Annotated in this window: 50 protein-coding genes, 1 pseudogene and 2 CRISPR repeat arrays (2 of these 53 only partly in view); of the genes and pseudogenes, 21 read left to right on the top strand and 30 right to left on the bottom strand. The window is 71.8% G+C overall.

The window, feature by feature from the left end:
* A protein-coding gene (locus OHA30_RS31530) for an ATP-dependent DNA ligase (protein WP_328917270.1) crosses the window boundary here: on the top strand, positions 1-1,477 show its 3' portion. The gene continues 59 nt to the left of window position 1, outside the view; only the last 1,477 of its 1,536 coding nucleotides appear in the window; the start codon falls outside the window, past its left edge; the stop codon is at positions 1,475-1,477.
* Positions 1,478-1,625: 148 nt separating this feature from the next.
* Positions 1,626-2,282, top strand: a complete 657-nt coding sequence (locus OHA30_RS31525; RefSeq protein WP_328917269.1) for an endonuclease — start codon at positions 1,626-1,628, stop codon at positions 2,280-2,282.
* 142 nt (positions 2,283-2,424) lie between these two features.
* Here OHA30_RS31525 and OHA30_RS31520 read toward each other — a convergent pair whose 3' ends face one another.
* From OHA30_RS31520 to OHA30_RS31500, 5 genes are all read right to left on the bottom strand, one after another.
* The gene (locus tag OHA30_RS31520) at positions 2,425-2,757 is read right to left on the bottom strand and encodes a hypothetical protein (RefSeq protein ID WP_328917268.1); all 333 of its coding nucleotides are present in this window, start codon (positions 2,755-2,757) and stop codon (positions 2,425-2,427) included.
* Between the two features lie 812 nt (positions 2,758-3,569).
* Positions 3,570-4,253: a hypothetical protein gene (locus OHA30_RS31515; protein ID WP_328917267.1), complete on the bottom strand. Its 684-nt coding sequence runs from the start codon at positions 4,251-4,253 to the stop codon at positions 3,570-3,572.
* Between the two features lie 135 nt (positions 4,254-4,388).
* On the bottom strand, positions 4,389-4,607 hold the full coding sequence (locus tag OHA30_RS31510; protein ID WP_328917266.1) for a helix-turn-helix domain-containing protein: 219 nt from the start codon (positions 4,605-4,607) through the stop codon (positions 4,389-4,391).
* Positions 4,608-4,660: 53 nt separating this feature from the next.
* Positions 4,661-5,296, bottom strand: a complete 636-nt coding sequence (locus OHA30_RS31505; protein WP_328917265.1) for an ATP-binding protein — start codon at positions 5,294-5,296, stop codon at positions 4,661-4,663.
* Complete coding sequence (locus tag OHA30_RS31500) at positions 5,293-5,610, bottom strand: hypothetical protein (protein ID WP_328917264.1); 318 nt, start codon at positions 5,608-5,610, stop codon at positions 5,293-5,295. The genes OHA30_RS31505 and OHA30_RS31500 overlap by 4 nt, the downstream gene beginning before the upstream one ends.
* A gap of 250 nt (positions 5,611-5,860) precedes the next feature.
* Between OHA30_RS31500 and OHA30_RS31495 the strand changes: the two genes are divergently transcribed.
* From OHA30_RS31495 to OHA30_RS31475, 5 genes are all read left to right on the top strand, one after another.
* Positions 5,861-6,745 carry a helix-turn-helix domain-containing protein gene (locus OHA30_RS31495; RefSeq protein WP_328917263.1) on the top strand — a complete coding sequence of 295 codons (885 nt, stop codon included), beginning with the start codon at positions 5,861-5,863 and terminating at the stop codon, positions 6,743-6,745.
* Positions 6,742-6,951, top strand: coding sequence for a DUF397 domain-containing protein (locus OHA30_RS31490; RefSeq protein WP_328917262.1), 210 nt, complete (start codon positions 6,742-6,744; stop codon positions 6,949-6,951). Before OHA30_RS31495 ends, OHA30_RS31490 begins: the two co-directional genes overlap by 4 nt.
* Before the next feature lie 164 nt (positions 6,952-7,115).
* Positions 7,116-7,632: direct repeats of the CRISPR family, unit length 29 nt; unit sequence GTTCTCCCCGCGCGAGCGGGGGTGGTCCG.
* Positions 7,633-7,815: 183 nt separating this feature from the next.
* Positions 7,816-7,998, top strand: a complete 183-nt coding sequence (locus OHA30_RS31485) for a hypothetical protein (protein ID WP_328917261.1) — start codon at positions 7,816-7,818, stop codon at positions 7,996-7,998.
* A 254-nt stretch (positions 7,999-8,252) separates the two neighbouring features.
* Positions 8,253-8,696, top strand: coding sequence for a DUF6221 family protein (locus tag OHA30_RS31480; RefSeq protein WP_328917260.1), 444 nt, complete (start codon positions 8,253-8,255; stop codon positions 8,694-8,696).
* A gap of 253 nt (positions 8,697-8,949) precedes the next feature.
* Positions 8,950-9,213 (top strand): hypothetical protein, encoded by a 264-nt coding sequence (locus OHA30_RS31475; protein WP_328917259.1) that lies wholly within the window; start codon positions 8,950-8,952, stop codon positions 9,211-9,213.
* A gap of 14 nt (positions 9,214-9,227) precedes the next feature.
* On the opposite strand, the gene OHA30_RS31470 is transcribed toward OHA30_RS31475, so the two are convergent.
* From OHA30_RS31470 to OHA30_RS34120, 4 genes and pseudogenes are all read right to left on the bottom strand, one after another.
* Positions 9,228-9,446 (bottom strand): DUF6011 domain-containing protein, encoded by a 219-nt coding sequence (locus tag OHA30_RS31470; RefSeq protein ID WP_328917258.1) that lies wholly within the window; start codon positions 9,444-9,446, stop codon positions 9,228-9,230.
* Between the two features lie 63 nt (positions 9,447-9,509).
* Positions 9,510-10,445 (bottom strand): phosphotransferase family protein, encoded by a 936-nt coding sequence (locus OHA30_RS31465; RefSeq protein WP_328917257.1) that lies wholly within the window; start codon positions 10,443-10,445, stop codon positions 9,510-9,512.
* A gap of 191 nt (positions 10,446-10,636) precedes the next feature.
* Positions 10,637-11,062: pseudogene (locus OHA30_RS34125) on the bottom strand (HAD family hydrolase); the annotation flags it as partial.
* Positions 10,996-11,430: a GNAT family N-acetyltransferase gene (locus tag OHA30_RS34120; RefSeq protein WP_405784961.1), complete on the bottom strand. Its 435-nt coding sequence runs from the start codon at positions 11,428-11,430 to the stop codon at positions 10,996-10,998. The gene OHA30_RS34120 and the pseudogene OHA30_RS34125, both read right to left, overlap by 67 nt.
* A 104-nt stretch (positions 11,431-11,534) precedes the next feature.
* Positions 11,535-12,051: a CRISPR direct-repeat array (repeat unit 29 nt; unit sequence GTTCTCCCCGCGCGAGCGGGGGTGGTCCG).
* A gap of 257 nt (positions 12,052-12,308) precedes the next feature.
* On the opposite strand from OHA30_RS34120, the gene OHA30_RS31455 reads away from it, so the two are divergent.
* Positions 12,309-12,512: a DUF397 domain-containing protein gene (locus OHA30_RS31455; protein WP_328917256.1), complete on the top strand. Its 204-nt coding sequence runs from the start codon at positions 12,309-12,311 to the stop codon at positions 12,510-12,512.
* A gap of 118 nt (positions 12,513-12,630) precedes the next feature.
* On the opposite strand, the gene OHA30_RS31450 is transcribed toward OHA30_RS31455, so the two are convergent.
* The 9 genes from OHA30_RS31450 to OHA30_RS31410 form a co-directional block, all read right to left on the bottom strand.
* Entirely contained in the window at positions 12,631-12,987 is a 357-nt protein-coding gene (locus OHA30_RS31450) for a DoxX family protein (RefSeq protein WP_328917255.1), read from the bottom strand.
* Positions 12,988-13,286: 299 nt separating this feature from the next.
* Positions 13,287-15,185: a complex I subunit 5 family protein gene (locus tag OHA30_RS31445; RefSeq protein WP_328917254.1), complete on the bottom strand. Its 1,899-nt coding sequence runs from the start codon at positions 15,183-15,185 to the stop codon at positions 13,287-13,289.
* Between the two features lie 9 nt (positions 15,186-15,194).
* Positions 15,195-15,539, bottom strand: coding sequence for a sodium:proton antiporter (locus tag OHA30_RS31440; RefSeq protein ID WP_328918074.1), 345 nt, complete (start codon positions 15,537-15,539; stop codon positions 15,195-15,197).
* A 5-nt stretch (positions 15,540-15,544) separates the two neighbouring features.
* Entirely contained in the window at positions 15,545-16,324 is a 780-nt protein-coding gene (locus tag OHA30_RS31435; RefSeq protein ID WP_328917253.1) for an MnhB domain-containing protein, read from the bottom strand.
* Entirely contained in the window at positions 16,321-16,662 is a 342-nt protein-coding gene (locus OHA30_RS31430) for a Na(+)/H(+) antiporter subunit B (protein ID WP_328917252.1), read from the bottom strand. The genes OHA30_RS31435 and OHA30_RS31430 overlap by 4 nt, the downstream gene beginning before the upstream one ends.
* On the bottom strand, positions 16,659-17,000 hold the full coding sequence (locus tag OHA30_RS31425; RefSeq protein WP_328917251.1) for a cation:proton antiporter: 342 nt from the start codon (positions 16,998-17,000) through the stop codon (positions 16,659-16,661). Before OHA30_RS31425 ends, OHA30_RS31430 begins: the two co-directional genes overlap by 4 nt.
* Position 17,001: 1 nt before the next feature.
* Positions 17,002-17,283: a monovalent cation/H+ antiporter complex subunit F gene (locus OHA30_RS31420; protein WP_328917250.1), complete on the bottom strand. Its 282-nt coding sequence runs from the start codon at positions 17,281-17,283 to the stop codon at positions 17,002-17,004.
* A gap of 208 nt (positions 17,284-17,491) precedes the next feature.
* Positions 17,492-17,989 (bottom strand): hypothetical protein, encoded by a 498-nt coding sequence (locus tag OHA30_RS31415; RefSeq protein WP_328917249.1) that lies wholly within the window; start codon positions 17,987-17,989, stop codon positions 17,492-17,494.
* Positions 17,990-18,227: 238 nt separating this feature from the next.
* Positions 18,228-18,608 carry a hypothetical protein gene (locus OHA30_RS31410; RefSeq protein WP_328917248.1) on the bottom strand — a complete coding sequence of 127 codons (381 nt, stop codon included), beginning with the start codon at positions 18,606-18,608 and terminating at the stop codon, positions 18,228-18,230.
* A gap of 188 nt (positions 18,609-18,796) precedes the next feature.
* On the opposite strand from OHA30_RS31410, the gene OHA30_RS31405 reads away from it, so the two are divergent.
* Entirely contained in the window at positions 18,797-19,264 is a 468-nt protein-coding gene (locus tag OHA30_RS31405; RefSeq protein ID WP_328917247.1) for a YchJ family protein, read from the top strand.
* 29 nt (positions 19,265-19,293) lie between these two features.
* Here the strand turns inward: OHA30_RS31405 and OHA30_RS31400 are convergent, their stop codons facing one another.
* Positions 19,294-20,556, bottom strand: coding sequence for an MFS transporter (locus OHA30_RS31400; protein ID WP_328918073.1), 1,263 nt, complete (start codon positions 20,554-20,556; stop codon positions 19,294-19,296).
* Between the two features lie 387 nt (positions 20,557-20,943).
* Between OHA30_RS31400 and OHA30_RS31395 the strand changes: the two genes are divergently transcribed.
* Entirely contained in the window at positions 20,944-21,117 is a 174-nt protein-coding gene (locus tag OHA30_RS31395) for a hypothetical protein (protein WP_328917246.1), read from the top strand.
* 543 nt (positions 21,118-21,660) lie between these two features.
* The gene (gene helR, locus OHA30_RS31390; protein WP_328917245.1) at positions 21,661-23,808 is read left to right on the top strand and encodes an RNA polymerase recycling motor ATPase HelR; all 2,148 of its coding nucleotides are present in this window, start codon (positions 21,661-21,663) and stop codon (positions 23,806-23,808) included.
* Between the two features lie 31 nt (positions 23,809-23,839).
* On the opposite strand, the gene OHA30_RS31385 is transcribed toward helR, so the two are convergent.
* Positions 23,840-24,469 carry a TetR/AcrR family transcriptional regulator gene (locus tag OHA30_RS31385; RefSeq protein ID WP_328917244.1) on the bottom strand — a complete coding sequence of 210 codons (630 nt, stop codon included), beginning with the start codon at positions 24,467-24,469 and terminating at the stop codon, positions 23,840-23,842.
* A 216-nt stretch (positions 24,470-24,685) separates the two neighbouring features.
* On the opposite strand from OHA30_RS31385, the gene OHA30_RS31380 reads away from it, so the two are divergent.
* Entirely contained in the window at positions 24,686-25,456 is a 771-nt protein-coding gene (locus OHA30_RS31380; protein ID WP_328917243.1) for an SDR family NAD(P)-dependent oxidoreductase, read from the top strand.
* 151 nt (positions 25,457-25,607) lie between these two features.
* Here OHA30_RS31380 and OHA30_RS31375 read toward each other — a convergent pair whose 3' ends face one another.
* Positions 25,608-26,777, bottom strand: coding sequence for a hypothetical protein (locus OHA30_RS31375; protein WP_328917242.1), 1,170 nt, complete (start codon positions 26,775-26,777; stop codon positions 25,608-25,610).
* Between the two features lie 255 nt (positions 26,778-27,032).
* Here OHA30_RS31375 and OHA30_RS31370 point away from each other — a divergent pair, with 255 nt between their 5' ends.
* The 4 genes from OHA30_RS31370 to OHA30_RS31355 all read left to right on the top strand — a co-directional run bounded on the left by OHA30_RS31370 (position 27,033) and on the right by OHA30_RS31355 (position 33,820).
* Complete coding sequence (locus tag OHA30_RS31370) at positions 27,033-29,867, top strand: AfsR/SARP family transcriptional regulator (protein ID WP_328917241.1); 2,835 nt, start codon at positions 27,033-27,035, stop codon at positions 29,865-29,867.
* Between the two features lie 609 nt (positions 29,868-30,476).
* Positions 30,477-30,743: a DUF5133 domain-containing protein gene (locus OHA30_RS31365; RefSeq protein WP_328917240.1), complete on the top strand. Its 267-nt coding sequence runs from the start codon at positions 30,477-30,479 to the stop codon at positions 30,741-30,743.
* Positions 30,744-31,006: 263 nt separating this feature from the next.
* Entirely contained in the window at positions 31,007-31,717 is a 711-nt protein-coding gene (locus OHA30_RS31360) for a chaplin (protein WP_328917239.1), read from the top strand.
* A gap of 336 nt (positions 31,718-32,053) precedes the next feature.
* Positions 32,054-33,820, top strand: coding sequence for an ABC transporter ATP-binding protein (locus tag OHA30_RS31355; protein ID WP_328917238.1), 1,767 nt, complete (start codon positions 32,054-32,056; stop codon positions 33,818-33,820).
* An 86-nt stretch (positions 33,821-33,906) separates the two neighbouring features.
* Here OHA30_RS31355 and pgm read toward each other — a convergent pair whose 3' ends face one another.
* Positions 33,907-35,547, bottom strand: a complete 1,641-nt coding sequence (pgm, locus tag OHA30_RS31350) for a phosphoglucomutase (alpha-D-glucose-1,6-bisphosphate-dependent) (RefSeq protein WP_328917237.1) — start codon at positions 35,545-35,547, stop codon at positions 33,907-33,909.
* Between the two features lie 83 nt (positions 35,548-35,630).
* Complete coding sequence (locus tag OHA30_RS31345; RefSeq protein ID WP_328917236.1) at positions 35,631-36,380, bottom strand: flavin reductase family protein; 750 nt, start codon at positions 36,378-36,380, stop codon at positions 35,631-35,633.
* Between the two features lie 71 nt (positions 36,381-36,451).
* Here OHA30_RS31345 and OHA30_RS31340 point away from each other — a divergent pair, with 71 nt between their 5' ends.
* On the top strand, positions 36,452-37,966 hold the full coding sequence (locus OHA30_RS31340; protein WP_328917235.1) for an MFS transporter: 1,515 nt from the start codon (positions 36,452-36,454) through the stop codon (positions 37,964-37,966).
* A 17-nt stretch (positions 37,967-37,983) separates the two neighbouring features.
* Here the strand turns inward: OHA30_RS31340 and OHA30_RS31335 are convergent, their stop codons facing one another.
* The 3 genes from OHA30_RS31335 to OHA30_RS31325 form a co-directional block, all read right to left on the bottom strand.
* Entirely contained in the window at positions 37,984-38,463 is a 480-nt protein-coding gene (locus tag OHA30_RS31335) for a MarR family winged helix-turn-helix transcriptional regulator (RefSeq protein ID WP_328917234.1), read from the bottom strand.
* Between the two features lie 28 nt (positions 38,464-38,491).
* Positions 38,492-40,219 (bottom strand): MFS transporter, encoded by a 1,728-nt coding sequence (locus tag OHA30_RS31330; RefSeq protein ID WP_328917233.1) that lies wholly within the window; start codon positions 40,217-40,219, stop codon positions 38,492-38,494.
* A gap of 176 nt (positions 40,220-40,395) precedes the next feature.
* Positions 40,396-40,908, bottom strand: coding sequence for a mycothiol transferase (locus OHA30_RS31325; protein WP_328917232.1), 513 nt, complete (start codon positions 40,906-40,908; stop codon positions 40,396-40,398).
* Between the two features lie 272 nt (positions 40,909-41,180).
* On the opposite strand from OHA30_RS31325, the gene OHA30_RS31320 reads away from it, so the two are divergent.
* Positions 41,181-41,450: a hypothetical protein gene (locus OHA30_RS31320; protein ID WP_328917231.1), complete on the top strand. Its 270-nt coding sequence runs from the start codon at positions 41,181-41,183 to the stop codon at positions 41,448-41,450.
* A 112-nt stretch (positions 41,451-41,562) separates the two neighbouring features.
* Here the strand turns inward: OHA30_RS31320 and OHA30_RS31315 are convergent, their stop codons facing one another.
* The 3 genes from OHA30_RS31315 to OHA30_RS31305 form a co-directional block, all read right to left on the bottom strand.
* Positions 41,563-43,020, bottom strand: coding sequence for a ricin-type beta-trefoil lectin domain protein (locus OHA30_RS31315; RefSeq protein ID WP_328917230.1), 1,458 nt, complete (start codon positions 43,018-43,020; stop codon positions 41,563-41,565).
* A 264-nt stretch (positions 43,021-43,284) separates the two neighbouring features.
* On the bottom strand, positions 43,285-47,574 hold the full coding sequence (locus OHA30_RS31310) for a discoidin domain-containing protein (RefSeq protein WP_328917229.1): 4,290 nt from the start codon (positions 47,572-47,574) through the stop codon (positions 43,285-43,287).
* 445 nt (positions 47,575-48,019) lie between these two features.
* Positions 48,020-49,291 (bottom strand): FUSC family protein, encoded by a 1,272-nt coding sequence (locus OHA30_RS31305; RefSeq protein WP_328917228.1) that lies wholly within the window; start codon positions 49,289-49,291, stop codon positions 48,020-48,022.
* Positions 49,292-49,769: 478 nt separating this feature from the next.
* On the opposite strand from OHA30_RS31305, the gene OHA30_RS31300 reads away from it, so the two are divergent.
* Together OHA30_RS31300 and OHA30_RS31295 are read left to right on the top strand one after the other, a co-directional pair.
* Positions 49,770-51,926 carry a discoidin domain-containing protein gene (locus tag OHA30_RS31300; protein ID WP_328918072.1) on the top strand — a complete coding sequence of 719 codons (2,157 nt, stop codon included), beginning with the start codon at positions 49,770-49,772 and terminating at the stop codon, positions 51,924-51,926.
* Positions 51,927-52,027: 101 nt separating this feature from the next.
* Entirely contained in the window at positions 52,028-55,369 is a 3,342-nt protein-coding gene (locus OHA30_RS31295) for a glycoside hydrolase family 3 C-terminal domain-containing protein (protein ID WP_328917227.1), read from the top strand.
* 156 nt (positions 55,370-55,525) lie between these two features.
* Here OHA30_RS31295 and OHA30_RS31290 read toward each other — a convergent pair whose 3' ends face one another.
* Positions 55,526-56,923, bottom strand: coding sequence for an NADP-dependent succinic semialdehyde dehydrogenase (locus OHA30_RS31290; RefSeq protein ID WP_328917226.1), 1,398 nt, complete (start codon positions 56,921-56,923; stop codon positions 55,526-55,528).
* Positions 56,924-57,366: 443 nt separating this feature from the next.
* On the opposite strand from OHA30_RS31290, the gene OHA30_RS31285 reads away from it, so the two are divergent.
* Positions 57,367-57,671, top strand: the beginning of a protein-coding gene (locus tag OHA30_RS31285) for a hydrolase (RefSeq protein ID WP_328917225.1). It continues 1,213 nt past the right edge of the window; only the first 305 of its 1,518 coding nucleotides appear in the window; its start codon is at positions 57,367-57,369; its stop codon lies beyond the right edge, outside the window.

Below are 57,671 nucleotides of genomic sequence, written 5' to 3'. Positions count from 1 at the left end.
CCGCAAGACCGCGCTGCTCGCCGACTTCTTCCGGGTCGCCGAGCCGGCCGACATGCCCATGGCGATCGCGTATCTGGCGGGCCGCCTCCCGCAGGGGCGGCTCGGCGTGGGCTGGTCGGTGCTGCGCGACCGGGCCGACCCCGCGAGCGAGCCGACGTTGACCGTGCGGGAGGTGGACTCGGCGCTGACCGCCGTCGGCGAGGTGTCGGGCACGGGCGCGCAGGCGGGGCGGCGGGCGCTGATCCAGGACCTGTTCGGTGCGGCGACCGCTCAGGAGCAGGAGTATCTGCTCGGTCTGATCACCGGCGAGGTGCGGCAGGGCGCGCTGGACGCGGCGGCCGTGGAGGGCCTGGCGGCGGCCACGGAGGCACCGGCGGCCGAGGTGCGGCGGGCGGTGATGCTCGCGGGCGCGCTGGAGCCGGTCGCGCAGGCGCTGCTGGCCCGGGGCCCGGCGGGGCTGGCGGAGTTCGCGCTCACCGTCGGGCGGCCGCTGCTGCCGATGCTGGCCAGTTCCGCCAAGAGCGTCGAGGAAGCGGTCCGCAAGGCGGGCCCGTGCGCGGTGGAGGAGAAGCTCGACGGCATCCGGGTGCAGGTGCACTGCGACGGCGCCTTGGTGCGTGTCTTCACCCGGACGCTGGACGACGTGACCGACCGTCTGCCGGAGATCGTGGCGTCGGCGGAGGCCCTGGAGGCGAATCGCTGCATTCTGGACGGCGAGGTGCTGGCCTTCGACTCGGCGGGCCGCCCCCGGCCGTTCCAGGTCACCGCCGGGCGGGTCGGCTCGCGGGTCGACGTGGCGGCCGCCGCCGAGGCGATGCCGGTGCACCCGGTCTACTTCGACGTGCTCTCCCTCGACGGCCACGATCTGCTCGACCTGCCGTACGGGGAGCGGCACGCGGCCCTGGAGCTGCTGGTCCCGGCCGAGATGCGGGTCCGGCGGACGGTGGTCGAGGACCCGGGTGACCCGTTGGCGCTGCGCACGGCCGAGGAGTTCTACGCCGCGACGCTCGACCGGGGCCACGAGGGTGTCGTCGTGAAGTCCATGGACAGTGTGTACGCGGCCGGGCGGCGCGGCGCCTCCTGGATCAAGGTCAAGCCGGTGCACACCGTGGACCTGGTGGTGCTGGCCGCCGAGTGGGGCCACGGCAGGCGGACCGGGAAGCTGTCCAATCTGCATCTGGGCGCGCGGGCGGAGGACGGCTCCTTCGTCATGCTCGGCAAGACGTTCAAGGGGCTCACCGACGAACTGCTCGACTGGCAGACCGAGCGGCTGCGGACCCTGGCGGTCAGCGACGACGGCCATGTGGTGACCGTCCGGCCCGAGCTGGTCGTGGAGATCGCCTACGACGGGGTGCAGACCTCTCCCCGCTATCCGGCCGGTCTGACCTTGCGGTTCGCCCGCGTGCTGCGCTACCGCGAGGACAAGCGGGCGCAGGACGCGGACACGGTGGACGCGGTGCGGGCGGCGCACGGGTAGGGGCGGGGGGTCGGGGGTGTGGCGCGCGCTGGGCGTGGGCCACGCGGGGTTGAGCGGGGCGGGGTTGCGGGCGCGGGGTTGGGCGGCGCCGCGTCGGGTACGCGCAGGGTCCGACCACCCCGTACCGGCGTACAGGAGGCGAATCCGGATGGCCCCGACACAGCGCGAGGTGTTGCGCACACTGCTGGACGACTACGGGCGCACGTACGCCCACGAGGCGGGCATCCGTCTCACCGACACTCCGCAGCCGCTCTACCGGCTGCTCGTACTGTCCTGTCTGCTCAGCGCGCGTATCCGCGCGGGGGTGGCCGTAGCGGCGGCGAAGGAGCTGAGCGCGGCCGGGATGCGCGATCCGAAACGAATGGCCGAGGCGACGTGGCAGCAGCGGGTCGACGCTCTCGGCCGGGGCGGCTACCGGCGCTACGACGAGCGGACCGCGACGCAGCTCGGCGACGGCGCGCGGCTGGTCACTGAGCGGTACGGGGGTGACCTGCGGCGGCTGCGGGAACAGGCCGGCGGCGACGTGGCGGAGATCCGCAGGCTGCTGCGGGAGTTCCCCGGGCTCGGGCCCGCGGGCGCGGACATCTTCCTGCGCGAGGTGCAGAACGTATGGCCGGAGGCGGCGCCGTACATCGACGCGAAGGCCCTCCAAGGCGCGGAACGGCTCGGCCTTCCCGCCAGCCCGCCCCGCCTCATGCGGCCGGCCCCCGATGCCGACCCCGCGACGCTCGCGGCCGCGCTGGTCCGCGTCGCCCTGAACAAGGACGCGGCCCCCCGCGTCCGCGCCCACGCGGCCGCCCACTGAATCCTTTCCGCCCCACGTGCACGCTCCCTCTGCCTTGACGGCGAAGACCTTGTTGTGTTCGGTGTGATCACGGCGTTGGAGCCGTCTTGAACAGCACCGTGTTTGCCGGCCGGAGGCCGCGCAGCTTCGGGAATACGAAGCGTCATGGCGGCGGGTTGGCTCCCTGGATGGCCTGTCGGCCGGAGCGCGGGGTGGCTCGGGTGAGGAGTTGGACTCCTGTGCCTCGGAGGGCCACGAACGCGGTGTGGACGGGGTCGAGTTCATCGACGGAACGCCCGTAGACGACAATCCGCGTCAACTCCAGGTCGATGGCTTCCGCCGATTCACGGACGCGGTCGAAGCGAGCGCCGCGACGAACCGGCCCGAGCACGCAGCGCACGGCGGCGGTGGCCTCGTGAGGGTTCACGACGGTGAACTGATCGATCTCCAGTTCCACTTCGGCCGCGTAGCCGCCGGGATTGGGGGGCTTGGTCATAAGGCAGTCGAACACATTCCGGCGCTGCGGCAACTCCGGGTACCGGCCGTGACGCCCGCGGAGTTGGGGTATCCGGAGATTACGGGGTCTCCGGCGGGGCGGGTGGTAGTGCAGGTGGCTCAACTGCCGGGGCCAGCAGCGAGGCTCACGACGCGCGCTTCGGACCTCCAAACCGCACCCGGCCAGACCCACGCGATGCCCTCACATGGGTCTGACACACTGACCCCGTGAGCCGACAGCGACCAAGTCAAGGAATCGCAAAACCCCTCCAAACCCGCAGCTCGTAAAGGGTTCTCCCCGCGCAAGCGGGGGTGATCCGCCCGCATGAACAGCAACGCCGATCAGACCAGCGTTCTCCCCGCGCAAGCGGGGGTGATCCGCTCGATCGCGCTGTGCTTGTCCGTCAGCGTCCGTTCTCCCCGCGCAAGCGGGGGTGATCCGCTGCCCCCGTTGTCGTTGAACCAGCGGACGACGTTCTCCCCGCGCAAGCGGGGGTGATCCGTCTCGCAGCTCAGCGCCTTTGAGGACGCGCCTGTTCTCCCCGCGCAAGCGGGGGTGATCCGACGTGACGCAGATCGTGGACATGCGGCCACCAGTTCTCCCCGCGCAAGCGGGGGTGGTCCGATCCTCATCAGGGTGGCGCCGGTCCTCCTCGCGTTCTCCCCGCGCAAGCGGGGGTGGTCCGGCGTGGGGCTGAATGTGGAGGGCACCGACGGCGTTCTCCCCGCGCAAGCGGGGGTGGTCCGCTTTCCGCCCCCGCGCGAGCCGGGCTGTGCCCGGCCTTTGTGCGTCCGCCCGTGGGAGGCGTCGGTTCAGGTCGCGGTGGTGCGGCCGCGTGCGTTGGCGATCTCGGTGTTGAGGTCGACGGGTTGGCAGTCGAGGAGTTGGCGGGTGAGTTGGTAGGCGATGGTGTGGCGGATGTTGGGGTGGTGGTAGCCGACGACTTCGTCGATGAGGGGTCCTTGGCTGGGGTTACCCGGGTTGTGGATGCCGCCGTAGACGCCGACGACGGGGTACTGCTTCACGCGTACGGCGGCGAAGCCGGTGGTGAGGTGGGGGCAGGCGCGGGTGGACTTCCACGCGCACGGGAGGCAGACGGGCGGGTGCGGGGTGGCCATGCCGTGGGGCCAGTTCGGCCAGTCCTGGGAGTAGTCGCCCAGGAGCCAGAGCATGCCGTGTTCGTTGAGGTCGGCGGGGCCCGCGCAGACCTGACACAGGAGGCGTCGCATGGCGCGGCGCTGCCGCAGGGAGTGGACCTTGCCCAGCTGAGGCGTTCCCTGGCCGGGCCTGAGCGTGATGCGGTTCCACAGCGCGCCGTGGCTGTCGCGGTCGGCGGGCACCTCGTCGCCGTAGGCGATACGCCCGCGCCGCCGGTCGAACACCACGGCGGGCTTGAGGACCTGCTCCGCGCTCCAGGTGGCGATGTAGGGAACCATCGGGTGCGGCCAGGCGGTGGGCTTCTGCGTGGCCGGGTGGTCGGGGGTGCGGGTCGTCATACGGTTGGTGTCTCCGTTTTCCTGTCGGTGTGATTTGTGCTTCGCGTCCGGGGGCGACGTAGCGGGCCGGGTGGCCGAACACTGAGCCCGCCCGGGCGTTTGAGGGCAGGGGCGGCCCGGGGCCGGGCTCGGGCCCTACGCCGATAGAGGTGCGCGCTTGCGCTCCAGGAAGACCACCGGGCAGTTCAGGGCGTCGGCGATCCTGGCCAGGTTGGCGGGGGTGGCGTTGCGCCAGCCGGACTCGATTTCACCGACCAGCTGTTCCGAGATGCCCACGGCCTGTGCGAGGGCCCGTTTGGTCAGGCCGCACTTCTCCCGGGCCCAGGTCACCGCCGCCGGTTCCTGGTGCAGCACGCCCGGGCGCCTGCGCGTACGAGTACGGGTACGGGTCCCGGTGGGGGTCGTGGTCATACGACCGCCGCCGTCCCGGTGCTGTGGCGCGGCGCGGAGCAGAGTCCGTCGACCACGCGCTGCATGAGCGCGAAGTCCACGACCCGCAACTCCTCGCAGACCGCCGGGTCATGACCGTCCGGGCACCCCTGCGGTAACCCGGTGCGCGCAGCCGGCGAGTCGGCCGGGGCGGTGAGTTCCAGCTCCGACCAGACGACCTTGCCGCCGGCCGCCGGGTGCGCGGTGCCCCACCGCTCACTGAGCGCCTGCACCAGCAGCAGCCCCCGCCCGCCCTCGGCATCCCCGGACGCCGCCGCCACGGCGGGCGTACCGCCGCCCCCGTCCCACACCTCCACGTACAAGCGCCGGTCGACCAGGCGCAGCTGCACCCCGATGACATGGCGCGCCCCGGCCGCCTCGCGCCGCGGGGAGGTGAACGGGAAGGGGAAGGGGAAGGGGTTGGGACCGATGCCGGTGGCTTCCCTCACCGCGTTGGTGGCCAGCTCGCTGACGATCAGCTGGGCGCTGTCGGCCCGCTCCAACAGCTGCCAGCCGGTCAGCGTCCGCCGGACGAACGCTCGCGACAGACGGACCGCCGCCGGCACCGCCGCCAGCCGGACCGAGCACACACGCATCTCCACCGGCGCCGTCACCGGGCCACCACCGCTTCATGGATCTCAGCGTCGGCGCAGTGCACGACATACGCCCACAAGTGGTCCTGGAGGACGCGGCCCGAACCCAAGTGCGCGATCGACGGCACAACCACCGCACGGTCCCCCGTACGCCGCAACTCCTCCACCAGCTCGCCCAACTCCGCGACGCTGCCCTCGTCGACCTCCTTGTAAATCAGCGCCAGGTCATACCCCTCAGCCTGCGCCCACTGGAACAACACCAGCTCATCCCGCAACAGTTGGGACTCCGGCGTCCTGTCATACGCCCGCATGTAGCCGTAGATGGGTGGCTTCATCCCGCCTCCTCATAGTGGGTGGGGGGCGGTAACGGTTTGTGCCACGTCAGCCCGCCCTCGATCACGAGGCGTCAATCTCTCTGTGCCCTGCGTGATGAGAAGAGTGAAGCACTGGAAAGCTCGAATATGCAACACTCCAGATTGGAAATCAGGAAGCCAAATGTTCGAACGCCTGTCTCCCATTCCATAATGAGAAGACACAGGCTTCCATTACGGATGTAAGCTGAGTTCCAGATCGGAGGTACACCAAGTGGTGGAAGCGGCAAACGGTTCGACCGTGCCTCGCCGTCAACTGGGCCGACACCTGCGCGAGCTGCGCAATCGCGCGCGGCTGACCGTACGTGCGGCATCGACAGCCCTGGAGTGGTCAGATCAGAAGATCTGGCGCATCGAGACCGGGCAAACGTCCATGCGGAGTCTGGACGTTGAGGCCATGTGCCGGGCGTACGGCGCTGATGCCGAGATGACCCAGGCGCTCATGGGCCTCGCCAAGGAGACGAAGGGCCGGGGCTGGTGGCACGCGTACGGTGACGTGATCCCGGAGAACTTCGACCTGTACATCGGGCTGGAAGAAGCGGCGGCCCGGATGAGCCAGTACACCACTGAGTTGGTGCCCGGACTTCTACAGACGAAGGACTACGCCCACACGTTGATCCGCGAGGACAACCCGAACGTAGGTGACGAGGAGATCGAACGGCGTGTGCATGTGCGGCTCGCCAGGCAAGCACTGCTGACCAGGGTTACCGCGCCGCCCGCACTGGAGGTAGCCCTCAACGAGGCTGTGCTCCGCCGTCCGATCGGCGGACGCGCCGCAATGTCCGCGCAGCTTGAGTACTTGGCGGAGATGTCGCGACTTCCGAACGTCTCCATCCGCGTGGTGCCTTTCGGGGTCGGCATGCACGCCGGGATCATGTCCGGGCCGTTCACGATGCTGCGCTTCCCCGTCAACGGCGACGGACAGCCGAGCGAGCCGCCGACGGTCTTCGTCGACGGTTTCACCGGGGACCTGTACCTGGACAAGTCGAACGAGGTCGAACGCTACGACGCGGCGTTCCAATCCATTTGGGGTTCCGCCCTGAACGACGAGGAGACGCGGGACCTTCTTCATCGAGCGACAAAGGAGCTTCAGCCGTGAAGAGTTCAGAACTGACGGGAGCGGTGTGGCGCAAGTCCAGCCGTTCCGCGAACAACGGACAGTGCGTCGAGGTCGCCTTCCTCGATGGTCACCGGGTTGCCATGCGCGACAGCAAGAACGCCAACGGCCCCGCCCTGGTCTTCACACCGAGCGAGTTCCGCGCATTCGTCCAAGGGATCAGCAGCGGCGAGTTCAACCCGTCGTAACCACGCCCAGGCCACACGGCACCAGCGGCGCCCGACCAGCAAGCCCGGTCGGGCGCCGCTGCGTTCGAGGGCCGGTCGCGTGGGTCTGACACACTGGCCCAGTGAGCGGACAGCAACCGAGCCAAGGAATTGCAAAGCCCTTCCAAACCCGCAGGTCGTAAAGGGTTCTCCCCGCGCGAGCGGGGGTGGTCCACCACCCCGACTACCGGCAGGAGTGGGCCCCGTGTTCTCCCCGCGCGAGCGGGGGTGGTCCGCCGAGGTCCAGGCCGCGTTCATGGACTACGACGTTCTCCCCGCGCGAGCGGGGGTGGTCCGTTGCAGCGCCGTCCACGCGGGCTTGAGCTTGAGTTCTCCCCGCGCGAGCGGGGGTGGTCCGCCCAACGCAGGCTGCCGAGAGGGGTTCGAGCGGTTCTCCCCGCGCGAGCGGGGGTGGTCCGACCCTCGATGACGCGCAGGCGGTCCGGCGGGCGTTCTCCCCGCGCGAGCGGGGGTGGTCCGCAAATCGGCGGCGTTCTCAAAAACGTCGGGTCGTTCTCCCCGCGCGTGCGGGGGTGGTCCGAGGCCCCGGTCGGGGACGGCCGACTCCAGTTCGTTCTCCCCGCGCGTGCGGGGGTGGGCCGGCTCTGCGGTGTGTCATGAAGCGGTGCAGCGCGTTCTCCCCGCGCGAGCGGGGTGGTCCGGTAGTGCTCCGGGCCCGTCACGCCACACCGCCGATTCTCCCCGCGCGAGCGGGGTGGTCCGGCCGCCCGAGGTCGGGCCGCTCTTCCCGCCGCCGTTCTTCCCGCGCGAGCGGGGTGGTCCGCGCTCGACCTCGATTGGGCACTCACCCTGGCGTTCCCCGGCGACCCGACCCTGAGCGGCTACGTGCCGCCCGTCGGTGAGCACGTCGTCTACCACCGGCCGGCCGACGGGCTGGACCGCTGCGGCACCGTGGACGACAACCGGATGGCTCTGTTCCTCACCTGCTGCAACGGGAGCCGGGTCGTGCTCACCGCTGCGAACTGGTGCGTCCATCCGGTCGCGCCCTGCCACCGGGAGGCGTCGTGACCGCCGATCGGAGCACGGTGGGGAACCGCCTGCGCGAGCCGGAGCACCTCGGCCAGCGCCTCGCCTGCACCGGGCCCCGCTGCACCGTGGCCCGCACGGCGCCCCGAGACCGGCTGGCTGATCGGCGCCGCCTGGTGCCCGCTGCCGTGCCGGGGACGCCAGTGCCGGGGGCCGTGCCACGAGGACGACCCGAGCTACGCCGAACCCGCCCTAAGCTCATCCGCACCACCGGCAAGCAAGGAAAGCAGCACGCGATGAAGAACGAAGTCGTAGCAGCGGAGGTAGCGGCGTTCCTGCGGGCGCGCCTGGACGAGGACGAGGCGGACGCACGGGCGGCCACACCGGGGGCATGGTCGGCTGACGACTCGGATTACGCCGGGGCGATCCGCAGTTGCGGCGGTGCAGATGTCATCGCTGGTGGGCGCCGGGGTGGCGACGCGTCGGTGTCCGAGTCGACCGAGGATGCCCCGCGCATTGCCCGCTACGACCCGGCGCGAGTCCTCCGTGATGTCGAGGCGACGCGCGGTGTGCTGGCCATGTACGACCAGATGGTCGTGGACATGGCCGCACCGGACGCTGCCACGAGCGGCCCGGGGAGGATTGCCGTCACCGTGCTGACGCCCGTGCTGTGCCACCTCGCGCGCGCGTACTCGGATCACCCGGACCACCGCGCCGACGAGTGGGCGCCGATCATCTGACCCCGCACACCTCCGCTCCGCCGCCGTCCGGTGGCGGGGTGTTCTGCTCTGTTCGAGTGCGCGACGAGCGCCAGGCTGCCACCCTGGAGGCATGGCGCAGACGTGCCCGGCATGCCAGGGCGATCGGGTGACGACCCACACGAAGGTCGAAGTGGAACTTGACGAGAACGGCAACCAGGTCGCGAAGACGAGGGAATACACTGCGGCCTGCGGGACGTGCCGCGGCGAGGGTACGGTCAGCTAGGAGGCTGGGATGCGATCGACGTTCTGCTGCGTGATCTGCGGGGTGCACTACCTGCCGCCGGAGAACATGGTCTACCCCGACACGGGTGCCACCGCGTCGCCCGCACACTGCGCGAACCCGGGGTGTACGGCGGCGGCACGCGACGGACAGGGGGGCCTGTCACTCGCCGCGCTGGAGACCATGGCGCTGAGCGCGGTACGGCACCGGGAAGCGGTCGAGCGGCGCATCGGCCGCACCCGGCCTGGACGTCGGGCCCGGGCCGGCGGGGTGTAGACCGGCAGGCCGAACTACACCCCCGGCAGCCCGTCCTGCTCGACCTCGAACCTCCCGGGCCGGCGGACGGTCGCATCTTCGCCGAGCTTGTGTCTGCACCCGGCCCCGAGCCCTCGAAGACGTGCTTCCCGGCCGGTGAGCGGCCGACCGCACATACCGCAGCGGACGACGCGACGCCCCGTAGCCAGTTCCTCGTCTGTGGCGAGGCCGGGCAGTGGGGCGTCGGGGGTCATGCGGTCAGTGCGTCAGCGGCGCAGGGCCCGAGTGGGCATTGAGAGCCTGACGGCTAGCTAGGGCTAGGGAAGACGGTGGAGCAGGAGTGCGAGGCCGGCGGAGGCGGCGCGGTGCTGGTAGTCGCGCAGTCCGGGGGCTCCTGGGGGTTCCGGGAGGCGGGCGTTGCGGTGCCAGTGGCCGGTGAGGGCGGCGAGGAAAGCGGTCGCGGCGCGGGGTTCGGCAGTGGCGGCCGGGTGTTCGTCCAGGGCGCGCGCGACGTCGGCGGGGTCGGCTCCCGCGAGTACGAGCTGGGGAGCGAGGGAGACGGCGTCGATACAGGCGGGGCCGGTGGTGGCGTGGGCCCAGTCCACGAAGGTCACGCCTCTGTCCGCGTCGCGGACCATGTTGTCGGCGCGCAGGTCGCCGTGGACGATTCGGGTCCCGTGTGCGAGGTCCGGCCAGGACGCTTCGAGTTCGGCGAGCCGAGGCAGGCGGGCCCGGGCGGCAGAGGGCAGGTCGGCGGGCGGGTCGGCCGCGAGCTGGGCCCAGCCGTGCAGGCGCGCTGTGGTGGAGGGCCGGCCGGTGGTCACCGCGGCCGCGTAAGCGGTCGGGGCTGGTTCGCCGGTGAGTTTGTCGAGCAGGGCCCAGATGTGACCGGGGTCGGTGGAGCCGGGGGACAGATCAGGGTGCGGCCCGTCGAGGTGTTCGATGACGACGGCGGTCCATCCGGCCGCTCGGTGGATGCCGAGCAGGCTGGGGGCCGGGGCTCCGGCAGGAAGCGCGGCGAGGACGTGGGCTTCGTGAAGGTTGGAGGCAGAGAGCGGGTCACCGTCGGGGGCGGCCTTGACGAAGGCGCGGCTGCCGTTGTCCGCGGTGAGGGCGGCGGCGAGCTGGTGGCCGAACCCGCCCTTCGGCGTGACGACATCGGTGACCGGGGCGCCGAGGGCACCGGTGAGGTTGTCGCGGAGCAGGCGGGGAAGATCGGTCCAGCCGAGGCGGCCGGTGGTGGGTGGGGTCAACGTGAACTCACAAGGGGGTGAGGGGGTGATGGGCGGGTGCGCGCGCCGAGCCGGGCCGAAAGGTGGAGTGGAGCGGGTGCTCTCAGATCTCCAGCTCGGCGCCGGGCGCTCGTCGCGTCACGCGCATCGCCTGTCCTCTGTCCATGGGTGTTGACCGTACAGTGGGGCGCCCCGGGAACCGGGGCGCCCTTCTATCGTATCGGGGTGGTACGGCCGGGCGCGCGGGATATGTGGTGCAGCAGCCCGGTGCCGATGGTGGTCGGTACGGCCAGGACCTGGCGGGCCCCGGCCCGGACGAGAGCGTCCGGCGGGTGCCAGCCCCAACCCGCGCCGAGCGCGGTGACTCCGGCGTTGAGGGCGGCACTCATGTCGACGGGGCTGTCGCCGACGAACACCGCCCGCTCCGGCCGCGCGTCCAGGGCGGCGAGCGCCATGTGCAGGCCGTCGGGGGCGGGCTTCACCTTCGCGTCCTGGCGGGTGACCACGATGTCCAGGCAGGCCATGAGCGGTGCAGGCAGCAGCCACGGCAGGCGGTGACGGTCCTGGAGCGTCACCACTCCGATCCCGGCGCCGGCCGCGCGCAGTCCCGCCAGGCCGCGCAGTACGCCGGGGAAGACCGGGAGTAGCGACCGGAGTGGACCGTCACGCGAAGGGACCCGAGGTGTGCCGCATGCTCCGAAGCAGCCTCCACAAGCGCCGAGCCGATCCCCCGGCCTCGCTGCTCCGGCATGACGAAGACGCTCTGGATGTCCGCGGACAACCGACTCGTCGCCCCAGGTCTCGGCATACGAGGGACGAGCGCGACCCAGGCCATGCCGACGATCTCCGGCCGGAGAAGTCGGGCCACGAACGCCAAGTACGAGCCCTGGTGAGCGCACCACCACTGCGCGAGCTCCGCTGCGAATACGTCAACGGACCGCTGTGCCGGCTCCTCATTACGGGTGTCCCGCCACAACAGCCGGGCCAAGTCAGCGATGTCGTCCACACCCGCGCGATTCCCTCAAGCGGGTCTGCCACACTGACCCCGTGAGCCGACAGCGACCGAGTCAAGGGATTGCAAAGCCCCACCAAACCCGCAGGTCGTGAAGGGTTCTCCCCGCGCGAGCGGGGGTGGTCCGCTGCGGTCGTCAGCCTCGCGGCGAGCTGCGCGGTTCTCCCCGCGCGAGCGGGGGTGGTCCGAGGCAGGTCCTCATGCAGATTACCGACCGCCCGTTCTCCCCGCGCGAGCGGGGGTGGTCCGGCACGCACAGTGACAATCCTGACTCCGCTTCCGTTCTCCCCGCGCGAGCGGGGGTGGTCCGGCTTGCGTGGCGGCCTCGGTCGCGTAGATCTCGTTCTCCCCGCGCGAGCGGGGGTGGTCCGATCGCCACCGACCTGGGGCTGTCCTTCGACCGGTTCTCCCCGCGCGAGCGGGGGTGGTCCGTTGTCCGCCTCCGCCCGGGCGTCCTGCGTCGGGTTCTCCCCGCGCGAGCGGGGGTGGTCCGTACCACCAGCAGTACGACTACACCTGCGCGAAGTTCTCCCCGCGCGAGCGGGGGTGGTCCGCTCGTCCCGCCGCGCGACGAGCAGGGCACCACGTTCTCCCCGCGCGAGCGCGGGTGGGCCGTCCGCAGCGAGACGGCGGGCGGGCTCGGTGCCGTTCTCCCCGCGCGGGCGGGGGTCTGCGCGGGTCCGGGCGGACGTCGGGGGTGGCTTCAACGGACCGAACGGACACGACCTCGCCTTCGGGGGCGGCGAGTTCAGGACGTTCGTGCGCACTCTCGGCGACGGCGGGTGCGACAGGCCGTAGCGTCGTACGTGATGCGCGTGCTCATGGAGCGACCGACGGTGGCAAGCTGAAGCTGTGAAGGAGTGGCGCAAGTGATGAACAGCGATCCGACCCGAGCGCGGTGGTTCAAGTCGAGCTACAGCAACGGTCAAGGAGAGTGTGTCGAGGTGGCGTTCATGGGTGAAGCCATCGCCATGCGGGACAGCAAGAACCCGGGCGGCCCCGCCCTGACCTTCGCGACCGACGAATTCAGGACGTTCGTCCGCCACATCGGCGACGGCAGGTTCAACCAGCCGTAGTGGCGTGCCCGCTGTGCGGCGGCCCTTACCCCGCACAGCGCCGGCAGCGGTTCGAGTGATCCGGCTCGACGGGGCGGAGCGGACCGTGACGGCCGCTGAACTCCCGGGCCCCGGCGGGCTACCAGAAACCGTGGTGGACAAGGCCCAGAGCCAGAGCGGCCGCCGCCGTGGCGAGGAAGACAATCCCGCCCACGATGTTCCGGGAGCCCACCCGCAGGTGGGCGATGATCGCGCCGATGAAGTACAGCACGAGGCCGCAGGCGGCGAGGGTTCCCAGGAGCGGCACGGCGAGCCCGGCCAACAGGCCCACGGTGCCCGCTGCCAGCAGCATGCCCAGCACCGGTACCCACTTCCGGGGCAGGCCCTTCATGTCCGCCTGGGTCTTGGGGTATTCGTGGCCGATCAGATAGGTGACGGCGGCGGCACCGTTGAAGACCGCGCCGAGGATGACGACCGTGACGTAGGCGGCGAACACGATTTCTCCGTTTCTGTGGGGAACGGCGTTGCCGGGCACTCCGTCGTGGGACGCCGTTCGTCCATCAGGACGAGCCGGCGACTCGTTCTGTGACAACGGCCGCCGACCGGGGCGTACAGGTGCCCCCGGCGAGCGCCCGCTGCCGAGTACCGGCGCCCGCCCGCCCGACCACGCCCGCCCGCCGACGCCTGCCCACCCGCGCCCGCCCGCACCCGCCAGCCCGCGCCCGCCCACCCGCAGCCACCGAGTCACGCAGCCCGCGCCCGCGCCGTGCCCCCACTCCCCGGACGGGCGGAAATTCAGCGCTGCGCGCCCACCGCGATCAGCAGGGCCGCCAGACCGACCGTGAGCCAGGCGACGTAGTCGCCGAGGAGGCCGGAGTGGAGGCGGCGCAGCGGGAGGACGAGGTGGCGGTCGCCGGCCGCCGCGACCGCGCGGACCGTACGGGCGGCCGCCCATCGGCGGTCCGGCCGCCAGACCGCCGCCGCGGCCAGGCCCACCGCGAGCGCCGCGGACAGCAGCCCGAGCAGAACCCCCGCCGGGGTCCACGCAGCCTCCGGCAGCGCCCGCAGCAGCGCGGGCGCGGGCAGGCCCCGCACATCGGCGACGTACCCGGTCCGGTCGTCGAACGTGCGGGCCGCCGCCGCGAACGCCGGGCCGACCCCCGGCGCCACCCCGACCGCCAGCGCGGCGGCGAGCAGCACCGCCGGGACGGCCGTCATCGTCAGCGGCAGCGCCCGCAGCGGGTCCCGTACCTCGGGCTCCTCCGCGTCGCCGCTGGTCTCCACGTCGGAGTGGCTGCGGGCGGGTGCGGGCCCGGCGCCGTGGAAGATGCGCAGCCCGGCCCTGAGCACGGCGCCACCGGTCAGCGCGGAGACCAGGACGTACAGCGCGGGCAGCCACGCCACCCGCTCCCCCGCCGCGTGTTCGGCCACCGCCTTGCCCAAGGCGGTCCCGAAGGGCGGCAGCCCGGCCAGCGCGAGGCCGCCGCAGAGGAAGAGCGCGCCGGCGAGTGGTGAGCCGCGTCCGCGCCCGTAGAGCCCGTGTTCGTCGACCGAGCCGTGCCGGTCGAGCAGCACGCCGGTCAGCCCGAAGAGCGCGGCCTTCACCCCGGCGTGCCCGGCGACGTAGAGCGCGGTGCCGGTGGTGGCCTGCGGGTCGAGCAGGCTGAGGCCGAGCAGCCACAGACCGGTGTGGCCGATGGTGGAGAAGGCGAGCAGCCGTTTGAGGTGCCGTTGGTGCCAGCACATCACGGCGCCGGTCAGGGCGGTGAGCGCGCCGGCCACCGCGAGGGTGTGGGTGAAGGCCGACGCCGGGATGCCGCCGGGGCCCGCGAAGACCGTGAGGTAGACCCGGGCGATGCCGTACACGCCGAGTTCCACCATCACACCGGACATCAGCATGCACACCGGGGTGGGCGCGACCGCGTGCGCGTCGGGCAGCCAGAAGTGGAAGGGCACGGTCGCGGACTTCACCAGCATCCCGGCCATCACCAGGACGAACGCCGTGACCGCCAGCGCGTCCGTCCGGTGCGCGGCCAGCGCGGTCCCCATCTGGGCCATGCCGAGTTCGCCGGTACGGGCGTAGAGCAGGCCGATGCCGAGCAGTGTGCAGTACGCGGCAAGGGAGTTGACGACCCCGAAGGTGAGGGCGCCGTGCAGTGGGCGCGGGTCCTCGATGCGGAAGCCGGTCAGCGCGTACGCGACCACGCCCATCAGCTCGAAGAAGACGAACGCGTTGAACAGGTCGCCGGTCAGGGCGAATCCGCACATGCCGGCCTCGAACAGCAGCAGCAGCGCGGGGAAGGTGCCCAGATGGCCGGGCGGCGGTTCGTCGAAGTACCGCCAGGAGTAGACGAGTACGGCCAGGACGAGCGCGGCGACCAGCAGCGCGAGCCCCGCGCCGATCCGGTCGCCGACGAGCACGATGCCGACGCCCTGCCCGTTGTGCAGCGTCCAGCCGCCGAGCCAGGAGACCGCGCGGCCGCCGCCCACCTGGCCGATGCCCGGGTCGGCGGTCCGCGCCTGGTCCAACCGGCTCCAGAGCAGGGCGAGTTCGGCGACGCTGAGCGCGGCGGACACGGTCGCGAGCACATCGACCGCGAGGCGCGGCAGCAGCTTGCCGCCGAGCACGAGTACGGCCGCGCCCAGCAGCGGGATCGCGACGGCCAGCGGAAGAAGGTCCACCGTCGGTGGCACGGGCGGCCCTCAGCCCTTCAACTCGGTAAGTTCTTCGGGGTTCACGGTTCCCGAGCGTTTGCGGATCTGGATGACCAGGCTCAGCAGCAGGGCGGTGACGGTGGCGCCGACGACGATGTCGGTGAGCGCCAGCGCCTGTACGACGGGGTCGACGACCGGTGTGCCGACGGGGATGTCCGAGAAGACCGGCGCGGTGCCGGCCCGCCGGAAGCCGATGGCCAGCAGCAGGACGTACGTGGACGACTGCGCCACGGCCAGGCAGCCGACGGCGTGCACGAGGTTGCGGCTGGTGACCATGCCGTAGACGCCGATCAGGAAGATCCAGCCGGCGGCGAGGAAGGGCAGCAGGTTCAGAAATCTCAACGGTCGTCGTCCTCCTGTGTGCCGCGGTCGCGGTCCGCGGCGGGACCGTCGGGGGAGGTGATCTCCACGGCCTGGTCGAGGAATTGGGCGAGCAGTACGATCACGCCGGAGGCCACCTCCACACCGACGGCGGCGTTCACCAGCGGCACCAGGCCGGCGGAGGACAGCTGGTTGAAGGTGCCCAGCGGCAGGACGTTCTTCAGGTAGGCGCCGCCCGCGACGAGCCCGGCCAGGCCCAGCGCGGTGAACGCGCCCGCGCCCACCGCGTCCAGCGCCGCGAAGACCGCGAGCGGCCGCACCCGGCGCAACACCCGGTAGTCGGCGGCGACATACGCCAGGTGCAGTCCGGTGGCCAGGACGATGCCGCCCTGGAAGCCGCCGCCCGGGCTGAGTTGGCCGTGCGCGACGATGTAGAAGCCGACCAGCGCGGTCACCGGCAGCAGTCCCGCGCCCAGCAGCAGCGTGGACGGCAGGACACGGCCGCGCTCGGGGACCGCGCGGTTCTCGTCACGGGCGCGGCGCAGCAGGACGACGGCGCCGAGCACCGCGCCGAACAGGATGGACTCCTCGCCGAGGGTGTCCATCGCGCGCTGGTCGAAGTTGATGGCGGAGACCACGTTGGCCGTACGGTGTCGCAGGGCCGCCTGTACCGCCCGGGCGCCGTACGGGTGGCGAGTGGTGCCGAAGTGCGGCAGGCCGGTGCAGGCGGCGGTGAACGCGACCGCGAACACACAGGCCGCGGCGAGGAAGAGCGCGGTACGGACGCGGCGGCTCATGAGCGGGTCCCGGAGGGGCCGGGGGCGTCGGTCCTCGGGGGGCCGCCCCCGGAGGTCCCGGTCCGCTCGCCTCCGCCGTCGCGCGGGCCGCGGCGGATCTTGCGGACGGTGAGCAGGATCAGCAGCGGGGTGATCGCGCTGCCGACGGCGAGTTCGGAGAGCGCCACGTCGGGCGCCTGTACGACCAGGAACAGCAGGGACAGGCTCAGCCCGAGCAGCGTCAGCACGACGGACTGGCGTACGGGGTCACGGGTGAGGGCCGCGCAGGTCGCGCTGACCGTGACCAGGACGAGGGCGGCGGCCACGAGGAAGTCGACGGCTCCGGGTGCGGTGTTCACGCGGGCGGCTCGCCACGGGCGGGGGCGGGATCGGGATCGGCCTGTCCGTCGTGGGGGTCGGCGTCGTACGCCATGGTCCGGCCGATCGCGATGGAGGTCAGCGGCCCGCAGAACGCGGTGAGCGCGCCGATGAACAGCAGCTTCACGGCGGCTCTGCCCGCCCCGGCGTCCAGCGCGAGGGCGAGGCAGACCAGCGGAAGGCCGAGGCTGCTCGCGGGGGCCAGGGCGTGCAGCCGCGCGTACGGGGTCGGCAGGACGAGCAGCGCCAGCGCGGACAGCAGGAGGGCGGCCGCGCCGCAGCACAGCAGGATCAGCGCGCACACATGGCGTACGTCCATGTCAGCTCCGCTCCTCCGACCGGGGTCGCCCGCCGACGCCGGACAGGCAGCGGGCGAAGACGAGGGTCCCGGCGGGCGCGAGCACGGCCAGGACGAGGGCCACGTCGACGTACGAGGTGCGGTGCAGGCCGCGGGCCGCGAGCAGGAAGACGGCCTCGGCGACGACGGCGAGCAGCGCGGTCCCGGCGAGCCGTTGCCCGGGCTCGCCCCGGGAAGCCCGCCACACGCAGGGCCCCGCCCCGCAGGGCAGCAGTACGCAGGCGACGACGATCCACGCGTTCACCGGCCGAACCCCCCGCAGTGCCGGGCGGGTTGAGGCGCACGCCCCGGAACGCGCCCGCACCGCAGCCGGCCGGGGCCATGCGGCCGGGCCGCCCGCCGGGGCCGCACCGGACCGGCTCCGTTACACGGGGCCCTCCCAGGAGGGCAGAGCACCGGTAGACCTGCGGCGGCGCAGGCGCCTAACGCGCGGGGCGCGCCCGCCGGCGGGGTCACGCGGGACGGCCTTCGGACAGGGCGCGCTCGACGGCGGAGGGGGACGGCGACAGCAGGTGGGCCCGCAGATCGCGGCCGGCCAGCGGGGCGGGCGCGTCCGCGATGTCGATCACACAGGCCCCGGGGCTCGCGGACAGCAGCGCCGCCGCACACGCCGGGTCAACGCCGGGCGCGAGCCGGACCGTCACGGCCAGTCCCTCCCCGCCGCCCCGGCGGCCCAGCACGCGCGCGACCACCGCCGCGAGCTGCCCGGTCTCGCGCAGCAGCGTCAGCGGAAACGCCGCGGCGGCCCGAGCGAGCCGGTGACCGTACCGCAGCGGGGGATGCTCGGCCTGCCGCACCGCCTCGGCCGAGCCCGCGCCGAGCAGGGCGAACCCGGCGCCCACCATCAGCTCCAGCGGCGGCACACTCGAAATCAGGATCACGTACAGCAGAAAGAGCAGGCCCCACCAGACCAGCACATTGACCGCGGCCACCGCCGCCGTACGGACCATCCCCAGCCGCCTCCTCGCTCGCGCACCGGCCTCCGCCCGGTATACCGGGCAGGGCGGGCCCGGTCGGGCCACCCGGGAGGACACGCCACCACGGGCCACTCCGTTGCCACGGGCGGGCGTCCGTCCGCGTCCGGGCGGCCGAAACGCGCGGACCCACCGGGGGCACTACGGCGACACCGCGCCGACACGACCGAAGCGCGCGAGCCCGGAGCAAGCGCGCCGACACGACGTCAACGCCTCACTGGTTCTCCAGCCGCAGCCGCGCCTCCTGCTCCTGGTCGCCGGACGCGGTCCCGACGACCCGTACGGAGAACGCCTCCGCCAGGCTCTGGCGGAGCCGGTCCACCGCGTGGTAGCCGCCCTGCGCGGTCACGGTGACGGGTTCCGACAGGTGCGCCGGGCCGGGCAGGCCGATCGTGTGCGAGACGTCGAAGGTCGCGCCCCACACGGTGGGCCGCCCGCCGGGCGCGTCGGCGGGGAGGTCTTCGGCCGCGCGGTCGGACACGAAGGTGGCGTTCAGCGCGGCGAGCACGGTCTGGGCGTCCTCCTTCTCGCACCCGTCGAGGGTGATGGCGACCTGGGCGGACGGGTCTGCGGACTGGTCTTGCAGGGTGCTCACGGCGGTTCCTTCCGGCAGGCAGCGGAATCTGCGGGGGCCCGGCCGCCGTCGTACGTACACACGAATCGACGACGGACGTCACGGACAGCGCATTTCCGCTCAGGAGCGGGCAAAACCCTGGGTTACGGCAAACGGGCGCGGGCCGATCGGCTGAATTCCCGGCCGCCCGCGTCCGGCACAATCGGGGCATGTCCCGACGGCCCGCGCGTACCCGCGTCCCCGCGTCCCAGTCCCCCGCGTCCCCATCCCCTGCGACGCAGTCCATCGCGTCCCTGTCCCCCACCGCCCCCTGCCCCTGCGGGCTCGCCGCGCCCTACGGCGAGTGCTGCGGCGCCTTCCACGCGGGGAAGGGCGCGGCGCCGACCGCCGAGCGGCTGATGCGGTCGCGGTACAGCGCGTTCGTCGTACGGGACCCCGGCTATCTGCTGCGTACGTGGTTCTCGGGCACCCGGCCGCCCGAGCTGACGCTCGACGCGGACATCCGCTGGACCGGGCTCGACGTGCTCGGCACGACCGGCGGCAGCGCCTTCCACCAGGAGGCCACGGTGGACTTCCGTGCCCGTTTCCGGCTGCGCGGCCAGGACGGCGAGCAGCGGGAGAACAGCCGCTTCGTCCGCGAGAACGGTCTGTGGGTGTACGTCGACGAGGCACCCTGACGCCCTGGCGACCAGGGGCGGCGAAAGGCTCAGGCCACCGGCGTCCTCGCGTCGTACCTGCGGAAACTCCCCTGGAACACCGCGATCATCCCGACCGCCGCGATACACGCGAGCCCGCCGCCGACGATGGCGGCCGTGGGGGTGAAGAGGTCGGCCGCCGACCCGGCGAGGAAGTCGCCGAGGCGCGGTCCGCCGACCACGACGACCAGGAAGACGCCCTGGAGGCGTCCGCGCATGTCGTCGGGGGCCGCGGATTGCAGCATGGTGTTGCGGAAGACCATGGAGACCGTGTCGGCGCAGCCCGCGAGGGCGAGGAAGAACAGGCCGAGCCACAGATTCCGGGTCAGGCCGAAGACCGCGACGGCCGCGCCCCAGGACGCGATCGCGATGAGGACGGCGAGCCCCTGGCGGTTGACCCGGCCGAGCCAGCCGGAGAAGACGCTGCCGAGCAGGGCCCCGACCGCGGGCGCCGCGGCGAGCAGCCCGACCGTACGGGCGTCGCCGCCGAACCAGAGGACCGCGAGGGCCGGGAAGAGGGCCCTCGGCTGGGCCAGCACCATGGCCGCGAGGTCGGAGACGAAGGTGGTCCGCAGATTCGGCCGGGCGGCCAGATAGCGCAGGCCCGCGATGACCGAGGGCCGCTGCCGTACGCCGCTCTCCCCGTCGCCGGGCAGCATCGCGGGCAGCCGCCACATCGCGTAGAGGGAGGCACTGAAGGCGACGACGTCGATGAGGTACGCCGCCTGGTAGCCCCACAGGCCGACGAAGACGCCGCCGAGCATGGGTCCGGCCATCTGTCCGACGCCGCCGGCCAGGGAGGCGAGCGCGTTCGCCGCGGGCAGCCGCTCGGCCGGCAGCAGCCGGGGGATCATCGAGGAGCGGGCGGGCGAGTTCATCGCGAAGCAGACCGACTGGAGGGCGACGATCGCGTAGAGCAGCCCCACGGACCGCACATGGGCGATGGCCGCGGCCGCGAGCGCCGCCGAGAGCACGGTCGCGCCCAGGGCGGTGATCAGCCCGAGCCTGCGCCGGTCCACCGCGTCGGCGACGGCGCCGCCGTAGAGCCCGAAGACGACCAGCGGGACGAGCGAACACAGGCCGACGAGCCCGACGTAGAAACTCGATCCGGTGATCGCGTACACCTGCAACGCGACGGCCATCGCGGTCATCTGCTGGCCGATGTACGAGACGGTGTTGCCGAACCACAGCCGCCGGAAGTCGGGGTGTTCCCGCAGCGGGCTGATGTCGGCGAGGAGACGCGAGCGGCGCTTGGCGGGCGCCGCGCCGGGTATGGATGACCCGGATGGCCCACACTCCTCGCGGAGGTCTTCTTCACTGTTGAGCACGGGGAACCGTAACAAACCGGCCCTGTCCCGCTTCGGCCGGGTCGGCGACCCCGCAGACGCGCCGGGCACCCCCGGGAGAGTGAGCCTGCCGCAAACCGGCTGGTGACGGGGGACGATTCCGGCATACGCTGTGCGGGACGAGCAGGCTGCCGGGGAAGTACCGGGCCCCGGCGCCCGTCCCGGAACGAGTCGCCACCTCGGCCCACGCTTCCGGCTCCGCAACAGGCGCCACCGCGTCCGCACCGCCCGAAGAAGGATTCCCGCCGGGCGCCGGGACGCGAGGAGATGGCCGCGTCAGGCGTTTCCGGTCCACGCGACGCTAAGGAGTGCGCGGTGTCACCAGAACAGCTCAAGCGCAAGGAGAAGGCCAGGGAACGCGGCGGCGACGGTGCCGTGCTCCTCGACGAGGAGACCCCCCTGGAGGCCTGGTCCCGCTGCGCGCCGATCCGGCTCGCCGGTTACGAGGACGACCTGACCGAGACGCACATCCTGCGCGGCATCGACTAGCCACGTCACGGCGTACGGCCCCGCCATCCGTTCACGGGTGGGGGGCCGTCGGCCGTTGCGCGCGACGGGCGGTGAAGCGTCCCGGCCGCCGGTGACGTACCCGGCTCAACCCGGCGTGGGCGCGGGGCGGTTACGCGGGCTGCCCGCGTCCGGGGGCAGCAGCACGCAGTTCTGACACCAGGTCAGGGAGGCGTCGCGGGAACCGAGATGACCGCCGACGGCAGCGCCGTACGCGGTGCGCCTGCGCGAGGGGGCTGTCCGTGTCTGTTCACGACTGCCGCGTCTGTCCGCGGCTGTTCGTGTCTGTTCACAGCGGACGGAGGAAGGTGGAAAGGGGGACCACCCACTTCTTTCCACTTTTAACTTATAGCGCACAGGGGGGCTTGCGGCAAGGCCCCCGTGGTGCCGCAGAATCGTCGGCCCGAGGCCGGAACCCGCGGAAACGAGAGCCGCGAAACGCGTGTGCCGTTGTCGACGCGCACGCCGGTTCCGACGCCTTGCCGCGCGCGACGACTGCGCGCGACCACAGTTCGGAGCTGATGAGTGAACCCCCTGACCACCAGCGCGTTCGACCTTCCCGACCACCTGTCCCCCAAGGCCGACCCGGCCCTGATCGCCGGCGACGAACGGCACTTCGCGGCCGTCGCGGAGAGCCTTGAGCAGACGATCGCCGAACTCTCCGACCGCCTGGACGCCGAGCGCAAGGCGCCCGGCGGTGTCGGCCGGGAGGCGATGGACCGGGACATCGAGATCCACCGCCTGACCGGCCGTCTGCGCGCCTTGCGCCGCTTCGGTCTCGATCTGTGTCTGGGCCACATCGTCCGCACCGACGATCCCCAGCCGGTGTACATCGGACGCCTCGGCCTCACCGACAGCGCGGGGCGCCGACTGCTGCTCGACTGGCGTTCCCCGGCGGCCGAGCCGTTCTTCGCGGCGACCCACGCCAATCCGATGGGGCTGGCGAGCCGCCGCAGGTACCGCTGGACCCGCGGCCGGATCGGCGACTACTGGGACGAGGTGTTCACCGCCGACGGGCTCGAAGGACACGCGGCGCTCGACGACCAGTCCGCGTTCATCGCGAGCCTGGGCGGCGACCGGTCGGCCCGGATGCGCGACGTGCTCGCCACCATCCAGGCCGACCAGGACGCCGTCATCCGGGCGGGCTCCCGCGGCGCTCTCGTCGTCGACGGCGGTCCGGGTACGGGCAAGACCGTCGTCGCCCTGCACCGCGCCGCCCACCTCCTCTACTCCGACCCGCGCCTGGGTCACCGTCGCGGCGGCGTGCTGTTCGTCGGCCCCCATCAGCCGTATCTGGCCTACGTCGCCGATGTGCTGCCCAGCCTCGGCGAGGAGGGCGTAAGGACCTGCACCCTGCGCGACCTCGTCGCCGAGGGGGCCGGGGCGGCGATCGAGACCGACCCGGGCGTGGCCCTGCTGAAGTCGTCCGCGGACATGGTGCGGGCGATCGAGCCGGCCGTCGGCATCTACGAGGAGCCGCCCACCGAAGGGATGACGGTGTCGAGCCACTGGTCCGACATCTGGCTGAGCCCCGATGACTGGGCGGCCGCCTTCGCGGCGGTGGAACCGGGCACCCCGCACAACGAGGCGCGCGACCAGATCCGGGACGAACTGCTCACGATCCTGGTGGACAAGGACGACAGCGACGTCCCGCCCGACCTGCTGCGGCGGTCGCTGCTCCAGGACCGGGAGCTGATCAAGGCCCTCAACCGCGCCTGGCCGATGCTCGACGCGTGCGATCTCGTCGGGGATCTGTGGTCGGTGCCCGCCTACTTGCGCAAGTGCGCCCCCTGGCTCGGCCCCGACGACGTCCGCAGGCTGCGACGCGCGGACGCCCAGGCATGGACGGTGTCGGACCTGCCGCTCCTGGACGCGGCACGGCAGCGGCTCGGCGACCCGGAGGCGTCCGCGCGCAAGCGCCGGCACGAAGCCTCCGTCGCCGCCGAGCGCATGCAGAGGTCCTACGTCGCCGACGGTCTGCTGGAGGCCGACGACGACGGTGAGGGCGCGGTGACGATGCTGCGCGGCCCGGACCTCCAGGACACCCTGATCGACGAGAGCGCGCTGCCCGGCGCCGACCCGGAACCGCTGGCCGGCCCGTTCGCGCACGTCATCGTGGACGAGGCCCAGGAACTGACCGACGCGGAGTGGCAGATGCTGCTGCTCCGCTGCCCGTCCCGCAGCTTCACCGTCGTCGGGGACCGCGCCCAGGCCAGGCACGGGTTCACGGAGTCGTGGCGGGAGCGGCTGGAGCGGGTCGGGCTCGACCGGATCACGGTGGCCCCGCTGAGCATCAACTACCGCACACCGGAAGAGGTCATGGCGGAAGCCGAGCTCGTCATCCGGGCCGAGATCCCGGACGCAAATGTGCCGACCTCCATCCGCAGCGGGGGCCTCCCGGTCGTCCACGGATCGGTCGCGGACCTGCGGGCGGTCCTCGACGCCTGGCTCGCCGCGCACGCCGACGGGATCGCCTGCGTCATCGGCGATCCGGGGTTCCGGGCGACGTCCCGGGTCCGGTCGCTGACGCCGGAGCTGACGAAGGGACTGGAGTTCGACCTCGTGGTCCTCGTCGACCCGGAGAAGTTCGGTACGGGGGTCGAGGGCGCGGTCGACCGCTACGTCGCGATGACCCGGGCGACCCGGCAGCTCGTCGTCCTGACCGGCTCCTGAGGCGGGCGTTCGGGCGGGCCGGCGCGCGGGGTCAGGCGGGGGGCGTGGCGCGCAGGTGCGCGATCTTCGTGTCGATCGCGGCCCTCAGATGCGCCGAATCGCCCGTGGACATCATGATCGACACGCCTCCCTGGATTCCGGCCAGCAGCGCGGCGGACTCCTGCGCGACGTCCAGGGTCGGCGCCACCAGACCGCGCGCCTGGAGCGCGCGCATACCGTCGGCCAGGTGCTCCTGCCACTGGCGCATCAGCGCGACCACGATCGCCCGCGCGCCGGGCCGGGTACGTCCGACCTGGAGGAACAGGGAGCCCAGCGGGCACTGGTCGCCCTGGCGCTCGTAGCGTGCCACCACCACGTCGCGCCACTCGTACCAGGACTCCCAGGAGTCCAGGCGCCCCAGGTGCGGTTGCTGGTCCTCCAGGACCCGGTCCGCCTCGAACCGGGCGACGGCCAGCAGCAGTTCGTCCTTGCCGTCGGGGAAGTAGTGGAACAGCTGGCTCTTGCTCGTGCAGGTGCGGTCACGGATGTCGTCGAGGGTGGTGAAGGCGACCCCCCGCTCCCGGAGCACCTCGGCGGCGCCCTCGACGATACGGGCCCGCGTGGCCCGGCCCTTCGCGGTCAGCGCCTGCGTCCCCTTCGCCGTCAGCACCTGCGTCGTCATCCCGCACCCTCCTCCGCTGGACTCACAGGTCCATTGTGCGCCGCGGCACCGTACCCCCGCAGCCCCCGCGCCCCTCGTCCCCAGCCGCAGCCGCACCCCCGCGCCCGCCCCCGAACTGGACTTGCTGGTCCATTTTTCGCGACGCACAGTGGGCCGAGCGGCCGCACGCCGCGCGGACCGAGCGGAATCACACCGAGCGAGATGAGGAAGCGCACCATGGGCGAGCGACTGAAGGGCAAGACCGCGCTGGTCACGGGGTCGACGAGCAACATCGGGCAGGCCATCGCCGAGGCGTTCGCCGCCGAGGGGGCCCATGTCGTCGTCTCCGGACGCAGCCCGGAGCGGGGCTCGCGGGTCGTCGAGGGCATCCGCGCGTCCGGCGGGCTCGCGGACTTCGTACCGGCGGACCTCGACGGCAGCGCCCGGGCGTCCCGGGACCTGGCCGAGCGGGCCCGCACGGCCCTGGGCGGGCCGATCGACATCCTGGTGAACAACGCCGGGATCTACCCCGGCGCCGCCACGGCCGACACGGACGAGGAGACCTTCGACCGGGTCTACGCGGTGAATGTGAAGGCGCCGTTCTTCCTGACCGCCGACGTCGCCGCGGCGATGGCGGAGAACGGCGGGGGAAGCATCATCAACCTCGGCTCGTGGGTCGCGCGCCTGGGCGTACCGATCGGCGCGCTCTACAGCTCGACCAAGGGCGCCGTGGAGACCCTCACCCGGGCGTGGGCGGCCGAGTTCGGGCCGGCGGGCGTACGGGTGAACGCCGTCTCGCCGGGCGTGATCCTTCCCCGTACCGAGGACGGCGGCGAGCCCCACCCCGGCGAGATCATGATGAAGGGCACCCCGGCCGGCGGCGTCGGCACCCCGGACGCCATCGCGCACGCCGCCGTCTGGCTGGCGAGCGACGAGGCGGCGTTCGTCCACGGCACGGTGGTGGACGTCGACGGAGGGCGCATGGGCGCGGCGGTCATCGCCGCCTAGAACTTCCCTCTGTGCGGGGCCCGGTGACGCGCGGATCGCGTACGCGTGCGGCGGGGCCGCCCGGATGTGCTCCGGGCGGCCCCGCCGTCCCCCGTGGTTCCCCCGTGGTTCCCCCGTGCTCCCCCGTGCTCCCCCGTGGTCTTTGACCCCCTTACGCCGCCGCGAAGAACGCGCCCGGCGTGACGTTCGCCGGCCCCGCGATGTCCCAGTTGGGCTGGGGCGGCGGGTCGGGTATCACGAGGGGGATGTGGATGTGCACGGGCGAGTGGACTTCGCTGCCGCAGTGCCAGTAGCCGTCGTCGTCCGAGGCCGGGCCGACGGTGGCGGCCGCGAGCGACCCCGGCACCACGTATCCCAGGTCACTGACCGCGTCGGTCCGCAGCCAGGTCCCCGTCGAGGAGAGCTGCGCGATGGTGAAGGCGCCGTTGGTCGCCGCGTACCCGACCATGAGCCCGCTGGCACGGGTGGACACCGCCAGTTGGGCGCCGTCCGGGACGTTGGCCGGGCCGGTGGTGTTGGGCACCGGGCCGCCGACCTGACCGCCGCCGGGTACGGGGTGCGCCACCCTGACCCGTCCGTCGTGACCGGTGAAGAAGAGGCTCAGCGCACCGGGCGTACTGGGGACGTTCACGGTCGGGGTGACCGTGATGGCGCTGCCGGGCGTCGACGTGCCCGTAGCGGTGAGCTGCTGGTCGGTCAGCGCACCGGTCGGCGAGCGCCACTGGACGCGCACCGCGCCGTAACTGTCCACGGTGAAGACCCCGTAGCCACCGTTCGGGAGGCCCACGACGGCCATCTCCCCGCCGGGGACGTACGTCGAGGAGCCGTTCGTGTACAGCTGGACCGGCGAGGGCGAGCACGGGTTGCTGATCTCCTGCGGGGCATAGGTCGCCGTGGGGTTCGGCACGTTCACCGCGCCGCCGGTGTTGTACGAACCGGTCGCGGAGGTGAAGACGACGAACCGCCCGTTGGCCGCCCCCGTGGCGACCGGGCCGCCGGGAGGCGCGACGCCCCGGCTGGTGATGGGAATCGGCTGCGGGTACTGCGGGCACGCCTCGTACACAGCGCCGTCGAGGCCGACGAAGAACACCGAGGGCTGCCCGCCCGGCAGCCGGACGGCGCTCACATGGGCGCCGGGCGGGGCGATCCCGCTGGGGCCGATCCTGGCCGCGGTCGACCAAATGCCGCTCTGGGACTGCGTGTAGCCCCACAGACCGCCGTCGGCGGCCACGTAGTAGACGTACGGATTGACCGGCGAGGCCACGGCCTGGGTCGCCGGTCCGCTCAGCAGGCCGACGGCGGCCAGCAGGACCGCCGACACCAGTGCCCATGCCGATCTGTATACGCGCCGAGCCGTCCGGCGCAGTCTCGAATGCGGGCGCCCGATTCCCACCATCACCCTCCCGACTTCCCAAAAGTCGCCTGCCGCGGGCATTCTGGCAGCGCGCTCTGGATGACGTCTGGATGCCGGACTCCCGCCCCTCGGCGGCGAGTTGTGGCCTCGCGGCGGCTGCCGTGCGCGACTTCACCACGAATCGGCGGCGTACGACGCGGTGCACGCGGGGGTGGTCACGCAGTGGACGGCGACGACGGGCGGCCGCTGCCGCTGTCGGTCCGACTGCTCGGGCCGTTACGGGCGTTCGTGGGCGAACGGGAGCTGGCGCTCGGCCCGCCGTTGCAGCGCGCGCTGTTCGCCGTACTGGCCGTGCGCGCCAACCGGGTCGTGCACAGCAGCGAGTTGATCGACGCGGTGTGGGGCGAAGAGCTGCCGGGGCGGCCCGGAGGCAGCGTGCACACCTATGTCGCCGGGCTGCGGCGGGCGTTGGAGCCCGGTAGGTCCCGCCGCTCCCCCGGCCGTTATCTGGAGTCGCAGCCGTCGGGCTACCGGCTGCGGCTGGCGGAGGGGACCACCGATGTGAGCCGGTTCGAACGGCTCAGGGACGAGGGCCGCCAGGCGTGGCGGGCCGGGCGTCCCGAGGCGGCCGAGCGGCTGATGCGCGACGCTCTCGACCTGTTCGAGGGGACCGTACTGGGCGGTGTGCCGGGGCCGTTCGCGGTGGCGCAGCGCGACTGGCTGGCCGAGCAGCGGCAGTCGCTCGCCGAGGACCGGACCGAAGTGCTGCTCGCGCAGGGCCGTTACGGCGACGCCATCACGGAGGCGCGGCTGCTGACCGGTGAACAGCCGCTGCGCGAACGCCCCTGGGCCCAGTTGATGCTGGCGCTGTACCGGGACGGCCGGCAGGCGGAGGCGCTGGCCGCGTACGACCGGGCGCGGGAGGCGTCGGTCGAGGTGCTGGGGCTCGATCCGGGGCCGCTACTGGGCGAGTTGCGGCAGCGGATCGTGGTGGCCGATCCGGCGCTGCTCGCGGGCTCACCGCCGGAAGGGGCCGCCGGGGAGGGGCCGGACGAGGGCGGTGGGAGGGCTGCCGGGCAGGGCGCGGCCCGGCGGCGGGTGAATCTGCCGCGCGACGCCGACCACTTCACCGGGCGGGTCGCCGAGGTCGCCCGGGTCGTCGCGGCGGCCGGGCGGCGCGGGGTGTGCGCGATCGACGGCATGGCGGGGGTCGGCAAGACGACGCTGGCCGTCCATGTGGCCCAACTGCTGGGAGAGCGCTACCCCGATGTCCGGCTGCACATCGACCTGCACGGCCACACTCCGGGCCAGCGGCCGGTGACCGCCGCGGCGGCGCTGGAGAAGCTGCTGCTGGCGGTGGGCGTGCCGGGAGAGCGCATTCCCGCCGAGCCGGACGACCGGGCGGCGCTCTGGCGCGCCCAACTGACCGGGCGCCGGGCCCTGTTGGTGCTCGACAACGCGCTGGACGCGGGCCAGGTACGGCCGTTGCTGCCCGGCTCTTCCTCCTCCCTGGTGCTGATCACCTCCCGGCGCCGGCTGTCCGGGCTGGACGCGGGAGAGCCGCTGAGCCTGGACGTCCTGCCGTACGCCGACGCGCTGGCGCTGTTCGACGCGGTGGCCGGGTCCGGCCGGGTCGCGGCGGAGCCCGAGGCGGCCGGCGAGGTCGTACGCGCCTGCGGACTGCTGCCGCTGGCCGTGCAGATCGCCGCGGCCCGGCTGCGGCACCGGCCCGCGTGGAGCGTGGCGCATCTGCGGGACCGGCTGGCCGTCGAGGACCGGCGGCTGGACGAACTCGCGGCCGAGGACCGCAGCGTCGCCGCCGCGTTCGCGCTGTCGTACCGCTCGCTGGACGCCGCGCGGCGGCGGATGTTCCGGCTGCTCGGCCTCTTCCCCGGCGCCGAGATCGGGCTGCCCGCCGCGGCGGCGCTCGCCGCGGTCGAACGCGCCGAGGCGGACCGGCTGTTGCAGGACCTGGTCGACTGCCAGTTGCTCGACGAGCCCCGGACCGGCCGCTACCGACCGCACGACCTGCTGGGCGTGTACGCCGCGCGCGAGTGCGCCCGCACCGAGAGCGAGCGGGACCGGTCGGCGGCGCTCGACCGGCTGTTCGACTTCTATCTGGCGACGGTCGACGGCGCCGAGGAACTGCTGCGCCCGCAGCGGCTGGACCGCGCGGACGCCGCCGCGCCGGGCGCCGGCGAGCCCTTCGCCGACCGGGCGGACGCGCTGGCCTGGCTGGACGCGGAACGTGCCGCCTTCGCGCCGCTGATCCGGGCCGCCGTACGGGCCGGCCGGCACCGGCACGCGTGGCAGCTCGCGCGCTGCCTGTGGGGGTACTTCGAGTCGCGCGGCCACTGGGCCGACTGGATCGCCTGCCAGGAACTCGCCCTGCCCAGCGCCCGGTTGCTCGGCGACCGGCTCGCCGAGGCGCGGCTGCTGGTCGGGCTCGGCGTCGCGGCCCACGACCTGCGGCGCTACGGGCAGGCCGTCGACCACTACCGGTCGGCGCTGGCCCTGATGCGCGAGACGGGTTTCCGCAGCGGGGAGGCGGGCGTGCTGACCAATCTCGGCAACACGTACCGCCGGATGGGCCGGCTCGCCGACGCCATCGGCTGCCAGGAACAGTCGCTGGAGACCTGCCGGGCGGTCGGCGACCAGGCGGGCGAGGGCATCGCGCTGGCCAACCTCGGCGAGCTGTACCGCGACGCCGGGCGCTCGGCGCGCAGCGTCACCGCGCAGGAGCAGGCGCTGGCGATGTTCCGCGAGTGGGGCGAACGGCGGCTCGAGGGCAGCGTGCTCGACGGCCTGGCCCGTACGCATCTGGCGGCCGGCAACACGGAACTCGCGCTCGCGCACGGCAGGGAGGCGCTGCTGTGCCGCCGGGGCAGCGGGGACCGCTCGGGCGAGGCCGAGACGCTGGACTGCCTCGGCCAGATCCACTTCCGCGACGGCCGCGCGGACGCCGCCGCGGACTGCTGGCGCCAGGCCCTGTCCATCGCGGAATCCCTGAACGCCCCCGCGGCCACGGACATCCGCGAACGCCTGGCGAATCTCTAGGCGGCCCCCGGCGCCCAGCCGGCAAGCGCACCGCGCCGCGCACACGCCCCCACGCGTGAGGCCGGGCCCCGCCACTCGGCCGTGTCCCATCCCGCACGCACGCCCCGCACGGGCACATACGACCGACGGTCGCACGCACGCCCCCACCCGCGGGCCCGTACAGGCGGGCCTTGAGGCCGGGGGCTGCGGCGCGGCGCGCCACGCATCTGCGGCAACTCGACGTCCGCCTTCGCCGCCACGGGCGCGAACAGCGGCGTGCTCCACGAGGACGACAGTTCGAGCGCGCGCACCACGCTCGCACTGGTGAAGGCCCGCGTCTCCCCGCGCCGACCCCGACCACCGCTCGCCCCGGCCACGGCGTGCCGGCAGATGCCCGCCGGCCGAGCCCCTTGCGGTCGTTTCCGGGCCGTCGGCGGGTGCGCGGTTGCTCGCGCGGTTCCTCGCGCGCCTTCGGGGCGGATGGCGGCGGCCCCGGGCGAAGCCACGGTGTGACGGTACGCAGTCGCCCGTCGTGATCCGCACACGGAAAGTTTTCCCGTGTATCGCGCATGTAGTCGCCGTAAGCGGGCAGGCGCGCGGAGACTTCGCCGATCACCGAGGAGTACGACGATGCTGATGGCCCACCCGACCGTGCTGCGGAACCTGGTCGAGCGCTACGAGGCGCTCCGCGCGCTCACCGGCCACCGGAACACGGGCGGCAAGGAGGACAAGGAGGGCGCTGATCCGCATGTACGGCAACAGTTGCAGGACACCGTCTACACCCTGTGCGTGTCCACGGGGACGCGGGAGATAGGCGCGGCGCTCACGGCCGCCCGCCGGCACATCGAGCGCTGCACCTTCGAGGACTCCCGCGTGCTGGGTGAGAACGCCGCCTGAGCGCACGCGTGCCGGAGGGGCATACCGGGGGAAGACGGCGGCGGTCGGAGTACGGCAACCGACCGCCGCCACCCCTCGCCACCCCCGAGGAAGCGACCAGTCACGTACCGAATCGCCCCTATAGGGACACGTCCAGAACAAAACCGGATCACCTTCACCCATTGTGATGAATCCTCGGATACGCATGACCTCATTGCCCTCTGACGCGTTGTGCCCGGTGCGGACATTCGGTCCGCGAGGCATTTCCGGAAGGCAGGGAGCGTATGAAGAGGGTCGCCCGAAAGGGACTCGTCACCGCGATGGTCGCCGGTGGCGTACTGGCCTCCGCGGGGTATGCCCAGGCGGATTCGGCGGCCGACGGCGAAGCCGCGGGCTCGCCCGGAGTTCTGTCGGGCAATTCCGTCCAGGTTCCGGTGCACATTCCGGTGAACGTGTGCGGTAATACCATCGACGTCGTCGGCCTGCTGAACCCCTCGTTCGGCAACCGGTGCGCGAACATCTCCACGGGGCAGTCGACGTTCTCCGGCAACCACCGGCCGGGCAAGCACGCGGGCCGCCCGGCCGTCGAGTCGGCGGGCGCGCTGTCGGGAGGGCGCAACGGCGGCGGCGCCCACGCGGCGGGCCGCGCCAGCGGTTCGCCGGGCGTGGCGTCCGGCAACCTGCTGCAACTGCCGCTCGACATCCCGGCCAACGTGACCGGCAACTCGGCCAATGTGGTGGGCATTCTCAACCCCACCTTCGGCAACACCTCGGTGAACACGGACACTCCGGCCCCCACGCCGCCGGTCGCACCGACGCCGCCCGCCCACAAGCCGGTGCCGGCCCCGCCGAACCCCGCGCCGGTCACCCCTTCGACCGGTCCGACACTGGCCCACACCGGCTCCGACGGCCTCGGCTGGACGGCCGCGGGCAGCGCGGCTCTGCTGCTGGCCGGTGCCGCCCTCTACCGCAGGTCCCGTCCCGGCCACCGCTGAACGGCCCGACGGGCGCCTGACCAACAGGCGCGCGACCAACCGGCGGTGGCCCGGCAGGCACGTGCCCATCCAGCGCGTGCCGCAACCGCCGCACGTATCCCACGCATCACCACAGGCCCAACGGCCCTCAGCGGCCGAGCGCCTGTGCTGTCTACGTCAAATCCATTAACCACCCCGTTGACCAGGAACGACAACAGGGGGGCCGGGCACCGCGGGGCGCCCGGCCTCTAAGGTGTATGCGCGCACATCAACGCCGGGGGCCGCTTCAGCGCCGAAGCCAGCCCCCGCGTCCCTTGCGCACCTGTACCGCGAAGACGTGATGCGAGGAGCCCCGCAATGGCGTTGCCGCAAGGCACGCTCAGCCACCGTTACCGTGGCGAGCACCCCGTCCGAACCCTCCTCTACCTCTTCCATCCCGACCGGCGCCGGGTCTGGGTCGCCGTGGCCGCGTTCCTCGGCAAGCACACCCCGGTCTGGCTGCTCCCGCTGATCACCGCCAACGTCGTCGACGTCGTCGTCCAGCACAAGCCGATATCGGTGCTGTGGTGGAACGCCGCCGTGCTGCTGGTGATCCTCAGCCTCAACCTTCCGCTGCATCTGACCTACGTACGCTGCATGCAGGGATCGATCCGCCGGACGGGCACCCGGCTGCGGACCGCGCTGTGCCACCGGATGCAGCAGCTGTCCATCGGATACCACAACCGGGTCAGCGCCGGAGTGCTCCAGGCCAAGGTGATCAGGGACGTCGAGACCATAGAGACGGCCGCCCAGCAGACCGCGGACAACGGTCTTGCCGCCATCGCCACCCTCCTCGGCGGCCTGGTGGTCATCGGCCTCCGGGCACCGGCCTTCCTGCCCGTCTATCTGGTCGTGGTGCCGGCCTCCGCCCTGCTGGTGGTCAAGCTGCGCCGGCGGCTGCGGGACCACAACGAGTCCTTCCGCCAGCAGGTCGAGCAACTGTCCTCGCGGGTCAGCGAGATGACCACGCTCATCCCCATCACCCGGGCGCACGGCCTGGAGAACACCGCGCTGCACCGGGTGGACCGCACCCTGGGCGAGGTACTGCACGCCGGGCTGCGGCTGGACCGGCTCAACGGCTGGTTCGGCTCGCTCGCCTGGATCCTGCTCAACGCCATCGGTGTCGCCTGCCTCGCGGGCTCGGCGCTGGTGGCCTACTACGGCTGGCTGAACGTCAGCGCGGGCACGGTCGTCATGCTCAGCGCGTACTTCTCCAGCCTCACCGGCTCGGTCACCACGCTGCTCACCCTCACCCCGCAGATCGGCAAGGGCCTTGAGTCGGTCCGCTCGATCGGCGAGGTGCTCCAGGCGCCCGACCTGGAGAAGAACGACGGCAAGGCGCACATTAAGGGCGTCACCGGCCGCTTCGAGTTCCGCGGTGTCGGCCACACCTACGCCGAGGCCGAGCGGCCCTCGCTGCTCGACTTCGACCTGGACGTACGGCCCGGCGAGACGATCGCCCTGGTCGGCGGCTCGGGCGCGGGCAAGTCCACCGTGCTCAACCTGGTGATCGGCTTCCTGCGGCCCTCGCAGGGGCAGATCCTGCTCGACGGTGTCGACATGGAGACCCTGGACCTGCGCGACTACCGCAGCTGGCTGTCGGTCGTCCCGCAGGACTCGATCCTGTTCGAGGGCAGCGTCCGCGAGAACGTCACCTACGGCATGACGGACGTGCCCGAGGAGACCGTACGGTCGGCGCTGCGGGACGCCAACGCGCTGGAGTTCATCGACCGTATGCCGCACGGCCTGGACACCGTGGTCGGTGAGCGCGGGGCGCGGCTGTCCGGCGGCCAGAAGCAGCGGCTGGCCATCGCCCGCGCGCTGATCCGCGACCCCCGGGTGCTGATCCTGGACGAGGCCACCTCGGCGCTCGACTCCCGCTCGGAGGCGCTGGTCCAGCAGGCGCTGACCCGGCTGGTGCGGGGCCGTACGGTCTTCGTGGTCGCGCACCGGCTGTCCACGATCAGGAACGCCGACCGGATCGTGGTCCTCGACGAGGGCCGGATCGTGGAGATCGGCTCGCACGCGGAACTGCTGCGCCGCGGGGGCGCGTACGCGGGTCTCCAGGCGGCCCAGCTCGCCTGAGCCGAAGCCCAAGCCCAAGCCTCGCCTGAGCCGAAGCAGCGAGCGTCACGGGCCCGGGGCCGCGCGCCCCGGGCCCGTCCCGCCGCTCAGTTCTTGAGCGCGTCCGTCACCATCGCCCGCGCCTCGTCCTGGACCCTGGCCAGGTGCTCGTCGCCGAGGAACGACTCGGCGTACACCTTGTAGACGTCCTCGGTCCCGGACGGGCGCGCGGCGAACCAGGCGTTCTCCGTGCACACCTTGATGCCGCCCAGCGCGGCCCCGTTGCCCGGCGCCTCGGTCAGCACCGCGGTCACCGGCTCCCCGGCCAGTTCCTCGGCCGGCACCTGATCCGGCGACAGCTTCGCCAGTACGGCCTTCTGCTCGCGGTCGGCGGGCGCGTCGATCCGGGCGTACGCGGGGGCGCCGAAGCGCGCGGTCAGGTCCGTGTAGTGCTCGGAGGGGGTACGGCCGGTGACCGCGGTGATCTCCGCGGCGAGCAGCGCCAGCAGGATGCCGTCCTTGTCGGTGGTCCACACCGTGCCGTCGTGCCGCAGGAAGGACGCGCCCGCGGACTCCTCGCCGCCGAAGGCCAGGGTGCCGCCGAGCAGTCCGTCCACGAACCACTTGAAGCCGACCGGTACCTCGTTGAGCGGCCGGCCCAGGTCGGCGACCACCTTGTCGATCATCGAGGAGGACACCAGGGTCTTGCCGACGGCGAGTTCCGGCCCCCACTGCTCGCGGTGCCCGGCCAGGTAGGAGATCGCGACGGCCAGATAGTGGTTGGGGTTCATCAGGCCGCCGTCGGGCGTGACGATGCCGTGCCGGTCGGCGTCTGCGTCGTTGCCGGTGGCGATCCGGTACTCGTCCTTGCGGGCGATCAGCGACGCCATCGCGTACGGCGACGAGCAGTCCATCCGGATCCTGCCGTCCCAGTCCAGCGTCATGAACCGCCAGGTCGGGTCCGCGTGCGGATTGACCACGGTCAGGTCCAGGCCGTGCCGCTCGGCGATCTCGCCCCAGTAGCCGACCGAGGCGCCGCCGAGCGGATCCGCGCCGATGGTGACGCCCGCCCGGCGGACGGCTTCGAGGTCGAGCACCGACGGCAGGTCGTCCACATAGCGGCCGAGGAAGTCGTAGCGCCCGGTGGTGTCGGCGGCCAGCGCGCGGGCGTACGGGATCCGGCGGACGTCCGTCAGGCCGCCGGCGATCAGGGCGTTGGCGCGGTCCTGGATCCAGCCGGTGGCGTCGGAGGCGGCCGGGCCGCCGGTGGGCGGGTTGTACTTGAAGCCGCCGTCGGCGGGCGGGTTGTGCGAGGGGGTGACGACCACACCGTCGGCGAGCGCGGTGGTACGGCCCCGGTTGTGGGTGAGGATCGCGTGCGAGACGGCCGGGGTCGGGGTCCAGCCGTCGCGCCGGTCGATCAGGACGGTGACGCCGTTGGCGGCGAACACCTCCAGGGCGGTGACCCGGGCGGGCTCGGACAGGGCGTGGGTGTCGGCGCCCAGGAAGAGCGGTCCCGTGGTGCCCTGCTGGGCCCGGTAGTCGCAGATCGCCTGGCTGGTGGCGGCGATGTGGTCCTCGTTGAAGGCGGTGGCGAGCGAGGAGCCTCGGTGGCCCGAGGTGCCGAAGGCCACCCGCTGGTCGGGCTCGCCGGGGTCGGGGTGCAGAGCGTAGTAGGCGGTGACCAGGCGGGGCACGTCCACCAGGTCATCCGGCCGGGCTGGGGTTCCGGCACGCTCGTGCGGCATCCGTCTCTCCTTCGCTGCGTCCTGCGGCCGGGCCCGCGCTGCGGCCCGCGCCCTGCGGTGCTGCTTGCCCCGCCCGCCCATTCTCACGCGTGGGCGCGCCGCGCCAAGGGGGCCTCGCCGCCGGGCGGCGCGGTCTGCGACCTGAAGGTGTGGCCGAGTTCGGCGCCGAGGCCGAAATAGTGCCGGAAGTTGTAGATCAGCGGGTTCCAGCGGGCGGGGTCGAGGTGCTGGGTGCCGGGCACCACGAGGTCCCGGCGGGCGTGCACCCGGACGACCTCGGCCTCGGCGATGAAGAAGTCGCCGGTCAGGTCCGCGCGTATCCCCCTCACCCGGGCCTCCAGTTGCAGCGGGCACTGCGCGACCCTCGGCGGCCGGACGATGTCGGAGGGCTGGGCGGTGAGCCCGGCGGCGCCGAACTTGTCCCGTTCGGTACGGAACGCTGCCCGTTTGGCGGCGGGCACCGGGTCCCGGCCGGTGAGCGGGGCCAGCCGCTCCACGGCCCGCCACTGGTCGGCGGCCGGCAGATTGACGACGACCTCGGGCCGCGCCGCCAGGTTGGCGGCGGTCTGCCCTTCGGCGCCCAGGCCGAGCACGACGGTGCGGCCGAGCGCCCAGGCGGAGGACATCGGCGCGAGATTGGCCGATCCGTCCGCGTTGAGCGTGGACAACAGCACGACGGGGGTGCCGAAGTAGAGAATGCTCGGCGTGACCGTCACATGATCGTCAACGGGCGGGTACGGCCCGGCCGCGGTCCCGGCATCGCCCGGGGCGGCGGCTGCGGCTTCGGCTTCGGCTTCGGCGGTGTCCGCGGACTCGTTCATGACCTCGTTCATGGCCCCGACGCTAGAGCGGTGACGCTTCGGCACCCGCCGAACGGTCCGGGCCCACAGGAGAGGCGGATGCGATGACCAGGGCGGAGCCGCCCGAGGCAGGCGGCGTACGGCTGGCCTCCCCGGCCGGCCGCTGGGTGCTGGCCTGCTCGGTGCTGGGGTCGGGCATAGCGCTGCTCGACGGCACGATCGTCAACATCGCGCTCCCCCGGATCGGCGAGGACCTGGGCGCGTCGCTGGCCGACCTGCAATGGACGGTCAACGGCTATCTGCTCACCCTGGCCGGGCTGATCCTGCTCGGCGGCGGCCTCGGCGACCGCTACGGGCGGCGGCGGATCTTCGTCATCGGCGTGGCCTGGTTCGCGCTGGCGTCCGCGCTGTGCGGGATCGCGCAGGACAGCACGATGCTGATCGCCGCGCGGGCCCTCCAGGGCGTGGGCGGCGCCCTGCTGACGCCGGGGTCGCTCGCGCTGGTGCAGTCGACCTTCCGGCCGGAGGACCGGGCCAAGGCGGTGGGCGCGTGGTCCGGGCTCGGCGGGGTGGCGGGCGCGATCGGGCCGTTCCTGGGCGGTTATCTGGTGGACGGCCCCGGCTGGCGGTGGATCTTCCTGATCAACGTGCCGGTCGCGGTGGTCGTGGTGGCGATCGCCGCCCGGCATGTCCCGGAGAGCCGCGACCGCAACGCCACGGGCCGCTTCGACGTGCGCGGCGCCGCGCTGGCCGCACTCTGCCTGGCCGGCATCACCTACGCGCTGATCACCGCCTCGGGGCACCCCTCGCCCCTGGTCATCGCCGTGCCGGCGCTGGCGGGGCTGGCCTGCGGGGTGGCCTTCTGGCGGACCGAGCGGCGCAGCCGCGCGCCGATGCTGCCGCTGTCGGTGTTCTCCTCGCGGCTGTTCACCGCGATGAACCTGGTGACGCTGTGTCTGTACGCGGCGATCGGCGGGGTGTTCTTCCTGCTGCCGGTGCAATTGCAGATCGCGGCCGGGTACAGCGCGCTGCGGGCGGGGCTCGCGACGCTGCCGGTGACGGTGCTGATACTGCTGCTGTCGGCGTCGGCGGGCTCGCTCGCGCAGCGGATCGGGCCGCGCTGGCCGCTGACGGTGGGTCCGCTGCTGACGGCCGCCGGGCTGATGCTGCTCACCCGGATCTCGCCGGGCTCGTCGTCGTACGTGACCGACGTACTGCCCGCGGTGGTGGTGCAGGGGCTGGGGATGAGCCTGTTCGTGGCGCCGCTGACCGCGACCGTACTGGCCTCGGTGGAGGTCGACCACGCGGGGATCGCCAGCGGCGTCAACAACGCGGCCGCCCGGGTGGCGCAGTTGCTGGTGGTGGCCGCGCTGCCGCTGCTGGTGGGGCTGTCGAACCACGCGTACACCTCGCCGCACGCGGTGAACTCCGCCTTCGGGCGGGCGATGCCGATCTGCGCGGGCCTGTGCGTGGTGGGGGCGGCGCTGGCCGCGCTGCTGGTGCCCTCGGGCGCGCTGCGCGAGGACAGCGAGCACCCGGTGGCCCGCCCGCAGTGCGCGTCGCACTGCGGGGTGCCCTCGCCGCCGCTGGAGCCGGGCGCGCACGAGGCGCCGGGCTGACCCGCCCGGCGCCCGGCTCAGCCGCCGGCGTTCCCGTGGTCGTCGGCCGGCGGCTCGGTGAGCAGCAGTTCGAGTACGGGGAGGGCGGCCAGCAGGGTCTCGCGCTGTTCCTGGGTGAGCCGGGAGGTACGGCGGGTCAGCAGGGCGGAACGCTCCCGGCGGACGGTGTCCAGCAGTTCATGGCCCGCAGGGGCGATGCTGACCAGCAGGGAGCGGCCGTCGGAGGGGTCGGGCACCTTGCGGATCAGCCCGTCGGCGGCCAGCGGGCGCAGGGTGCGGGTCAGTGAGGGGGCGGCGACCTGTTCGAGCGCGGCCAGTTCGCCGAGCCGGATCGGGCCGAACTCCTCGGTCCTGGCCAGCGCGGAGATCTGGGCGAGGGTGAGATCGCGTTCGCCGCCGGACGCCTGGGCCATCTGCCGGTAGAGCCGGGCGACGATCAGCCGCAGGCGGGCGACCGCTTCCGAGGAGAGCGCCCCGCGCGCGTCGTGGTCGGTCATGGCGGGGGCGCCTCCTCGGTCGGCCGGGTCAGCTCCGCCCGGTACCTACCGTGCGGGCCGTGCGGGCGCGGATCAGGGATGCGCCCGCCGCGACCAAGGACATCACGATCGCGAGGGCGAACACCACGACGAGGCCGTCGTGGAAGGGCCCGGAGATCAGATGCGGGAAGAACTCACGGCCGGTCAGCGTGTGCGCGTTGGCCGGCGGGAGCTTGGACAGGGTGTCCGGGCCCAGCATCTCCTGGATCGGGTTGTACCCGAGGAAGGCCGAGAAGAGCGTGCCGACCGGGGGCAGGTTCGCCACCTGGTGGGCGTTGGCGGCCGGTACGCCCTGGGCCATCAGCCCGGAGCTGAGCGTGTTCGGCAGCGATCCGGCGAGGCCGGCCACCATCAGCGAGAAGAAGACACCGATGGACAGCACCATGCCGGCGTTCTGGAAGGTGGCCCGCATGCCGGAGGCGGCGCCGCGGGCCTCGGCCGGCACGCTGGCCATGATGATCGAGGTGTTGGGCGCGGCGAACAGACCGCCGCCGAGGCCGTTGAGGAACACCATGAGCGCGAAGACCCAGTAGCTGAAGTCCGTCGGGATCAGCAGCAGACCGGCGAAGGAGCCGGCCATCACCACGAAGCCGGAGGCCGCGAAGAACCGGGCCCCGTACCGGTCGGAGAGCGCTCCCGCGACGGGTCCCGCGGCGAGGAAGCCGATGGTGAGCGGGAGGAGGTAGATACCGGCCCACAGCGGGGTGTCGGCGTAGTCGTAGCCGTGCAGTGGCAGCCAGATGCCCTGGAGCCAGATGATCAGCATGAACTGGAGGCCGCCGCGGGCGATCGAGCCGAGCAGGGTGGCCGCGTTGCCGCCCGCGAAGGCCGCGTTGCGGAAGAGCTTCAGCGGGAACATCGGTTCGGCGACCCGGGACTCCACGACGCAGAACACGACGAGCAGCGCGACGCCCCCGATCAGCCCGGCGAGCACCCAGGGGTTGGTCCAGCCCATGGTGTGGCCGCCGTAGGGCTGGATGCCGTAGGTGATGCCCGCGAGCAGCGCGGTCAGGCCGACGGCGAAGGTGATGTTGCCCCACCAGTCCATCTTGGCCGGGCGGCGCGTCCCGGTGTCGTGCAGCGAGCGGTAGGCCCAGATGGTGCCGATCAGGCCGATCGGCACGTTGACCCAGAAGATGGAGCGCCAGTTCCACTCGGCGAGCAGACCGCCGAGCACCAGGCCGAGGAAGGAGCCGGCGATACCGGCGACCATGTTGACGCCGAGGGCCATGCCGCGCTGGCGGGCCGGGAAGGCGTCGGTGATGATCGCGGCCGAGTTGGCCATCAGCATGGAGCCGCCGACGGCCTGGGCGACCCGCCAGCCGATCAGCCAGAGCGCTCCGCCGCCGCCGTGCATGGGGTCGACGGAGAGGATCACCGAGGTGACGGTGAAGATCAGGAAGCCCGCGTTGTAGATCTTGACCCGGCCGAGGATGTCGCCGAGGCGGCCGAGGGTGACCACCAGGACCGCGGTGACCAGCATGTAGCCCATGAGCATCCACAGCAGATAGCTGACGTTGCCGGGCTGGAGGGGGTCGAGCCTGATGCCGTTGAAGATCGCCGGCAGCGAGATCAGCACGATCGAGGAGTTGATCGTGGCGATGAGCATGCCGAGCGTGGTGTTGGACAGCGCCACCCACTTGTACCGCGGATGGTCTGCGGCGATACGCGGTGGCTTGCGCCCTATTCGTGTCGTCGCGTCGTCTTCTGTCGCCATGTGGCGGTCCCACCCAAACCGAGAGCAGTTACTTAACTTAGGTTAAGTAACTCTATCATCGGGGTCCGGGAGGGAAGCAGGGCGGCCTCGGGGCTGTAGGGGTGCGCGGAGGCACCCCGCACTCCCCTCCGTACGCCCTCGGCCGCCGCCCGCGCGACGGCGGGTCCCGGCGCGCCTCAGCGGCGGCGCAGCAGCATCCCGCGCAGAAGGGCGGCCTGGCCCGCGTGCTGGAGGTCGTCGGAGATCACGCTGATCAGCCGGACGCCGAGGGTGACCGGCGGGTCCCAGCCCTCGTCGACCACCCGGTTCAGAGCCGTGCCGCGCAGCCCCCGCACCTGGTCGACCGTGCGGGCGTGCACCGCGTCGTGGTAGCCGGTGAGCACGCGGGCGCTCTTCACCCGGACCGCGGCGACCTCGTCCGGGCCGTGGCCGTATCCGGTGGCCCCGTCCGGGAGGGGCAGTCCGAAGCGGTCCGCCCAGCCGCCGGAGGTCCATACCTGCTCACTGCCGGAGGCGTCGGCGAGATGGTCGTCCTGGATCCGGGTGAGGTGCCAGACCAGCCAGGCGACCGAGTTCGCGTCCGGGTCGATCCGCTCGGCCAGCTCGTCGGGGGTCAGTCCCGCGACGGCGCCGTGCACGACCTCCTTGATCCGGTCGAAGGCGTCGGTGAGCAGTTCCGCGCTGTTCATGGCGGCTCCCTGCGGGGTTTATCGGCGCCGCGCCCCGGGCTGTCCGCCGGGTTCCGGCCTGACACGGATCCTTCTTCCCAGGGATGCCCGCAAGGCCGCACACACGGATTCTCTCAGTTCCGCATTCCTTTCTGCCGGACATGCTTTGATTTTTTACTGTTATTACGTCGCTAATTTGCACAAATCCATGGACTCAATGCGCTGGGGCTCGTAGTCTCTGGTCGCTCGGGCGAGACCCCCACCTCACCTACGACCGGCAAGGACGTGACCTCGTGACACCGAATCCGTCCCCTTTCCCCCTGTCCGACCCCGCGCTCGGCGCGGGCGCCGCGACGGCGGCCGGGCTCGGCTGGACCGCCACCCGCGCGGCGCGCCCCGCCGGCGCCGCCGACCTGCCCGCCGCCACCTTCGACCCGGCGGCCGGGAACGCGGCGACGCTGACCTTCGGCCAGGTCAGCACCCGCTGTCTGCGGCTGACCTTCACCGCGAACACCGGCTGGCCGGCCGCGCAGGCGGCCCGGATCGAGGTGTACGCGAGCTGACCGGCGGCCGCCGGCCATGGCACCGGTCCCGGGCGGGTGTGAACGTCCCCGCCCGGGACCGGTCGTATCAAGGGGCCCGCGCCCCGGATCGGAGGCGCGGGCCGGAGGGGCGTCAGGAAGGCAGCGTCCACTGCTGGTTGGTGCCGCCGAAGCAGTCCCAGATCTGCAGCCGGGTGCCGTTGGCCGAGCTAGGTCCCGTGGCGTCCAGGCACCGGCCGGAGCCGGTGTTGACCAGGGTGTTGCCCGAACCCTTCTGCCACTTCTGCGCGTTGGTCCCGTTGCAGTCGTAGAGCTGCACCAGGGAGCCGTTGGCGGTGCCGGCCGAGGCGACGTCCATGCACTTGCCGAGGGCCTTGAGGCTGCCGTCGGTGCCGACCGTCCACTGCTGGGCGTTGGTGCCGTTGCAGTCGTAGAGCTGGACCGCGGTGCCGTTGGCGGAGCTCGCGGCGGCGACGTCCACGCACTTGTTGGCGTAGCCGGAGCGGATCGGGCCGGTCGCGCCGCCGCCGGCGGGCGGCGTGGTGGTGGGCGGCGGAGTGGTGCCGCCGCCGGTGATCGCGTTGAAGATGCTGGAGAACTGCCAGGCGGACTGCGAGGTGCCGCTGCACGAGCTGGAGGCGGAACCGCCGTTGGTCGCGCAGGCCTTGTCGCGGCCGAGCGCCCAGAAGGACAGCTCCTGGATGCCGTTGGCCTTCGCGAAGGTCTCCAGGGCCTGGGCGTTGGCGGTGGAGAAGACCTCGTTGCTGGAGTCGTTGACGCCGATCATCGGCGTGTTGCCCTCCATCGCCCACAGCTGGGCGGAGGACTTGGTGGTCCAGATCTGGCCGAGCTGGGTGTGCAGGGCCTGCGCGGCGCTGATCGCGGCCTGGCCCATGTCCATGGACGGCCCGTAGTCCATCGTCATGATGTTGACGAGATTGACGTTCAGCCCGTGGCTCTTGGCGTTGTTCAGCAGGCTCAGGCCGTTGGACTCCAGGCCGGTCGGGTTGACCGGCAGGGTGTAGTCGATGTCGAGCCGCTTGCCGGCCGCCGCGTACTGCTGCTGGAGGTCGGCGAGGGCGGTGTTGCGGCGGTCGTTGGCCGTGGTGTTGCTGAGCGCGCTGCCCTCGATGTCGAAGTCCAGCCGGGTCAGGTTGAGGCCGTCGATCACCCGCTTGTACTGGGTCTCCAGCGCGGACACCGAGCCGCAGGAGATACCGATCTCGGTGCCGGAGGCGCCGCCGAAGGAGGCGATGACGTCGCCGCCGCCCGCGCGCAGGGTGTTGATGGCCGAGGTCCAGCCGGAGTCGGTGATCGAGGTGTCGCCGTTGAAGGTGGCGTTGCAGCCGCCGCCGTCGATGACGAAGGCGAGGGTGAAGTACTTCAGCCCGGTCGCGTTCTTCACGGTCGTCAGCGCCGACGGCGAGTTCCAGACCTCGGCGTAGGGGGCGGCGTACTGGGCGGGGAAGCCGGGGCCGGCGTTGGCCGCGGCGTGCGCGGTGCCACCGGTGGCCAGCAGGACGCCCGCGGCGAGCGCGGGGGCGAGGGCGGCGGCGAGGAGCGCCTTGGGCCTGAGACGCGGTTTTCTCATGGGGGGTGGCCTTCCGTAGCGGACAAGCCGTACCCACATGTTCATGTGGATGAACAGTGGACGCCGACATGACTGACGGGCGCAACGGTGAAGGTAGGACTAGACCAATGCCGCGTCAACCCCCCGCGTTCATCAACTGAATACAATCCCGGCCGACTCCACTCTCCGGGAGGGCAGCAGGGCGTGCCCGCGTTCGAATGATGAACGCGGGCACGCCCCTGGCACTAGTTCACTGCCGTGCGGTCATGTCCTCCCGGAAGGGGGTCAGTTGTTGACCTTGATGGTGAAGGTGGACGTCGGGTTCTCGATGTCCTTGTAGTTGTCGCTCTCGTGCAGACCGTTGATCGTCACCGAACCGACCGCCGGACCCTGGCCCGCCTCCGGCAGCGGGTTCGCCCACAGTCCGAAGCCGGACTTGGCGTTGTACGCGTCACCGCTCTGGTGGGCGCCGGTGATCGAGATGTTGGTCAGGACGGTGTCCGTGATCGGGTTCTGCGGCTGGCTCCCGACGTAGTTGGTCTGGAACATGATGCCGCTGTAGGTCGGATCGGTGATGTCCACATCGCTGATCCGAATTCCCTGGAACACCTTCGAGGCCGAGAACAGCCAGATACCGGGGAAGGTCTGACCGTTCCAGAAGTGACCGCCCGTTCTGGCCAGCGACACATTCTGGATGTTCGTCGGCACGGTGCCGAAGCCGTTCATCGCGTAACCGAAGTCCAGCGAACTGACGGTGATACCGGCGTAGACGAGCGTGTCGGCCACGTAGATGTTGCGGAAGGTGTTGTCGTACCCGCCGTACACCGCGATGCCCGCCGCGCGCCAGGTCAGCAGCGAGGTCAGGTTCTCGAACAGGTTGTTCTTCTCGTCCGCGCCACCGGCGTCGATGGCGGAGAACAGCGCGAAGCTGTCGTCACCGGTCGCCCGCGACTCGTTGTTGAAGACGTGGTTGTCCGTGGAGCCGTTCGTCATGTTGATGCCGTCGGCGAACGTGTCACGGATACGCGAATTGCTGATGGAGATGCTGTCGGTGTTCGCACCCCAGTACATGCAGACCGTGTGCTCGACCCAGATGTTGTCGATGGTCATGTTGGCCACGTTGGAGAAGTCGAAGACCTTTCCGGGACCGTCGATGCGCGAGGTGTAGTTGCCGAAGAACGCGAATCCGGAGAACGACGTCCCGTTGGCGGTCGCGTCCGCGCGGAATCCGGCGTCCGTGTTGTCCTGGGTCGTCGGCGTGTGGAAGCGGGTGAACCACGGCCCGGCGCCGACCACCTTGATGGCGCGCTGGTAGATCTGGAACTTCTGCGCGGTCTGGTAGTCACCGGCCGGCAGGTAGACACCGAGCTTGGTGGAGTCCTGCCGCGCGGTGTCCAGCGCGTTCTGCACGTCCTGCTGGGTGAACCCGGCCGGCACGACGTACTTCGTCGGGTCCGGGTTCGGGATCTGGGTGGCCTGCTCGGTGTTGATGAAGTCGATCGCGTAGTTGGTGCTGTTCGCCGCGTCCTTCTGCAGCTTGATGGTGCTGCCCGCCGGGACCGTGGTGCCCAGCAGCAGGTTGGCCTCGTCGTAGATGTGCCGCGGGCCGCCGGAGCCGGGCGAGTTGCCCGGGCTGGTCTCGTCGCCGTACAGCCAGGCGTACTTCGACGTCAGGTCGATGGCCTTGAGGAACGTGCCGTTGACGTAGACGTTGAGGTTGGAGGTGATGCCGCCGCCGCCCGACGCGTCCGGGATGGAGTAGCGGACGACCAGCGTGTTGGTGCTGGAGCGCGTGGTGAACGACACGGACTGGCCGGTCGCGTTGAGCGTGACGGCCTTGCGGCCGGACGCCTCACCCGCGATGTCGCCGACGGTCCGGTTCGGGCCGACGACCTGGGCGCCGCCACCGAGCACGCCGTCCTCGGCCTCGTAGGAGTCGTACGGCATGTTGGCGCCGCGGCCCACGAAGAAGGACTGGTTGCTGGTGTTGTTCGCCTGCTTGATCGACAGCTCGTTGGCGTCGACCGCGATCACGGTCTTGACGGTGTACTTACCGTTGACCGCCGTCCAGCTGCCCAGGCTGACCGGGCTGGTGGTGGCCCCGGCCGCGATGGCGCCGCTGTACGAGCCGGTGAGCGTCTTGATGACGCTGCCGGTGGTCGCGTCGGCGAGGGTGAGGGTGATGCCGTGGGCGCCGGAGGCCGAGGCGACCGTGCCCTGGTTCTTGATCGCGACCGAGAAGGTCACGTTGTTGCCCGCCGACGGGTTGCCCGGCGACCAGGCGACCGGCGAGGCCACCAGGTCGGAGGTGTCGACCGGCTTGACGACCAGTGCGGTCGGGCTGGTGTAGCTGTTGTTGGTCTCGTTCTGCTCGACGACCGTGTTGGCCTCGTCGACCTTCGCGGTCAGCTGGTAGCTGCCCGCGTCCTTGGCGCCGATGTTCGCCGACACCGTGGTGCTGGCGCCGGCCGCGAGCGCGCCGACCGCCGTGGTGCCCACCTTGGTGGTGCCGAGGTAGAAGTTGACATTGGTGGCCGTCGACGCGTTGGTGCCGATGTTCTTCACCGTCGCGTTGAGGGTGACCGGGTCGGTCTCGACCGGAGCCGCGGGGGACGCGGTGAGGCTGCTGACGGTCAGGTCCGGGTTGGGACCGGGCACGCCGATCACCTGGAACTCGGCCACCTGGCCGCCGCCCGCTCCGGTGTTCGAGGAGAAGGTCAGCCGCACGTCCGCGACCCGGCCGCTGACCGGGATCGTGACCGAGTTCCCGGAGGACGGGCTGAAGTTGTACGCCGTCGCGGGCGAGAGCGCGGTGAAGGAGGTCGCGCTCTGCTCACGGCCGGAGACCGCGATGGTCTGCGTACGGTTGCCCCACGCGCTGCTCGGGTTGAGCTTGACCACGACCGAGCTGGTGTCCACGTTCGCGCCCAGCGAGACGGTCAGCGTGCTGGGGTTGCCGCTGCCCTCCCAGTAGGTGGTCACGTCGTCGTCGTTGGCGTTGGCCGCCACGAACGTCTGCGTGGAGGAGGAGGCGGTGATCGGCTTGCCGACAGCCTGGTTGGTGCCACCGGTCGGGGTGGTGCCGTTGCGGGTCACCGTGTTGCTGTTGCCCGACTCGTTGCCCGCCGCGTCCTTGGCCCGGACGTAGTAGGAGACGGTCGCGCTGTCGGGCTGGCTGTCCGTGTAGGTGAGGACATTGCCCGCCGTGGTGGCGATCTGGGTGCCGTTGGCGAAGACCTCGTAACCGGTGACGCCGACGTTGTCGCTCGACGCGCTCCAGGTCAGCTTGATCTGACCGGACTGCGGCTGGGTGTAGGCGAGGTTCGCCGGGGCGGTCGGCGCCTGGTTGTCGGTGCTGGTACCGGTACGGGTGACGCTGTTGCTGTTCGCCGACTGGTTGCCGGCCGCGTCCTTGGCCCGTACGTAGTAGGTGACCGTGGCGCTGTCCGGCTGGGTGTCGGTGTACGTCGTCACATTGCCGGCCACCGAGGTGCGCAGGGCGCCGTTGGCGTAGATGTCGTAACCCGTGACGCCGACGTTGTCCGTGGCGGCGTTCCAGGTCAGCTTGATCTGGCCGGACTGAGGCTGGGTGAACGCCAGCGAGGTCGGGGCGGTGGGCGCGGTGACGTCACCGGTGGTCGGGCCGTAGACCTCGAACTCCGAGATCTGGGCGGCGGGCCAGCCGGTGTTGCCGGTGAAGTTCAGCCGGACGTACCGGGTGGTCGTGGAGTTCAGGCTGATGGTCACCGTGTTGCTCGACGCCGGGTTGAAGGAGTACCCGGTCGACGCGACGAGATCGGTGAAGTTCGACCCGTCGGTGCTCCCCTGCACGGACAGCGTCTGGGTACGCGTCGCCCAGTCCGCCGAGCCCGGCAGCTTCAGCACGAGCTTGTTGATGGCGACCGAGGCGCCGAGGTCGACCCGCAGCCACTGCGGGAAGGCGTTGCTCGCGCTCTCCCAGTAGCTGCTCTGGTTGCCGTCGTTGGCGTTCGACGCGGCGTACGGGGACGACGTGCTGCTCGCCGTCAGGGTGCGGCCCTGGGCGAGGTTGTTGCTCGACGCGGTGGCCGCGAAGACCGAGAGCTCGGAGATCTGGGCGGCCGGCCAGCCGGTGTTGGCGGTCACGTTGACCCGCACGTACCGCGCGTTGGAGGCCGGGAAGTCGATCTTGACCGTGTTGCTCGAGGAGGGGTCGAACGAGTAGGTCGCGGAGCTGACCAGCGTGTTGAAGCCGCTGCCGTCCGCGCTCCCCTGCAAGGAGAGCGTCTGGGTGCGGGCACCCCACGAGGCGGGCAGCTTCAGCTGGACCTCGTCGATGCTGGTGCTGCTGCCGAGGTCGACCTGCGCCCACTGCGGCAGGGCGTTGTTGGCGCTCTCCCAGTAGGAGTCCTGGTTGCCGTCGTTGATGTTGCTGACGGGGTTGTTGCCGTTGGTACTGCTTGCCGAGACCGCCTTGCCGGCCGTCAGATTCGGTCCTCCCGCGGCCGATGCGGGGAGAACCTGACTGCCGAGGAAGAGCAGGCTGGTCGCGATCACCCCCGCGATCAGCCGTGGTATGGAGCGCATCGATCTCATAGCGTCCCTCTATGTCGTTGTCGGAGGATCAGGAGACGTACTTCCCGAACAATCTGAAACGTGCGGGTTGAGCCTGCAAAGTTGCGCTCTTCCCATGCAGATCCATCGTCGTTCTGCTCATAATTTGCGCGTGTGTTGGCAGAGTGTTACAGACGCGCTACGGCTGCGTCTACGCCTGGGAACGCATCGATTCATGACCAGGCAAAGGAAGTTGCACCTCGCGCGGTGAAGGCCGCCGGTCAGCCGCCGGGCGGGCGCGGAGGCCGCGCGGGCCAGGGCAAGGGCCGGTTAGGGGTTGCGCGCGGGTGGTACGCGGGAGCGGGCCGGAGCCGGGCGCGGGACCGTATACGGGCCCGGCGGGAAACGCGCGCGAGGCCGTGCCGCGGGGCCGTACACCCGTCCGTACGAGGGTCCCTGCGGGCAGTTCGTACGCCGGCCCCGGCGGTCAGTCGCGGTCGCCCGGCCCCAGGGGCCCGCGGAGGACCGCGCGGACCGGCGCCGAGGTGCGCAGCGCGCTGCTCTGCCCGGCCAGCCGGCGCTTGAGCAGCGCCCACCGCGGGTGACGCTCGATCACCTCGCGCGAGTAGCTGTCCAGCTCCTCCACCAGGCGCTCGGAGCGCTTCTCCACCGCCAGCTCGTCCAGGATCCGGTCGATCTCGGCCAGCAGGGCGCCGTGCAGCTGCCACTGCCGGGGGTGCGCCTGGACCTTGGCGAGCAGCAGATCGGCCGTGCGGTCACGGACCACCCGGCTGTCGGCGAGGGCCCGGGCCAGCCGTTCCTCCGCGTCCTCCGCGTTGGCGGCCACCTGAGTGGTGATCAGCACGGCGAAGTTCTCGACCGCGTTGGCGACGTGGCCGAAAAGCTGCTCCAGCTCACCGGCCACGTCGTCGGGGAAGAGCGATTCCTCGGTCCGCGCCTTGGCGAGGTCGGTGAGCGTACGCGACATCACCCGCAGCACCACCGCGCAGATCTCCAGGGTGTCGAGACCGGTCCGCAGCACGATCCGTGAGAGCGCTCCCTCGCGCACCCGGGGGTTCCAGCGCAGGCTGTCCTCGGCCTGCCGCAGCGAGGCGTCCACCTCGGTGATGTCGTGGTCGAGCCGCCGGGCCTCGTACAGCCGGTCGGCGGCCCGCTCGACCGGGAGATGTCCGGCCACCTCGCCTCCCATGTCGCGGAAGAGGACGCCCATCCGGCGGGAGAGCGTTTCCAGCGAGCCGCCGGCCGACTGCACCCACACCGGTGGCGCGAAAAGGAGGTTGAACAGCAGCCCCACGCCGGCCCCGATCAGGGTCTCGAAGACCCGGTCCCAGGCGGTGTTCGCCACCTGACTGACGCCGAGCACGAGCATCGCGCTGATCGCGACCTCGGGCACGAACTCGCCCACCCTGACCACCCGGCCGACGAGCAGCGCGGTCAGGATGATCAGTCCCAGGCTCCACCAGTTCAGCCCCACCAGGGCGCTGAAGCCGGTGGCGATGAGCACCCCGACCACCACCGAGTTCACCCGGCGGATGCCGGTGATGAAGGTGGAGTAGAGGGTCACCTGCACCACCAGCAGGGCGGTCAGGGGCGCGGTCAGCGGGGCGGGCTGCGGAAGGAGCCAGTGGGCCGCGAGATAGGCGATGACGGCGGCGGCGGTCGACCGCAGGGTCTGGGCGGCGGCCGGCTCGGCGGTCCACCGGACCAGCTTGACCATGGGCTCTGGTACGTCGGGCATGCCGGGCCCTTTCCCGCTCTCGGCGATCTCACCGCTCCCGGCGCCGCGCCGCCGAGTGCCGCGCACCGCGCGTGCCTCGCGCTGCCTGCCGCGCTCCCGTCCTGGCTCAGATTAGGGGCGGTCCGCGCCCGAAGGGCGCCAGGCGCGGCCGGAAACACCCCGGGTGTCGGCGGCCGCCCGCGGGCCCACCGGCGGGCCCGCGGCGAGTGTCAAGATCTTGCACACAGCGGAAAGCCGCATAACTCCCTTAGCCGGGCAAGGAGTTCTGCGGCCGTTCAGAGGTCTACGCCACTGGTTGCACAGTGAAATAAGGGGGACGAATCTCGTTCACTTTCTTGACGTGTCAGCAACATCGCCGTAATCATCGCACCATTCAGAGAGCGCTCTCTCGATAGGCGACATCACAGGAGACGCCGTGACTGGCACCCCCCACCTGCTTCGTTCCAGACGATTCCCCCACCCCCTCATCTTCGCCTGCGTGGCCGCGCTGATCGCGGCTCTCGCCCTGGTGATCAATCAGACCCCGGCCAAGGCCGCGGGCACCCTTCTCTCCCAGGGCAAGCCGGTCACGGCCTCGTCCACGGAGAACGCGGGCACCCCGGCCTCCGCCGCGGTGGACGGCAACAACGGCACCCGCTGGTCCAGTGCCGCCGCCGACCCGCAGTGGATCCAGGTCGACCTCGGCAGCACCTCCACTGTCTCGCAAGTGGTGCTCAACTGGGAGGCCGCGTACGCGAAGGCGTACCAGATCCAGACCTCGGCCGACGGCAACAACTGGACGAGCATCTACTCCACCACGACCGGCCCGGGCGGCACGGAGACACTTTCCGTAAACGGTTCCGGGCGTTATGTCCGTGTGTACACGACCCAGCGCGCCACCCAGTACGGTGTCTCGCTCTGGGAGTTCCAGGTGTACGGCGCCGCGGGCGGCGGCGGCACGGCCTGCTCCACCACCAACGCCGCGCTGAACAAGACCGCCACCGCCTCCTCCACCGAGAACGCCGGCACCCCGGCCTCCTCCGCGGTGGACGGCAACAACGGCACCCGCTGGTCGAGCGCCGCCTCCGACCCGCAGTGGCTCCAGGTCGACCTCGGCAGCTCGCAGAACATCTGCGGGGTGCAGCTGACCTGGGAGACCGCGTACGGCAAGGCGTACAAGATCCAGACCTCGGCCGACGGCAACAGCTGGACCGATGTGTACTCCACGACGAACGGCCCCGGCGCCACCGAGCTGATCACGCTCACCGGCACGGGCCGCTATGTGCGGATGTACGGCACCGCCCGCGCCACCCAGTACGGCTACTCGCTCTGGGAGTTCCAGGTCTTCACCGGCGGCACCGGCAGCAACGGCGGCGCCAACGGCGGGAACACCGGTGGCACCACCGGCGGCACCACGACTCCGCCCCCGACCACCGGCGGCACCACCGGCGGCACCACGACCCCGCCCCCGGCCGGCGGCGCGGTCCTGCTGTCGTACAACAAGCCCGCCACCGCCTCGACGTACCAGAACGCCAACAGCTGCACCGGCTGCACCCCGGCCAAGGCGTTCGACGAGGACCCGGCCACCCGCTGGGCGACCAGTGACTCCAACGGCTGGGTCGACCCGGGCTGGATCAGCGTCGACCTGGGCGCGACCGCGCACATCACCCAGGTCGTCCTCCAGTGGGACCCGGCCTACGCGAGCGCGTACCAGATCCAGACCTCGGCCGACGGCAACAACTGGACGAGCATCTACTCGACCACGACCGGCAAGGGCTTCAAGGAGACCCTGAACGTCGACGGCAACGGCCGCTATGTGCGGATGTACGGCACCCAGCGCGCCTCCCAGTACGGCTACTCGCTGTGGACCTTCGACGTGTACGGCACCGGTGGCAACCCGACCGCGCCGCCCGCCCTGCCGCCGAACCCGAGCAACCCCCCGCACCTCGTGTGGAGCGACGAGTTCAACGGCGCCGCGGGCACCAAGCCGGACACCGGCAAGTGGACCCAGGACATCGGCGGCGGCCAGAACGGCGAGCTGGAGTACTACACCAACGGTGACAACACCACCATGGACGGCAACGGCAACCTCGTCATCGAGGCCCGCAAGGAGAACGTCCAGGGCCACCAGTACACCTCGGGGCGGATCAACACCTCGGACCACTTCAACTTCACCTACGGCCATGTCGAGGCCCGGATCAAGGTGACCGGCACGCAGGGTCTGTGGCCCGCGTTCTGGATGCTCGGGTCGAACTTCAAGACGGGTACGCCGTGGCCCAACTCCGGTGAGATCGACATCATGGAGCACATCGGCAAGGTGCCGGACTCGGTGTACTCCACGCTGCACGCCCCCGCCTACAACGGTGGCGGCGGCTACGGCGAGCCCTACACCATCGCGGGCGGCGACTTCGCCAACGACTTCCACACCTACGCCGTGGACTGGGACTCCAGCCACATGACGTTCTCGGTGGACGGCCACGCCTTCTTCACCGCGGACAAGGCCACGGTGGAGCAGACCAAGGGTCCCTGGGTGTACGACCACCCGTTCTACATCATCCTCAACAACGCCGTGGGCGGCGACTGGCCCGGCAACCCGGACGCCACCAGCGTCTTCCCGCAGAAGATGCTCGTCGACTACGTACGCGTGTCGCAGTAGCACCCCACCGTCCGATGCCCGGGTCCCGCACGTCGGGGCCCGGGCATCGGACCCCCACCCCCCACCGATGGCCTCGAAACCCCACTGGAGAGGCGTTTCGCATGCTGACTTCGTGGTTCAGCCCAACTCCCTTCCGCAGACGGCGGCGCACCCGCGTCGCCCGGTCCCGGATGTCCGCGCTGATCGGCTTCGTGCTGGTCGCCGCGCTCGCGCTGGTGGCCACCCCGCATCTGGCCGGGGCCGCCGATCCCGTACTGCTCTCGCAGGGCAAGCCCGCGACCGCCTCGTCGGTCCAGGACGCCTTCACCGCGGGTGCGGCCGTGGACGGCGACCCCGGGACCCGCTGGTCGAGCGCGGCCTCCGACCCGCAGTGGCTCCAGGTCGACCTCGGCTCCTCCCAGAGCATCACCAAGGTCGTGCTGAACTGGGAGACCGCCTACGCGAAGTCCTTCCAGATCCAGGTCTCCGACAACGCCTCGACCTGGAACAGCGTGTACAGCACCACCACCGGCGCCGGCGGCACCCAGACACTGAACGTGACGGGCACCGGCCGCTATGTGCGCGTGTACGGCACCGTCCGCGCCACCCAATGGGGCTACTCGCTCTGGGAGTTCCAGGTCTACGGCGGTTCCGGTGACTCCGGCGGCACGGGCGGCACGGGCGGCACGGGCGGCTCCGGCGGGACAACGGGTCCTCCGCCCGCGAACTGCGGCACCACCACCGCGGCCCTGAACAAGCTGGCCACCGCCTCCTCCACCGAGAACGCCGGCACCCCGGCCTCGGCCGCCTTCGACGGCAACACGGGCACCCGCTGGTCCAGCGCGGCAGCCGACCCGCAGTGGCTCCAGGTCGACCTCGGCAGCTCGCAGTCGATCTGCGGGGTGACCCTCAACTGGGAGGCGGCGTACGGCAAGTCCTTCCAGATCCAGGTCTCGGACAACGCCTCGACCTGGAACACCGTCTACTCCACGACGGCCGGGGCGGGCGGCACCGAGACCCACAACTTCACCGCAACGGGCCGCTATGTGCGCATGTACGGCACGGTCCGCGCCACGCAGTACGGCTACTCGCTGTGGGAGTTCACCATCCTGACCCCCGGCGGCAACCCCACCACCCCGCCGCCGAGCGGCGGCAACGGCAACTGCCCGTGGGTCGGTTCGACCGCGCCGATCGCCACCCGCGTCGCGCAGCTGATGGCGCAGATGACGCAGGCGCAGAAGATCCAGATGCTGCACGGCAACGGCGACGCCTCGCCGTACATCGGCGACATGTCGGCGATCCCGTCGCTGTGCATTCCGTTCATGGGCTTCCACGACGGCCCGAGCGGTGTCGGTGACGGCTTCGGCGGCGTGACGCAGCTGCCGGCCGCGGTCTCCTCGGCGGCGACCTGGGACACCGGGCTGCAGAAGCAGTACGGCACGGTCGCGGGCGCCGAGTTCGCGGGCAAGGGCGCGGACGTGGCCCTCGGCCCGACGATGAACATCGTGCGCGACCCGCGCTGGGGCCGGGCGTTCGAGACGTACAGCGAGGACCCGTACCTCAGCGCCCAGATGGCGACCGCGAGCATCCAGGGGCTCCAGAGCCAGGGAGTGATGGCCGAGGCCAAGCACGTGGCGGTCTACAACCAGGAGACCAACCGCAACGGGCCGCAGGACAACGCGATCGTCGACAACCGCACCCTTCAGGAGATCTATCTGCCGGCCTTCCAGGCGGCGGTGAGCAAGGGCGCGTCGGCCTCGGTGATGTGCGGCTACTCCACGGTCAACGGCGACTACGACTGCCAGAACGCCTATCTGCTGAACAACGCGCTCTACCAGCAGGCGGGCTTCGGCGGCTTCGTCACCAGCGACTGGGGCGGCGCGCACTCCACGGTGGAGGCGGCGAACAACGGCATGACGGTCGAGATGCCCGGCGGCTACTTCTACGCCGACTTCCTCAACCAGGCCCTCGCCAACGGCACGGTCAGCCAGGCCACGCTGAACACCATGGTCAGCCGGGTGCTGACGCAGATGTTCGCCTTCGGTCTGTTCGAGAAGACCAAGACCGGCGACCGCAACTCGGTGGTGACGACCCCCGCCCACCAGGCGACGGCCCGTCAGGTCGCCGAGCAGGGCAGCGTGCTGCTCAAGAACACCGGCATCCTGCCGCTGTCCCCCAGCACGACGAAGACCATCGCGCTGCTCGGCCCGGACGGCGGCGCGGGTGTCCGCAGCGTCGGCGGCGGCAGCGCCACGGCGACGAGTTCGGGGACGGTCGCGCCGCTGACCGCCCTACAGGCCAAGCTGGGCAACGCCAACGTCACGTACAACGACGGCAATGACATCAACGCCGCCGTGACCGCGGCCCGCAACGCCAACGTGGCCATCGTCTGCGTGGGTTACGGCGAGAACGAGGGCGCCGATCTGACGAACCTCGATCTGTCCGCCGCGCAGAACTCGCTGGTCCAGCAGGTGGCCGCGGCCAACCCGAACACCATCGTGGTGCTCAACACCGGCTCCGCGGTGACCATGCCGTGGCTCGGCCAGGTCAAGGGCGTGCTGGAGGAGTGGTACGCCGGGCAGGAGGTCGGCAACTCGCTGGCCGCGCTGCTGTTCGGTGATGTCAACCCGTCCGGCAAGCTGCCGGTCACCTTCCCCAACAGTCTCAACGACGTGCCCGCGCACACCACCGCCCAGTGGCCCGGCAACGGCACCAATGTGCAGTACAGCGAGGGCCTGAAGGTCGGCTACCGCTGGTACGACGCGCAGAACATCACTCCGATGTTCCCGTTCGGCTTCGGTCTGTCGTACACCACGTTCTCCTTCTCCGGCCTCCAGGTCGGGGCGCTGGACGGGAACGGCAACGCCACGGTGAGCGCGACGGTCACCAACACCGGCAGCCGGGCCGGCGCCGAGATCGCCCAGCTGTACGTGGGCGACCCGGCCTCGACCGGGGAGCCCGCCAAGCAGCTCAAGGGCTTCCAGCGGGTGGACCTCCAGCCGGGGGCCAACGCCAAGGTGACCTTCCCGATCACCGCGCACGACCTGGCGTACTGGAACACCGCCGGCAACAACTGGACCACGGCGGCGGGTACGTACCAGATCATGGTCGGCGACTCCTCGCGGAACCTGCCGCTGACCGGGACGCTCAACGTCGCCACGGCGATGACCATGAAGACCGTGGGCGCGGCCTCCACCCAGGCGGCCACCGTGACGGTCGACAACCCGCACGGCATGAGCAGCCCGGCGCGTGCCGCGGTGCAGCTGCCGGTGACGGCGAAGTCCTCGGCCGCGGGCGCGAACCTCACGTTCACCGCGACCGGGCTGCCCGCGGGGCTGTCGATCGGCGCGTCCGGGGTGATCTCCGGTACGGCGACGGCGACCGGTACGAGCACGGTGAGCGTGACCGCCTCCGACGGCCACGGCGCCAGTGACACGGCCACCTTCGTGTGGACGGTGACGTGACCGGCTGACGGGCCGACCGGTTGATGACAGGCGCGCGGGCCGGTGACGGTCCGCGCGCCGTACGGAAGTCTGCCTCTCCGTGGGTGGTGACGGCTCACCGCGGGGAGGCAGACGTGTGTCCGGGGGTGTGGGGGAAGAGGAAGCCGGGCCCGTGGCTCAGCGGCCGTACCAGACGGTGGTGGCGTTGCAGAAGGCGCGGATGCCGTGGGCGGACAGCTCGCGCCCGTAGCCGGACCGCTTCACGCCGCCGAAGGGCAGGGCGGGGTGGGAGGCGGTCATTCCGTTGAAGAAGACGCCGCCGGCCTCCAGATCGCGGACGAAGCGCCGCTGTTCGTCCTCGTCGCGGGTCCAGACATTCGAACTCAGGCCGAACGGCGTGTCGTTGGCGAGCGCGACGGCCGCGTCGAGGTCGGGCACCCGGTAGAGGGTGGCGACCGGGCCGAACGCCTCCTCGCGGTGGATGCGCATCTTGGGCGTGACGCCGGTGAGCACGGTCGGCTCGTAGTACCAGCCGGGCGGCAGGGCCTTGGGTCGGCGGGCGCCGCACAGCGCCTCGGCGCCGTGGGAGAGCGCGTCCCCGACGAGCTGTTCCAGGTCGGCGCGGCCCTGCTCGGTCGAGAGCGGGCCGACGTCGGTGGACTCGGACGTCGGATCGCCCACGACCAGGGCGCTCATCGCGCGGGTGAAGCGCTCGGCGAACTCGTCGTGGATGTCCTCGTGCACGATGAAGCGCTTGGCGGCGATGCAGGACTGGCCGTTGTTCTGCACCCGGGCGGTGACGGCGGTGGCCACCGCGTGGTCGAGTTCGGCGGCGGCCGACGGCATGACGACGAAGGGGTCACTGCCGCCCAGCTCCAGTACGGTCGGCTTGACCTCGTCCCCGGCGACGGCCGCGACGGCCCGGCCCGCGCCCTCGCTGCCGGTGAGCGTGGCGGCGGCCACCCGGGGGTCGCGCAGTACGCCCTCGATGGCGCCCGAGCCGACCAGCAGGGTCTGGAAGCAGCCCGCGGGGAATCCCGCGCGGGTGAACAGGTCGCCCAGGTAGAGCGCGGTCTGCGGGACGTTGGACGCGTGCTTGAGCAGGCCGACGTTGCCGGCCATCAGGGCGGGCGCGGCAAAGCGGATCACCTGCCACAGCGGGAAGTTCCACGGCATGACGGCGAGCACGACACCCATCGGGCGGTAGCGGACACTGGCGCGGTGGGCGCCGCTGTCCTCGACGTCGGCCTGCGCCGGATGCTCGTCGGCGAGGAGTCGTTCGGCGTTGGCGGCGTACCAGCGCATCGCCTTGGCGCACTTGGCCGCTTCCGCGCGGGCTGCGGAAAGGGTCTTGCCCATCTCCGTCGTCATGGTGTGGGCGACGTCCTCGCGCTCCTTGTCGAGCAGGTCGGCGGCGGCGGTCAGGAGTGCCGCGCGCGAGGCGAAGTCGGTGGTGCGGTAGGTCCGGAAAGCGCTCTCCGCCCGGGCGATCCGCTTCTCGATCCCGTCCGCTCCCAGCGGTTCGAAAGTCCGCACGGTCTCCCCGGTGGCGGGATTCACGGTGGCGATGGCCATGATGCTCCTCTCCTGCGGGGCGCGGCCCGAGGTCCGGGGCCGCCCGGGCGTGCGCCGTCGGCGGGCCGGGTCTCGGCCGCCTGCCCGCCCGGTCCCGTTCCAAGCGACGCTGCACCCGATCGTCTCCCGGGCCGCCCTACCCCGCGACGGCTCACCCGCCATCCGGGTCAGGACGGCCGGTCGCTTCCGGGGGCGTGACGGACCCGGGGCCGATGGGCGAAGGCGCCTCCAGGCACGCGCGGGGTCCGGGTTGGCGCGCGGTCCGTGTCCCGGGAGCGAGCCGGCCCGGGAACACCCGGGTCCGCCCTCACCCGTTCGCCGCGAGACGTTCACACAACCGCAACACCGGGCACACCAGTCCCAGGCTCTACGCGCGAAGAATGCCCTCCAGCTCCCCTTCGTTCACCGTCCCCGCTCTCCACCCCCCACCCGGAGGTTGACGGATGTCCGTCCCCCGAACCCCCCGACTCCCCCGCGGCGGCGTCGTGACCACCGCGGCCACCGCGCTCGCCGCGCTCGCCCTCACCGCCGCCGGCCTCAGCTCCGCCAGCGCGCACGCGGCGGCGCCCGCCGGCAACGCCGCCGCTGTCGGCCAGGCGGCCGCCACGCATCGTGTGCTCTTCGACAACACCAAGGCCGAGACCGCCGGAAACGCCGACTGGATCATCAGCACCAGCCAGCCCGACCCGCTGGGCCAGAAGTCCTCACCCTCCGCGGAGACCGACTGGACGGGCGCCCTGTCCTCGTG

Source organism: Streptomyces sp. NBC_00223 (assembly GCF_036199905.1).
Lineage (GTDB): Bacteria > Actinomycetota > Actinomycetes > Streptomycetales > Streptomycetaceae > Actinacidiphila.
Note: the sequence above shows the minus strand (reverse complement) of the source record. Positions and strands in the feature narration are given on the sequence as shown.

Coding starts and splice junctions, on each gene's coding strand:
- OHA30_RS31500 (WP_328917264.1), bottom strand. CDS start 5,610: ATGAAGCCACCCATCTACGGCTACATGCGGGCGTATGACAGGACGCCG.
- OHA30_RS31325 (WP_328917232.1), bottom strand. CDS start 40,908: ATGAACAGCGCGGAACTGCTCACCGACGCCTTCGACCGGATCAAGGAG.
- OHA30_RS31360 (WP_328917239.1), top strand. CDS start 31,007: ATGAAGAGGGTCGCCCGAAAGGGACTCGTCACCGCGATGGTCGCCGGT.
- OHA30_RS31295 (WP_328917227.1), top strand. CDS start 52,028: ATGCTGACTTCGTGGTTCAGCCCAACTCCCTTCCGCAGACGGCGGCGC.
- OHA30_RS31470 (WP_328917258.1), bottom strand. CDS start 9,446: ATGACCCCCGACGCCCCACTGCCCGGCCTCGCCACAGACGAGGAACTG.
- OHA30_RS31340 (WP_328917235.1), top strand. CDS start 36,452: ATGACCAGGGCGGAGCCGCCCGAGGCAGGCGGCGTACGGCTGGCCTCC.
- OHA30_RS31330 (WP_328917233.1), bottom strand. CDS start 40,219: ATGGCGACAGAAGACGACGCGACGACACGAATAGGGCGCAAGCCACCG.
- OHA30_RS31455 (WP_328917256.1), top strand. CDS start 12,309: ATGAACAGCGATCCGACCCGAGCGCGGTGGTTCAAGTCGAGCTACAGC.
- OHA30_RS31305 (WP_328917228.1), bottom strand. CDS start 49,291: ATGCCCGACGTACCAGAGCCCATGGTCAAGCTGGTCCGGTGGACCGCC.
- OHA30_RS31435 (WP_328917253.1), bottom strand. CDS start 16,324: ATGAGCCGCCGCGTCCGTACCGCGCTCTTCCTCGCCGCGGCCTGTGTG.
- OHA30_RS31290 (WP_328917226.1), bottom strand. CDS start 56,923: ATGGCCATCGCCACCGTGAATCCCGCCACCGGGGAGACCGTGCGGACT.
- OHA30_RS31335 (WP_328917234.1), bottom strand. CDS start 38,463: ATGACCGACCACGACGCGCGCGGGGCGCTCTCCTCGGAAGCGGTCGCC.
- OHA30_RS31310 (WP_328917229.1), bottom strand. CDS start 47,574: ATGAGATCGATGCGCTCCATACCACGGCTGATCGCGGGGGTGATCGCG.
- OHA30_RS31425 (WP_328917251.1), bottom strand. CDS start 17,000: ATGGACGTACGCCATGTGTGCGCGCTGATCCTGCTGTGCTGCGGCGCG.
- OHA30_RS31475 (WP_328917259.1), top strand. CDS start 8,950: ATGCGATCGACGTTCTGCTGCGTGATCTGCGGGGTGCACTACCTGCCG.
- OHA30_RS31525 (WP_328917269.1), top strand. CDS start 1,626: ATGGCCCCGACACAGCGCGAGGTGTTGCGCACACTGCTGGACGACTAC.
- OHA30_RS31515 (WP_328917267.1), bottom strand. CDS start 4,253: ATGACGACCCGCACCCCCGACCACCCGGCCACGCAGAAGCCCACCGCC.
- OHA30_RS31365 (WP_328917240.1), top strand. CDS start 30,477: ATGCTGATGGCCCACCCGACCGTGCTGCGGAACCTGGTCGAGCGCTAC.
- OHA30_RS31355 (WP_328917238.1), top strand. CDS start 32,054: ATGGCGTTGCCGCAAGGCACGCTCAGCCACCGTTACCGTGGCGAGCAC.
- OHA30_RS31345 (WP_328917236.1), bottom strand. CDS start 36,380: ATGAACGAGGTCATGAACGAGTCCGCGGACACCGCCGAAGCCGAAGCC.
- OHA30_RS31415 (WP_328917249.1), bottom strand. CDS start 17,989: ATGGTCCGTACGGCGGCGGTGGCCGCGGTCAATGTGCTGGTCTGGTGG.
- pgm (WP_328917237.1), bottom strand. CDS start 35,547: ATGCCGCACGAGCGTGCCGGAACCCCAGCCCGGCCGGATGACCTGGTG.
- OHA30_RS31385 (WP_328917244.1), bottom strand. CDS start 24,469: ATGACGACGCAGGTGCTGACGGCGAAGGGGACGCAGGCGCTGACCGCG.
- OHA30_RS31480 (WP_328917260.1), top strand. CDS start 8,253: ATGAAGAACGAAGTCGTAGCAGCGGAGGTAGCGGCGTTCCTGCGGGCG.
- OHA30_RS31380 (WP_328917243.1), top strand. CDS start 24,686: ATGGGCGAGCGACTGAAGGGCAAGACCGCGCTGGTCACGGGGTCGACG.
- OHA30_RS31405 (WP_328917247.1), top strand. CDS start 18,797: ATGTCCCGACGGCCCGCGCGTACCCGCGTCCCCGCGTCCCAGTCCCCC.
- OHA30_RS31315 (WP_328917230.1), bottom strand. CDS start 43,020: ATGAGAAAACCGCGTCTCAGGCCCAAGGCGCTCCTCGCCGCCGCCCTC.
- OHA30_RS31520 (WP_328917268.1), bottom strand. CDS start 2,757: ATGACCAAGCCCCCCAATCCCGGCGGCTACGCGGCCGAAGTGGAACTG.